General features: G+C 37.1%; 48 protein-coding genes, 22 tRNA genes, 1 rRNA gene and 4 pseudogenes (1 of these 75 running past the window's edge). 59 read left to right on the forward strand and 16 right to left on the reverse strand.

What is annotated here, in order from left to right:
• The first annotated feature begins 8 nt into the window (after positions 1-8).
• The 23 genes from rrf (at position 9) to ACYFX0_RS27735 (ending at position 2,087) form a co-directional block, all read left to right on the forward strand.
• Positions 9-124 (forward strand): 5S ribosomal RNA (gene rrf / locus ACYFX0_RS27625).
• A gap of 4 nt (positions 125-128) precedes the next feature.
• A tRNA-Val gene (locus tag ACYFX0_RS27630) sits at positions 129-204 on the forward strand.
• Positions 205-208: 4 nt separating this feature from the next.
• A tRNA-Thr gene (locus tag ACYFX0_RS27635) sits at positions 209-284 on the forward strand.
• A 13-nt stretch (positions 285-297) separates the two neighbouring features.
• A tRNA-Lys gene (locus ACYFX0_RS27640) sits at positions 298-373 on the forward strand.
• A gap of 14 nt (positions 374-387) precedes the next feature.
• A tRNA-Leu gene (locus ACYFX0_RS27645) sits at positions 388-468 on the forward strand.
• A gap of 29 nt (positions 469-497) precedes the next feature.
• A tRNA-Gly gene (locus ACYFX0_RS27650) sits at positions 498-572 on the forward strand.
• A 16-nt stretch (positions 573-588) separates the two neighbouring features.
• Positions 589-677 (forward strand) — tRNA-Leu (locus ACYFX0_RS27655).
• A gap of 3 nt (positions 678-680) precedes the next feature.
• Positions 681-754 (forward strand) — tRNA-Arg (locus ACYFX0_RS27660).
• A 10-nt stretch (positions 755-764) separates the two neighbouring features.
• Positions 765-838, forward strand: a tRNA-Pro gene (locus tag ACYFX0_RS27665).
• Between the two features lie 15 nt (positions 839-853).
• A tRNA-Ala gene (locus ACYFX0_RS27670) sits at positions 854-926 on the forward strand.
• Positions 927-946: 20 nt separating this feature from the next.
• A tRNA-Met gene (locus tag ACYFX0_RS27675) sits at positions 947-1,023 on the forward strand.
• Between the two features lie 4 nt (positions 1,024-1,027).
• A tRNA-Ile gene (locus ACYFX0_RS27680) sits at positions 1,028-1,104 on the forward strand.
• 17 nt (positions 1,105-1,121) lie between these two features.
• Positions 1,122-1,214, forward strand: a tRNA-Ser gene (locus ACYFX0_RS27685).
• Between the two features lie 28 nt (positions 1,215-1,242).
• A tRNA-Met gene (locus ACYFX0_RS27690) sits at positions 1,243-1,319 on the forward strand.
• A gap of 3 nt (positions 1,320-1,322) precedes the next feature.
• Positions 1,323-1,398: transfer RNA gene (locus ACYFX0_RS27695), tRNA-Asp, on the forward strand.
• 9 nt (positions 1,399-1,407) lie between these two features.
• Positions 1,408-1,483: transfer RNA gene (locus tag ACYFX0_RS27700), tRNA-Phe, on the forward strand.
• A gap of 14 nt (positions 1,484-1,497) precedes the next feature.
• Positions 1,498-1,573, forward strand: a tRNA-Thr gene (locus ACYFX0_RS27705).
• A gap of 10 nt (positions 1,574-1,583) precedes the next feature.
• Positions 1,584-1,659: transfer RNA gene (locus ACYFX0_RS27710), tRNA-Lys, on the forward strand.
• A gap of 13 nt (positions 1,660-1,672) precedes the next feature.
• Positions 1,673-1,743, forward strand: a tRNA-Gly gene (locus ACYFX0_RS27715).
• A 10-nt stretch (positions 1,744-1,753) separates the two neighbouring features.
• Positions 1,754-1,830: transfer RNA gene (locus ACYFX0_RS27720), tRNA-Ile, on the forward strand.
• 7 nt (positions 1,831-1,837) lie between these two features.
• Positions 1,838-1,912: transfer RNA gene (locus ACYFX0_RS27725), tRNA-Asn, on the forward strand.
• A 7-nt stretch (positions 1,913-1,919) separates the two neighbouring features.
• Positions 1,920-2,010: transfer RNA gene (locus ACYFX0_RS27730), tRNA-Ser, on the forward strand.
• A 5-nt stretch (positions 2,011-2,015) separates the two neighbouring features.
• Positions 2,016-2,087 (forward strand) — tRNA-Glu (locus tag ACYFX0_RS27735).
• A gap of 146 nt (positions 2,088-2,233) precedes the next feature.
• Here the strand turns inward: ACYFX0_RS27735 and ACYFX0_RS27740 are convergent.
• Positions 2,234-3,457 carry an MFS transporter gene (locus ACYFX0_RS27740; RefSeq protein ID WP_086397235.1) on the reverse strand — a complete coding sequence of 408 codons (1,224 nt, stop codon included), beginning with the start codon at positions 3,455-3,457 and terminating at the stop codon, positions 2,234-2,236.
• A gap of 323 nt (positions 3,458-3,780) precedes the next feature.
• On the opposite strand from ACYFX0_RS27740, the gene ACYFX0_RS27745 reads away from it, so the two are divergent.
• Positions 3,781-4,380, forward strand: a complete 600-nt coding sequence (locus tag ACYFX0_RS27745) for a TetR/AcrR family transcriptional regulator (RefSeq protein WP_074791062.1) — start codon at positions 3,781-3,783, stop codon at positions 4,378-4,380.
• A gap of 464 nt (positions 4,381-4,844) precedes the next feature.
• Positions 4,845-5,789: an L-lactate dehydrogenase gene (locus ACYFX0_RS27750; RefSeq protein WP_000715339.1), complete on the forward strand. Its 945-nt coding sequence runs from the start codon at positions 4,845-4,847 to the stop codon at positions 5,787-5,789.
• A 174-nt stretch (positions 5,790-5,963) separates the two neighbouring features.
• Here ACYFX0_RS27750 and ACYFX0_RS27755 read toward each other — a convergent pair.
• Both ACYFX0_RS27755 and ACYFX0_RS27760 read right to left on the reverse strand, forming a co-directional pair.
• Positions 5,964-6,317 (reverse strand): annotated as a pseudogene (locus ACYFX0_RS27755) (dockerin type I domain-containing protein); the annotation flags it as partial.
• Positions 6,308-6,430: pseudogene (locus ACYFX0_RS27760) on the reverse strand (TasA family protein); the annotation flags it as partial. The pseudogenes ACYFX0_RS27760 and ACYFX0_RS27755, both read right to left, overlap by 10 nt.
• A gap of 469 nt (positions 6,431-6,899) precedes the next feature.
• Between ACYFX0_RS27760 and glgB the strand changes: the two are divergent.
• The 5 genes from glgB (at position 6,900) to glgP (ending at position 14,939) form a co-directional block, all read left to right on the forward strand.
• Positions 6,900-8,837, forward strand: coding sequence for a 1,4-alpha-glucan branching protein GlgB (glgB, locus tag ACYFX0_RS27765; protein WP_106082361.1), 1,938 nt, complete (start codon positions 6,900-6,902; stop codon positions 8,835-8,837).
• Positions 8,785-9,915, forward strand: a complete 1,131-nt coding sequence (glgC, locus tag ACYFX0_RS27770; RefSeq protein WP_000057602.1) for a glucose-1-phosphate adenylyltransferase — start codon at positions 8,785-8,787, stop codon at positions 9,913-9,915. Before glgB ends, glgC begins: the two co-directional genes overlap by 53 nt.
• Positions 9,916-9,933: 18 nt before the next feature.
• Positions 9,934-10,968: a glucose-1-phosphate adenylyltransferase subunit GlgD gene (gene glgD / locus ACYFX0_RS27775; RefSeq protein WP_000504159.1), complete on the forward strand. Its 1,035-nt coding sequence runs from the start codon at positions 9,934-9,936 to the stop codon at positions 10,966-10,968.
• Positions 10,969-11,081: 113 nt separating this feature from the next.
• Positions 11,082-12,512: a glycogen synthase GlgA gene (gene glgA / locus ACYFX0_RS27780; protein ID WP_002081949.1), complete on the forward strand. Its 1,431-nt coding sequence runs from the start codon at positions 11,082-11,084 to the stop codon at positions 12,510-12,512.
• Positions 12,513-12,530: 18 nt separating this feature from the next.
• Entirely contained in the window at positions 12,531-14,939 is a 2,409-nt protein-coding gene (glgP, locus tag ACYFX0_RS27785; protein WP_106082362.1) for a glycogen phosphorylase, read from the forward strand.
• Between the two features lie 314 nt (positions 14,940-15,253).
• Here the strand turns inward: glgP and ACYFX0_RS27790 are convergent, their stop codons facing one another.
• Positions 15,254-15,976, reverse strand: coding sequence for a lipase family protein (locus ACYFX0_RS27790; protein WP_001260110.1), 723 nt, complete (start codon positions 15,974-15,976; stop codon positions 15,254-15,256).
• Between the two features lie 140 nt (positions 15,977-16,116).
• On the opposite strand from ACYFX0_RS27790, the gene ACYFX0_RS27795 reads away from it, so the two are divergent.
• On the forward strand, positions 16,117-16,887 hold the full coding sequence (locus tag ACYFX0_RS27795) for a MerR family transcriptional regulator (protein ID WP_106082363.1): 771 nt from the start codon (positions 16,117-16,119) through the stop codon (positions 16,885-16,887).
• Positions 16,888-16,954: 67 nt separating this feature from the next.
• Here ACYFX0_RS27795 and ACYFX0_RS27800 read toward each other — a convergent pair.
• The 3 genes and pseudogenes from ACYFX0_RS27800 to ACYFX0_RS27810 form a co-directional block, all read right to left on the reverse strand.
• Positions 16,955-17,035: pseudogene (locus ACYFX0_RS27800) on the reverse strand (TIGR00266 family protein); the annotation flags it as partial.
• Positions 17,036-17,138: 103 nt separating this feature from the next.
• Positions 17,139-17,288 (reverse strand): hypothetical protein, encoded by a 150-nt coding sequence (locus tag ACYFX0_RS27805; RefSeq protein ID WP_000521642.1) that lies wholly within the window; start codon positions 17,286-17,288, stop codon positions 17,139-17,141.
• Between the two features lie 213 nt (positions 17,289-17,501).
• Positions 17,502-18,284 (reverse strand): TIGR00266 family protein, encoded by a 783-nt coding sequence (locus ACYFX0_RS27810; protein WP_001147844.1) that lies wholly within the window; start codon positions 18,282-18,284, stop codon positions 17,502-17,504.
• A 322-nt stretch (positions 18,285-18,606) separates the two neighbouring features.
• Here ACYFX0_RS27810 and cspD point away from each other — a divergent pair, with 322 nt between their 5' ends.
• Entirely contained in the window at positions 18,607-18,807 is a 201-nt protein-coding gene (cspD, locus tag ACYFX0_RS27815) for a cold-shock protein CspD (RefSeq protein WP_001193052.1), read from the forward strand.
• Positions 18,808-18,851: 44 nt separating this feature from the next.
• Here cspD and ACYFX0_RS27820 read toward each other — a convergent pair whose 3' ends face one another.
• Both ACYFX0_RS27820 and ACYFX0_RS27825 read right to left on the reverse strand, forming a co-directional pair.
• A complete protein-coding gene (locus ACYFX0_RS27820) occupies positions 18,852-19,583 on the reverse strand; it encodes a yteA family sporulation protein (protein ID WP_000957354.1) in 732 nt (243 codons plus the stop codon).
• Positions 19,584-19,847: 264 nt separating this feature from the next.
• The gene (locus ACYFX0_RS27825; RefSeq protein WP_000425770.1) at positions 19,848-20,801 is read right to left on the reverse strand and encodes a 1,4-dihydroxy-2-naphthoate polyprenyltransferase; all 954 of its coding nucleotides are present in this window, start codon (positions 20,799-20,801) and stop codon (positions 19,848-19,850) included.
• Positions 20,802-20,995: 194 nt separating this feature from the next.
• Between ACYFX0_RS27825 and ACYFX0_RS27830 the strand changes: the two genes are divergently transcribed.
• From ACYFX0_RS27830 to ACYFX0_RS27905, 16 genes are all read left to right on the forward strand, one after another.
• Complete coding sequence (locus tag ACYFX0_RS27830) at positions 20,996-22,390, forward strand: isochorismate synthase (protein WP_000616702.1); 1,395 nt, start codon at positions 20,996-20,998, stop codon at positions 22,388-22,390.
• Positions 22,387-24,141 (forward strand): 2-succinyl-5-enolpyruvyl-6-hydroxy-3-cyclohexene-1-carboxylic-acid synthase, encoded by a 1,755-nt coding sequence (gene menD / locus ACYFX0_RS27835; protein WP_001059211.1) that lies wholly within the window; start codon positions 22,387-22,389, stop codon positions 24,139-24,141. The genes ACYFX0_RS27830 and menD overlap by 4 nt, the downstream gene beginning before the upstream one ends.
• A complete protein-coding gene (gene menH / locus ACYFX0_RS27840) occupies positions 24,138-24,950 on the forward strand; it encodes a 2-succinyl-6-hydroxy-2,4-cyclohexadiene-1-carboxylate synthase (RefSeq protein ID WP_001103352.1) in 813 nt (270 codons plus the stop codon). The genes menD and menH overlap by 4 nt, the downstream gene beginning before the upstream one ends.
• A gap of 68 nt (positions 24,951-25,018) precedes the next feature.
• A complete protein-coding gene (menB, locus tag ACYFX0_RS27845) occupies positions 25,019-25,837 on the forward strand; it encodes a 1,4-dihydroxy-2-naphthoyl-CoA synthase (protein WP_000963887.1) in 819 nt (272 codons plus the stop codon).
• 562 nt (positions 25,838-26,399) lie between these two features.
• Positions 26,400-27,845, forward strand: a complete 1,446-nt coding sequence (locus ACYFX0_RS27850) for an o-succinylbenzoate--CoA ligase (protein WP_460272028.1) — start codon at positions 26,400-26,402, stop codon at positions 27,843-27,845.
• Positions 27,845-28,951, forward strand: coding sequence for an o-succinylbenzoate synthase (menC, locus tag ACYFX0_RS27855; protein WP_106082364.1), 1,107 nt, complete (start codon positions 27,845-27,847; stop codon positions 28,949-28,951). Before ACYFX0_RS27850 ends, menC begins: the two co-directional genes overlap by 1 nt.
• A gap of 199 nt (positions 28,952-29,150) precedes the next feature.
• Entirely contained in the window at positions 29,151-29,849 is a 699-nt protein-coding gene (locus ACYFX0_RS27860) for a response regulator transcription factor (RefSeq protein WP_000822507.1), read from the forward strand.
• On the forward strand, positions 29,842-30,948 hold the full coding sequence (locus ACYFX0_RS27865; RefSeq protein ID WP_000002603.1) for a sensor histidine kinase: 1,107 nt from the start codon (positions 29,842-29,844) through the stop codon (positions 30,946-30,948). Before ACYFX0_RS27860 ends, ACYFX0_RS27865 begins: the two co-directional genes overlap by 8 nt.
• Before the next feature lie 82 nt (positions 30,949-31,030).
• Complete coding sequence (locus ACYFX0_RS27870) at positions 31,031-31,891, forward strand: D-Ala-D-Ala carboxypeptidase VanY (protein ID WP_000759400.1); 861 nt, start codon at positions 31,031-31,033, stop codon at positions 31,889-31,891.
• Between the two features lie 360 nt (positions 31,892-32,251).
• Positions 32,252-33,352, forward strand: a complete 1,101-nt coding sequence (locus ACYFX0_RS27875) for an amidohydrolase/deacetylase family metallohydrolase (protein ID WP_000139936.1) — start codon at positions 32,252-32,254, stop codon at positions 33,350-33,352.
• Positions 33,330-34,433, forward strand: coding sequence for a DgaE family pyridoxal phosphate-dependent ammonia lyase (locus ACYFX0_RS27880; RefSeq protein ID WP_000510079.1), 1,104 nt, complete (start codon positions 33,330-33,332; stop codon positions 34,431-34,433). Before ACYFX0_RS27875 ends, ACYFX0_RS27880 begins: the two co-directional genes overlap by 23 nt.
• A 1-nt stretch (position 34,434) precedes the next feature.
• Complete coding sequence (gene dagF, locus ACYFX0_RS27885) at positions 34,435-35,190, forward strand: 2-dehydro-3-deoxy-phosphogluconate aldolase (RefSeq protein ID WP_000181897.1); 756 nt, start codon at positions 34,435-34,437, stop codon at positions 35,188-35,190.
• Complete coding sequence (locus tag ACYFX0_RS27890; RefSeq protein ID WP_106082366.1) at positions 35,183-36,199, forward strand: sugar kinase; 1,017 nt, start codon at positions 35,183-35,185, stop codon at positions 36,197-36,199. Before dagF ends, ACYFX0_RS27890 begins: the two co-directional genes overlap by 8 nt.
• A complete protein-coding gene (locus ACYFX0_RS27895; protein WP_074790605.1) occupies positions 36,199-36,924 on the forward strand; it encodes a GntR family transcriptional regulator in 726 nt (241 codons plus the stop codon). Before ACYFX0_RS27890 ends, ACYFX0_RS27895 begins: the two co-directional genes overlap by 1 nt.
• A 114-nt stretch (positions 36,925-37,038) precedes the next feature.
• A complete protein-coding gene (gene gntP / locus ACYFX0_RS27900) occupies positions 37,039-38,364 on the forward strand; it encodes a gluconate permease GntP (RefSeq protein WP_074790607.1) in 1,326 nt (441 codons plus the stop codon).
• A gap of 169 nt (positions 38,365-38,533) precedes the next feature.
• Positions 38,534-38,725, forward strand: coding sequence for a YjcZ family sporulation protein (locus ACYFX0_RS27905; RefSeq protein ID WP_001290406.1), 192 nt, complete (start codon positions 38,534-38,536; stop codon positions 38,723-38,725).
• 50 nt (positions 38,726-38,775) lie between these two features.
• Here the strand turns inward: ACYFX0_RS27905 and ACYFX0_RS27910 are convergent, their stop codons facing one another.
• The 6 genes from ACYFX0_RS27910 to ACYFX0_RS27935 form a co-directional block, all read right to left on the reverse strand.
• The gene (locus ACYFX0_RS27910; protein ID WP_106082367.1) at positions 38,776-40,749 is read right to left on the reverse strand and encodes an FtsX-like permease family protein; all 1,974 of its coding nucleotides are present in this window, start codon (positions 40,747-40,749) and stop codon (positions 38,776-38,778) included.
• Entirely contained in the window at positions 40,746-41,498 is a 753-nt protein-coding gene (locus tag ACYFX0_RS27915) for an ABC transporter ATP-binding protein (RefSeq protein WP_000393250.1), read from the reverse strand. Before ACYFX0_RS27915 ends, ACYFX0_RS27910 begins: the two co-directional genes overlap by 4 nt.
• 20 nt (positions 41,499-41,518) lie before the next feature.
• The gene (locus tag ACYFX0_RS27920; protein ID WP_000145001.1) at positions 41,519-43,474 is read right to left on the reverse strand and encodes an FtsX-like permease family protein; all 1,956 of its coding nucleotides are present in this window, start codon (positions 43,472-43,474) and stop codon (positions 41,519-41,521) included.
• Positions 43,475-43,541: 67 nt separating this feature from the next.
• Positions 43,542-45,521, reverse strand: a complete 1,980-nt coding sequence (locus tag ACYFX0_RS27925; protein ID WP_000145076.1) for an ABC transporter permease — start codon at positions 45,519-45,521, stop codon at positions 43,542-43,544.
• 94 nt (positions 45,522-45,615) lie between these two features.
• Complete coding sequence (locus ACYFX0_RS27930; protein WP_000765341.1) at positions 45,616-46,638, reverse strand: sensor histidine kinase; 1,023 nt, start codon at positions 46,636-46,638, stop codon at positions 45,616-45,618.
• A gap of 2 nt (positions 46,639-46,640) precedes the next feature.
• Positions 46,641-47,336 carry a response regulator transcription factor gene (locus ACYFX0_RS27935; RefSeq protein WP_000276738.1) on the reverse strand — a complete coding sequence of 232 codons (696 nt, stop codon included), beginning with the start codon at positions 47,334-47,336 and terminating at the stop codon, positions 46,641-46,643.
• A 261-nt stretch (positions 47,337-47,597) separates the two neighbouring features.
• Between ACYFX0_RS27935 and ACYFX0_RS27940 the strand changes: the two genes are divergently transcribed.
• The 5 genes from ACYFX0_RS27940 (at position 47,598) to ACYFX0_RS27960 (ending at position 51,460) form a co-directional block, all read left to right on the forward strand.
• The gene (locus tag ACYFX0_RS27940) at positions 47,598-48,011 is read left to right on the forward strand and encodes a sigma factor (protein WP_000157858.1); all 414 of its coding nucleotides are present in this window, start codon (positions 47,598-47,600) and stop codon (positions 48,009-48,011) included.
• Between the two features lie 118 nt (positions 48,012-48,129).
• Complete coding sequence (locus tag ACYFX0_RS27945) at positions 48,130-48,402, forward strand: autorepressor SdpR family transcription factor (protein ID WP_001070526.1); 273 nt, start codon at positions 48,130-48,132, stop codon at positions 48,400-48,402.
• Positions 48,399-49,034: an SdpI family protein gene (locus tag ACYFX0_RS27950; protein WP_106082369.1), complete on the forward strand. Its 636-nt coding sequence runs from the start codon at positions 48,399-48,401 to the stop codon at positions 49,032-49,034. Before ACYFX0_RS27945 ends, ACYFX0_RS27950 begins: the two co-directional genes overlap by 4 nt.
• A gap of 145 nt (positions 49,035-49,179) precedes the next feature.
• Complete coding sequence (locus ACYFX0_RS27955) at positions 49,180-49,896, forward strand: ABC transporter ATP-binding protein (protein WP_000889755.1); 717 nt, start codon at positions 49,180-49,182, stop codon at positions 49,894-49,896.
• Positions 49,886-51,460, forward strand: a complete 1,575-nt coding sequence (locus ACYFX0_RS27960; RefSeq protein ID WP_106082370.1) for a permease — start codon at positions 49,886-49,888, stop codon at positions 51,458-51,460. Before ACYFX0_RS27955 ends, ACYFX0_RS27960 begins: the two co-directional genes overlap by 11 nt.
• Positions 51,461-51,525: 65 nt before the next feature.
• Here the strand turns inward: ACYFX0_RS27960 and ACYFX0_RS27965 are convergent, their stop codons facing one another.
• Positions 51,526-52,398 carry an AraC family transcriptional regulator gene (locus ACYFX0_RS27965; RefSeq protein WP_000377725.1) on the reverse strand — a complete coding sequence of 291 codons (873 nt, stop codon included), beginning with the start codon at positions 52,396-52,398 and terminating at the stop codon, positions 51,526-51,528.
• A 306-nt stretch (positions 52,399-52,704) separates the two neighbouring features.
• Between ACYFX0_RS27965 and ACYFX0_RS27970 the strand changes: the two genes are divergently transcribed.
• From ACYFX0_RS27970 to mreC, 6 genes and pseudogenes are all read left to right on the forward strand, one after another.
• Entirely contained in the window at positions 52,705-53,475 is a 771-nt protein-coding gene (locus ACYFX0_RS27970) for an ABC transporter ATP-binding protein (protein WP_000859656.1), read from the forward strand.
• A complete protein-coding gene (locus ACYFX0_RS27975) occupies positions 53,462-55,411 on the forward strand; it encodes an ABC transporter permease (RefSeq protein ID WP_106082372.1) in 1,950 nt (649 codons plus the stop codon). Before ACYFX0_RS27970 ends, ACYFX0_RS27975 begins: the two co-directional genes overlap by 14 nt.
• Positions 55,412-55,553: 142 nt before the next feature.
• On the forward strand, positions 55,554-56,132 hold the full coding sequence (locus tag ACYFX0_RS27980; RefSeq protein ID WP_106082373.1) for a class I SAM-dependent methyltransferase: 579 nt from the start codon (positions 55,554-55,556) through the stop codon (positions 56,130-56,132).
• Positions 56,132-56,746: a DedA family protein gene (locus ACYFX0_RS27985; protein WP_000422376.1), complete on the forward strand. Its 615-nt coding sequence runs from the start codon at positions 56,132-56,134 to the stop codon at positions 56,744-56,746. Before ACYFX0_RS27980 ends, ACYFX0_RS27985 begins: the two co-directional genes overlap by 1 nt.
• 28 nt (positions 56,747-56,774) lie before the next feature.
• A pseudogene (locus ACYFX0_RS27990) lies at positions 56,775-56,846 on the forward strand (DNA-binding response regulator); the annotation flags it as partial.
• 298 nt (positions 56,847-57,144) lie between these two features.
• A protein-coding gene (gene mreC, locus ACYFX0_RS27995) for a rod shape-determining protein MreC (RefSeq protein WP_187299012.1) crosses the window boundary here: on the forward strand, positions 57,145-57,671 show its 5' portion. The gene runs 235 nt beyond the window's last position; 527 of the gene's 762 nt are visible here — the first part of the coding sequence; its start codon is at positions 57,145-57,147; its stop codon lies off the right edge, out of view.

A 57,671-nucleotide genomic window follows, 5' to 3' on the forward strand; every position in this document is an offset into this window, starting at 1 on the left:
GAATACAGTCTGGTAATGATGGCAGAGAGGTCACACCCGTTCCCATACCGAACACGGAAGTTAAGCTCTCTAGCGCCGATGGTAGTTGGGACCTTGTCCCTGTGAGAGTAGGACGTTGCCAGGCAAATGGAGGATTAGCTCAGCTGGGAGAGCACCTGCCTTACAAGCAGGGGGTCGGCGGTTCGATCCCGTCATCCTCCACCATTTAGCCGACTTAGCTCAATTGGTAGAGCAACTGACTTGTAATCAGTAGGTTGGGGGTTCAAGTCCTCTAGTCGGCACCAGTTTTAATTTTGAGAGCCATTAGCTCAGTTGGTAGAGCATCTGACTTTTAATCAGAGGGTCGAAGGTTCGAATCCTTCATGGCTCACCATTTTAATGAAATATGCGGGTGTGGCGGAATTGGCAGACGCACTAGACTTAGGATCTAGCGCCTTTGGCGTGGGGGTTCGACTCCCTTCACCCGCACTTTTAATAAAATATCTCAAACATGTCTTGCGGAAGTAGTTCAGTGGTAGAATACAACCTTGCCAAGGTTGGGGTCGCGGGTTCGAATCCCGTCTTCCGCTCCAATTTTCAATATGACATGCCGGGGTGGCGGAACAGGCAGACGCACAGGACTTAAAATCCTGCGGTGGGTGACCACCGTGCGGGTTCGACCCCCGCCCTCGGCACCATATGCGCCCGTAGCTCAATTGGATAGAGCGTTTGACTACGGATCAAGAGGTTAGGGGTTCGACTCCTCTCGGGCGCGCTTTTATTAACGGGAAGTGGCTCAGCTTGGTAGAGCACCTGGTTTGGGACCAGGGGGTCGCAGGTTCAAATCCTGTCTTCCCGATATTCCCAAAAACATGGGGCCTTAGCTCAGCTGGGAGAGCGCCTGCCTTGCACGCAGGAGGTCAGCGGTTCGATCCCGCTAGGCTCCACTTATTTTAATATCATTTATGGCGGTGTAGCTCAGCTGGCTAGAGCGTACGGTTCATACCCGTGAGGTCGGGGGTTCGATCCCCTCCGCCGCTACCATAAAGGACCTTTAGCTCAGCTGGTTAGAGCAGACGGCTCATAACCGTCCGGTCGTAGGTTCGAGTCCTACAAGGTCCACCACTAAAGGTTTATATCTCGGAGGTATACCCAAGTTCGGCTGAAGGGATCGGTCTTGAAAACCGACAGGCGGCGAGAGTCGCGCGGGGGTTCGAATCCCTCTACCTCCTCCATTTTTTCTTAAATTACATATTATATCATCGCGGGGTGGAGCAGTACGGTAGCTCGTCGGGCTCATAACCCGAAGGTCGCAGGTTCAAATCCTGTCCCCGCAACCAAATGGTCCCGTGGTGTAGTGGTTAACATGCCTGCCTGTCACGCAGGAGATCGCCGGTTCGACCCCGGTCGGGACCGCCATTTTAATAAGGCTCGGTAGCTCAGTCGGTAGAGCAGAGGACTGAAAATCCTCGTGTCGGCGGTTCGATTCCGTCCCGAGCCACCATTTTGAAGTCGCAAGCCGGCTTAGCTCAATTGGTAGAGCAACTGACTTGTAATCAGTAGGTTGGGGGTTCAAGTCCTCTAGCCGGCACCACTTTCAAAATGAGCCATTAGCTCAGTTGGTAGAGCATCTGACTTTTAATCAGAGGGTCGAAGGTTCGAATCCTTCATGGCTCACCATTTTCAATTTTATGCGGGTGTAGTTTAGTGGTAAAACAAGAGCCTTCCAAGCTCTGGTCGAGAGTTCGATTCTCTTCACCCGCTTTTCAATTATGGGCCTATAGCTCAGCTGGTTAGAGCGCACGCCTGATAAGCGTGAGGTCGATGGTTCGAGTCCATTTAGGCCCACCATAATTGTTCCGCAGTAGCTCAGTGGTAGAGCTATCGGCTGTTAACCGATCGGTCGTAGGTTCGAGTCCTACCTGCGGAGCCATATTTATAGAGAAGTACCCAAGTGGCTCAAGGGGCTCCCCTGCTAAGGGAGTAGATCGCGAACGCGGTGCGAGGGTTCGAATCCCTTCTTCTCTGCCAGAACTGGCCCGTTGGTCAAGTGGTTAAGACACCGCCCTTTCACGGCGGTAACACGGGTTCGAATCCCGTACGGGTCATACTAAAAGAGATAGCATAATCTGCTATCTCTTTTTTGTTGTGTATAGATATAGAAGAAGCTATGACAGATTATAAATAATAAGTTTAAAATAGGATTACCTTTTCTCATACATAAGAAAAGGTAATCCTATTTTTTGAATATGTTTTAACTTTCTATTGAATGTTCATCTTGTTTAATAACAACATGACTATATGCGGAGTGAAGAGTTTTGTAGCCTAAAAGTGCAATAGTTAAGGCAAGGCCTCCTGCTATAATAGCCACATTAAATCCTACATGGGCTCCAAAGTTATCAATAACTAAACCAGCTATCGCTGATCCTAGGGAGACTCCAATTCCAAGTCCTGTAATTGCCCAAGTCATTCCTTCGGTTATCTTTGATTCAGGTACGATTTTTTCCACAAGCCCCATAGTAATAATCATAGTAGGAGCGACAGATAGCCCTGCAAAGAAAACAATAACTACTAGCCAAGTAATACTGTTTACAAAAACTAGTGGCAGCATTGTTATCATGGAAAGTGTGACCGCTATTAAAAACTGATTATAGGGTGGGGTATTGAGTTTAAGAGTACCGAAAATAAGGCCTGCCAGGCATGAACCGATTGCATAGACAGAAAGTACAAAGCTAGCAGCTACTGTGTTTCCTTGCTGCTCAGCAAAAGCTACACTAACGACATCTATTGTGCCGAAGATAGTACCTATAGCAATGAGTGTGAATACTAGTACTCGCAAAGAACCAATTTTAAATACTGTTCCGTTGTTTGTAATGTCGCGAGGGTGTACAGGCGGTTCTGTGCTTTTTTGCATAGTAAATAGGCATACCCCGATTGTAAGAAAAACAGATGATAAAAGTGGCCCTGCTTCTGGGAAGAACATAACACTTAAACTGACAGATAATACAGGACCAATTATGAAGCAAATTTCGTCGACGACCGATTCGAAGGAAAATGCTGTATGCAATTTATGGGATCCGCGGTATAGTTTAGTCCAACGTGCACGTACCATAGCTGACATATTTGGCATACAACCTGCACATAAAGCGGATAGAAATAGCGTCCAATAAGGAGCTTCATATTTCGTACATAGAAGTAAGAGGATTGTAAAGAAAACGCTAATACCTGTAGTCGGAAGAAGTATGCGAGATTGCCCTAATTGATCAGCCATCCGAGAAATATGAGGAGCTAGTAAAGCTGATGATAATGTAAAGGTAGCTGCAACAGCTCCAGCAAGCCAATAGTCACCACTTACTTGAGATAACATGGTAACAATACCAATACCCATCATTGATATGGGCATACGAGCTATAAATCCTGATAATGAGAATCCTTTTGTACCAGGAGCACTGAAAATCTCACGGTAGGAATTAAACATGATAATCACCACAATATTTGACGTGTACATATACATTCTTCATTCTTTTAACTCCTCCTCTGTTTCATTAATACCTTCTATAAAAAGGGACAGTGAGTCAATGTAGGGTATAGGTAAGAAGTTATATTATCTTGTAAGCTAGAAATAATTGACATACGCACCGTATGCCAATATCATATTAACATACGGAGCGTATGTCAATTGAAATGTTTTATCTCTGGATAGAGAGCCGATGTTTAAAGGAGTTATTCTTTTATATAGAGAACGATACTATAGTGCAATTCATTTTGAATAAAGAGAATGAATAGAAGTAGGAGGAAAAGATGATTAAAAAAACGAGAGCAGAAATGATTACTGAAACACGTGCTAAATTGCTGTGGGCAGCAAGACAGGCTTTTGGTACAGTTGGATATGTAAATACGTCTATGGATGATTTTACAGCATCTGTCGGTTTAACACGTGGTGCAATTTATCATCATTTTGGTGATAAAAAAGGATTGTTAGAAGCAGTTGTAAAAGAAATTGATATGGAAATGGATAATAAATTAGGGAAAGTATCAGATGAAGCGGAAGGAAAATGGGAAGGGTTTGTTGGGCGTTGTCGTGCATATTTAACGATGGCACTTAATCCAGAAATTCAGCGAATCGTACTTCGAGATGCACCAGCAGTATTAGGAACTAGTTATTATCAATCATCACAGTCACAATGTTTAGTGACGATGGCCGAGATGCTTCAGCAATTAATGAAGGACTGTATTATTGAAAAGACGGACTGTGAAGCTTTAGCAAGATTTATAAATGGCGGACTAGTGGACCTTGCTTGTTGGATTGCGAATTCTGAAGATGCAGAGGCACGGTTGTCTAAAGCTTTGCATAGCCTATCACTTATATTGAATGGTTTATTATTAGAAAAGAATGCATAATTTTAACGGATATTTTTTAATATATAGTAATGATTAAAAGGGAGGTGATAAAGTATAGGCTAATTCATTTATTTAACCGTATTCTATATAAGCTAATTGACGTCCATCTTGTAAGGGAATGATGTGATCAGTCAGTTTAATCTTATAATGTGATTACATTTTTTGTGAATGTTAGGATTTTTATTATAGAAAGTGAATTTAGTTACAGTGAGTAATTGAATCATACATTTTTATTCACAATCTAAAGAAAACACCTAATTTGGTATGGATTCCACACCTGATCTAACAACTTTACACTCTATGTGAAAAAGTTCACAAATAGGTCATAAATTGTGAAGTAATTCACAATAATACGTGCTACAATATGAATGTAAAGAAGTTAAACAACATTAAATTAGTATTTTAATTAATTACTTAAACAATCATAAAAAAATATATGTGAACAATAGAGAGGGGAAATTACCATGAAAAAAGGTATCAATCGTGTAGTATTAGTAGGAACAGGAGCTGTAGGTTGTAGTTACGCTTACTCAATGATCAACCAAGGTGTAGCTGAAGAATTCGTATTAGTAGATGTTAATGAAGCAAAAGCAGAAGGGGAAGCAATGGACTTAAGTCATGCGGTACCATTCTCTCCATCACCAACAAAAGTTTGGAGCGGTAGCTATGCAGATTGTAAAGATGCAGATCTAGTTGTTATCACTGCTGGGTTACCACAAAAGCCAGGTGAAACTCGTTTAGACTTAGTTGAGAAAAATACAAAGATCTTTAAACAAATCGTTCGCGGCATTATGGATAGCGGATTCGATGGAATCTTCTTAATCGCAACTAACCCGGTTGATATTTTAACTTACGTAACTTGGAAAGAATCTGGTTTACCGAAAGAGCGCGTAATCGGTTCTGGTACTACTTTAGACTCTGCTCGTTTCCGTTACATGTTAGGTGACTACTTAGATGTAGATCCACGTAACGTTCATGCTTACATCGTTGGTGAGCACGGTGACACTGAACTTCCAGTATGGAGCCACGCTACTATCGGTGTACAAAAACTAGAAACAATCTTAGCTAACAACGAACAGTACAAACAAGAAGACTTAGATAAAATCTTCGAAAATGTACGTGATGCAGCTTACCATATCATCGAACGTAAAGGTGCAACTTACTACGGAATCGGTATGTCACTACTTCGTGTAACTAAAGCGATCTTAAACAACGAGAACAGCGTATTAACTGTATCTGCATACCTTGAAGGTCAATACGGTGAGAAAGATGCTTACGTAGGTGTTCCAGCTGTTATTAACCGCGAAGGTGTACGTGAAATCGTAGAACTTGAGCTAAATGAAGAAGAAAAAGCGAAATTCGCTCATTCTGTAAAAGTATTAAAAGAAACTATGGCACCAGTACTATAATTAATTGCTAAATAATCCGGAAGTGGGGACCTGCTTCTTACTTCTGGATTTATATATAATTCAATATAAATTCCTTTTCCGGTTTCCCTTGTATATCCCCAATATACCCCTTTTGCTGGATAAGGGTCATTTATAGAAAAGAGCACTCTATTTTATATAGAGTGCTCTTTATGATTATTTTTTAGGTGTTAATCCTAACTTCTTTAAAATATCTGTCAGTGTACCGCTTTTTGATTTTTCTACAGGTGTTTGTGATTTAGATGCATCTGGACCTTTTTTCAAGAAGTTCTTTTCAACGAAGCGAATATCTTTTTCGTCGACAATTCCATCTTTATTAAGATCTCCGTCTTTTACAGTTAGTCCTTTTTTAATGTAGTTGCTAGCGATAATTTCAGCATCTTTAATATCGATTACTTTATCATCATTTACATCGCCGGCAAGGTTTTCGTCAGGTCTTGCATAATAATATTGGCCAAGCAGCTTACCGTCTTTTTCAGTACCAAGTTTCGTTGTTAGGCGGCTTGAAATGAGTTACTCGATGTTTCTGAATCACTGAAATAGGCAAATACACCTCCGAATGTAAGGGATAAACCAAGTGAAGCGGTGACAACTCCCATTCCTACTTTTTGTTTTAATGACATAAGAAAGCCCTCCTAGTTAAATTTTCATAGTGACCGTTCGCAACAAGGATAAATAAGTAAACATAGTAGTCCACTATGAATTATAGTTACGGAAGATCTAAGTTCTTTATTGAGAGCGAGTATATGCTTATGAATTTTGCATTTCAATAAAATTGTGAAAAAAATGTTGAGAAACATTTTTTTATGAAAGATTATTTTGTTTTGATTTTGAATGAAAAATAGCATGAAAAATAGGATAAATCTAATAAAATAAAGGTTGAGAAAAAATAATAGGTAAAAATATAGAAGAATAATAAAGCGTTTTCAATTAATATTCGTCAAAATTCGATATTTTACACGGAAATGTGAAGAAAAACTAACATTTTTAAGAAAAAAACGAATATTTTTTATAAATTAACAAGGATATTGCAGTTTTTCGCAGAAATAGTTAAAGTATAAAAAATTCTGTCATCTAAGTGAGGTGAGCATATTGAGTGTAATAAATTGTGAAGAAGTGAAACGAGATGAGTTTCATACAGAAAAGTACTATGAAAGTTATAACATCTTTGGCGCACATGTTGTGACGGAAGATGAGATTCAAGGGGTACGATTTACAGTGTGGGCTCCTCATGCGAAAGCAATGAGTGTTGTTGGAGATTTTAATGAGTGGGATTATGAGCAACATAAAATGCTACAAGTGACAGAAGAAGGCATTTGGTCCTTGTTTATACCGCATATTAAAGCAGGAGAAATATATAAATATGCGATTGAAACGTTGGCTGGTGACGTCATTTTAAAGGCAGATCCGTATGCTGTATATGCAGAAGTAAGACCGAATACGGCATCTGTAGTTTTTGATATAAAGGGATATGAATGGAATGATAAAAACTGGACTCGTAAGAAAAAGAAAAAAACGATTTATAAAGAAGCGATGACAGTTTATGAATTACATTTTGGTTCTTGGAAAAAGAAAGAAGATGGAACGCTGTATTCTTACAGGGAAATGGTAGAAGAGCTCATCCCGTATGTGGTGGAACATCAATTTACACATATTGAAATTATGCCGCTTGTTGAGCATCCATATGATCGTTCTTGGGGATATCAAGGAACGGGATATTATGCAGCGACGAGTAGATTTGGTACGCCGCATGATTTAATGTATTTTGTCGACGAATGTCATAAATATGGAATCGGTGTCATTTTAGATTGGGTGCCGGGGCACTTTTGTAAAGATGCTCACGGTTTATATTTGTTTGATGGCACACCGACCTATGAATATAAAGATAAAGATGTACAAGAAAATCCAGTATGGGGAACTGTCAATTTTGATTTAGGGAAGAGAGAGGTACGTAATTTCTTAATTTCAAATGCGTTATTTTGGATGAGATATTTCCATATTGATGGTTTCAGAGTAGATGCAGTTGCGAACATGTTGTACTGGAATAAAGAAGGACAAGAGCAAAGTAATGAGCATGCTGTTTCATTTTTAAGAGAGTTAAATGAAGCAGTGTTTGCAGAGGATGAAGATTTTCTTATGACGGCAGAAGATTCAACAGCTTGGCCACTTGTAACAACTCCAACGTATGAAGGTGGGCTTGGATTCAATTACAAATGGAACATGGGCTGGATGAATGACGTGCTGAAATATATGGAGTGTGCGCCTGAATATAGGAAACACATTCATGAGAAAATGACGTTTTCTTTACTATATGCGTACTCTGAAAACTTCATATTACCACTTTCTCATGATGAAGTGGTTCATGGGAAAAAGTCGTTATTAAATAAAATGCCAGGTGATTACTGGGATAAGTTTGCTCAGCTTCGTTTATTATATGGATATTTCTTTACTCACCCAGGAAAGAAGTTGCTTTTCATGGGAGGAGAATTCGGACAGTTTGATGAGTGGAAAGACCTTGAAGATTTAGATTGGAATTTACATGATTTTGAAATGCATCGTTATATGCATGATTACTTTAAAGAGCTCATAGCATTGTATAAGCGCTCAAAACCACTTTGGCAGCTTGACCATTCACCTGAAGGCTTTCAGTGGATTGATGCTAATAATAATGAGCAAAGTATTTTCTCTTTTATCCGCCAAGGGGATAAACAAGAAGATGCGTTAGTTGTCGTATGTAATTTTACGAAAGCTACATATGAAAACTATAAAGTAGGTGTACCAGATTTCGAGTATTATAACGAGATTTTAAACAGTGATGCTGAGCAATATGGCGGTTCGGGGCAAGTGAATAAGAAACGTCTTAAGACGATTCTAGAACCGTACCATAATCAAGCAGCACATGTAGAGATTACAATTCCACCATTTGGCGTATCCATATTACGACCAGTGAAGACGAGAAAGGGGAGCAAAAAACAAGATGGCTCAAAAACAAAAGTGCGTAGCAATGTTACTAGCAGGGGGAAAAGGTAGTCGTTTAAGTGCATTAACAAAAAATTTAGCCAAGCCAGCTGTTCCATTTGGTGGTAAATATCGCATTATTGATTTTACGCTAAGTAACTGTGCGAATTCTGGTATTGAAACGGTTGGGATTTTAACACAATATCAACCACTTGAACTTCATAATTATATCGGAATTGGAAATGCGTGGGATTTAGACCGAGTAAACGGTGGAGTCACAGTATTACCTCCTTATGCGGAGTCTTCAGGGGTGAAGTGGTATACAGGTACGGCAAGTGCCATTTATCAAAATTTAAACTATTTAAGTCAGTATGAACCGGAGTATGTTCTTATTTTATCAGGCGACCATATTTATAAAATGGATTACAGTAAGATGCTAGATTACCATATTGAGAAAGAATCGGACGTATCCATTTCTGTTATTGAAGTACCTTGGGATGAAGCGAGTCGCTTTGGCATTATGAATACAAATGAAGAGATGGAGATTGTTGAGTTTGAAGAGAAACCACAATTTCCAAGAAGTAATCTTGCATCAATGGGAATTTATATTTTTAACTGGGCAATTTTGAAAGAGTATTTAGAGATGGATGCAAGAAATCCTGAATCTAGTAATGATTTCGGAAAAGATGTACTTCCACTTTTATTAGATGAAGGGAAGAAGCTAATGGCGTATCCATTTGAAGGATATTGGAAAGATGTTGGAACGGTGAAAAGCTTATGGGAAGCGAATATGGATTTACTTCGCGATGAAACATCGCTGAATTTAAACGATCGTAATTGGCGTATTTATTCTGTGAATCCAAATGAGCCACCTCAATATATTGCAGAAAAGGCAAAAGTAGAAGAATCGCTTATTAACGAAGGATGCGTCATTGAAGGGGACGTGAAGCATTCTGTGTTATTCCAAGGGGTGACGGTGGAAGAAGGTAGTATGGTTATTGATTCTGTCGTTATGCCAGGAGCAAAGATTGGTAAAAATGTTGTGATTGAAAGAGCGATCGTTGGTTCGGAAATGGTTATTGAAGATGGAACAATTATTCGTCCAGAAAAAAATGTCGACGATGTAGTACTCATTGCTGAAGGGAAATAGAAAAGGGGGATGAAATGAATGGGAGAAAAAATGTTAGGAATTATTAATGCAACGGGAAGTTTTCCTTCCTTAAAGAAAGTAACAGGGCATCGTTCATTAGCGGCGTTACCGTTTGGGGGCCGTTACCGACTCATTGATTTCATGCTTTCAAATATGGTGAATTCTAATATTCATAGTGTAGCGGTTTTTACAAGTCATAAAAATCGCTCACTAATGGACCATGTTGGTTCAGGAAAACAGTGGGATTTAGATAGAAAACGAGACGGACTATTTTTATTCCCGCCAAATTGCCAATGTGACCAAGATGAGTTTGGGTCTTTTGCACACTTTAGAAGACATATTGATTATTTTCTAAGAAGCAGAGAAGAGTACGTTGTTATTACGAATAGCCATCTCGTAACAGCATTAAATTTCCAGGCGGTGTTAGAGCGACATATACATACGGCAGCTGATATTACGGAAGTTTGCCATGAAGGGGTTTCGCTTCAAACATACGTGTTAAAGAAACAATTATTGTTAGATTTATTTGAGACATATAAAGATGTGGAGCAATACAGTTTATTTGATGTAGTGAGAGAAAAGCGCGGAAAATCACTGCATATTGCTACGTATGAGCATACAGGATATGTAGCTATTATTGATTCGATTGAAAGTTACTATAAACATAGCTTAGAAATTTTGCAGCCTGCTATTTGGAAGCAATTATTTAAGAAAGAAGCGCCGATCTTTACGAAAGTAAAAGATGAGCCGCCAACTCGTTATCTAAAGGGTGCAGTCGTGAAAAATACAATGATTGCAAATGGCAGTATTATTGAAGGGGAAGTCGAAAACAGTGTTGTTTCCCGTTCGGTTAAAATTGGAAAAGGTTCAATTATTCGTAACAGTATTATTATGCAAAAGAGCCAAATTGGAGATAACTGTATAATAGACGGTGTTATTATTGATAAAGACGTGAAAATTGGCGACGGTGTCGTATTAAAAGGAAACATCGATGAGCCATATGTTGTAGAAAAAGGAAGCGTACAAAACAGTACGATTAATAGTTATTCCTAAAGAATCAGTGGGGGCTTTTTCTCCCACTGATTAAAGTTTTAATTTAAATGAAAACTCGAAGGGAGGAAGCTGCAAGAGGAGTAATAAAAACTTTTCGCGCAGTGGGACAACAAGTGAATATTTTATTTGCAGTATCAGAATGTGTACCGTTTGTGAAATCGGGAGGATTAGCTGATGTAGCGGGTGCGCTCCCAAAAGAGCTGAAAAAATTAGGAGTGGACGTTCGTATTATACTTCCGAATTATAGTCTCATTCCGCAAAAGTTAAGAGATGGATGTACGTTACATAAAGTAATTAACGTCCCGCTCGGGTGGAGAAATCAATATTGCGGAATTTTAAAAGGTGAGCAAGACGGAATTACGTATTACTTAATAGATAATGAATATTATTTTAAGAGAGATTCTCTGTATGGTCATTATGATGACGGGGAGCGTTTTTCTTATTTCTCAAAAGCAGTGTTAGAGTGTATTCCGCACCTTGATTTTGAAGTGGATGTTCTTCATAGCCACGATTGGCATACGGCTATGGTTAATTTCTTACTTCGTGAAAAGTATCAAGATAACCCGTTATATGAGCGTATTAAAACGGTATATACGATTCACAACTTGCAGTTCCAAGGAGTATTTCCTTCTGAAGTGATGTACGACTTGTTAGAGCTTGGTGATGAATATTTTCATAGTGAGCAGCTAGAGTTTTATGGAAACATAAACTTTATGAAAGGCGGTATTATCGCTTCGGATCAAATTACAGCGGTGAGCCCGACGTATAAAGAAGAAATTCAATATGAATTTTTCGGTGAGAAGTTAGATGGATTACTGAGAAAATATAATGATAAGCTTAGTGGCATTGTAAATGGTATTGATACGAGCGTATATAATCCAGAAACGGATTCATATATTAAGGCTCAGTATGATGCAGAGTCATTATATGAAAAGAGTGAAAATAAACGCGCTTTGCAGCGTTATTTTGGTTTGCCAGAAAAAGAGGATACACCAATTATTTCAATGGTAACGAGATTAACGAAGCAAAAAGGTCTTGATTTAGTACGCACTGTATTCCGCGAAATAATGGAAGAAGATGTACAATGTATTATTTTAGGTTCAGGTGATTCGGAATATGAGCAATTCTTTGAGTGGATGGCATATGAGTATCCGGAGAAGGTAAAAGTTTATATCGGATTTAATGAAGAATTAGCGCACCAAGTGTATGCGGGAAGCGATTTATTTTTAATGCCATCGCTGTTTGAACCGTGTGGACTTGGACAACTTATCGCATTGGCGTACGGTACGATTCCAATTGTAAGAGAAACAGGTGGATTAAACGATACGGTACATTCTTATGATGAAGAAACAGGCGAAGGAAATGGTTTCAGTTTCACGAACTTTAATGCACATGACATGCTGCATACGGTTCACCGTGCAATTGAATTTTATCACGATAAACCAGTGTGGGAGCAGCTTGTAAAACAAGCGATGACTGAAGATTATAGCTGGAGGCAATCGGCTCTTGCTTATAAGGAATTGTATAAAAGTCTCATGGAATAACATGTAGGTGGTGAAAAAATGTTTACTCATGTTGAAAGTTTTAAATCAACTTTTCTAGAAAAGTTAGAGACGATGTATGGGAAAAGTTTCAAAGATTCTACAAATCGTGATCAATATAATACGCTCGGCCATATGGTACGTGAGTATATGAATAGTCAATGGATTGCAACGAACGAGAGTTATCGATCCGGAGAGCAAAAGCAAATGTATTACTTGTCTATTGAGTTTTTGCTTGGACGTTTGCTTGGAAGTAACATCTTGAATTTAGGTATTAGAGATGTATGCGAGCAGGGGTTATCTGAACTAGGGATTTCGTTACAAGAGTTAGAAGAAGTGGAAGCAGATGCAGGCCTTGGTAACGGTGGACTTGGACGCTTAGCAGCCTGTTTTCTTGATTCACTTGCATCTTTAAACTTACCAGGACACGGCTGTGGAATTCGTTATAAACATGGTTTGTTTGATCAGAAAATTGTTGATGGTTATCAAGTTGAATTTCCAGAACAGTGGCTTCTTCATGAAAACGTATGGGAAGTAAGAAGACATGATCAAGCTGTAGAAGTAAGTTATTTTGGCAGTGTTGAACCGCTAGAAATTGACGGGCGTTTAGAGTTTAGGCATACAAATGCAGAAGTCATTATGGCGGTGCCATATGATGTGCCGGTAGTAGGCTATGAGACGAGTACTGTAAATACACTTAGACTTTGGAATGCTGAACCAGTTCCTTTCCCGCAAAACTGCAAAGATATTTTGAAATATAAGCGCGAAACAGAGGCTGTATCGGAGTTTTTATATCCAGATGATACGCATGATGAGGGAAAAATACTTCGTTTAAAACAACAGTATTTCCTCGTATCAGCAAGTTTGCAAAATATCGTTCGAATGCATAGAGAAAGATATGGTGACCTTCGTCAACTACATGAAAAAATTGCGATTCACATTAACGATACACATCCGGTTTTAGCAATTCCAGAACTGATGCGTATTTTACTAGACGAAGAAAAGTTAACATGGGAAGAAGCTTGGCACATAACGACGCAGACGATTTCTTATACGAATCATACGACGTTATCAGAAGCGCTCGAAAAGTGGCCAATTCACATTTTTAAACCATTATTACCGAGAATTTATATGATTATTGAAGAGATTAATGAACGTTTCTGTCATGAACTTTGGGAACGTTATCCTTATGAATGGCATCGCATTGAAGACATGGCAATTATTGCGCATGATCTTGTGAAAATGGCTCATTTAGCAATTGTCGGTAGCCATAGCGTAAACGGTGTAGCAAAAATTCATACGGAAATATTAAAGCAGCGGGAAATGCGATTGTTTTATGAATTTTATCCAGATAAGTTTAATAATAAGACGAATGGAATTGCTCATAGGCGCTGGCTTATGAAAGCAAATCCACAGTTAACAAATCTCATTTCAGAGGCGATTGGAACAGAGTGGAAGAAAGAACCGATTAAGCTTCAATCGTTGCAAACAGTTCAATATGATGCGAGTTTCCAAGAGAAATTTGCAGAAGTAAAACAAGAACGTAAAGAGATTTTAGCGGAGCGCATTCATAATACAATGGGGGTTACGATTGATCCAAATTCTATTTTTGATGTGCAAGTGAAAAGATTACATGCTTACAAACGACAATTATTAAATGTTCTTCATATTTTATATTTGTATAACCGTTTGAAAGAGGATGCTAGTTTTACATTTTATCCGCGTACTTTTATTTTTGGAGCGAAAGCATCACCTGGTTATTATTACGCGAAAAAAATTATTAAATTAATAAACGAACTCGCAAGAAAAGTAAATAATGATCCGTATGTTAGTCAATATATGAAAGTTATCTTTCTAGAAAACTATCGAGTTTCTTTAGCTGAAGATATATTCCCGGCGGCGGATGTAAGTGAGCAAATTTCAACGGCGAGTAAAGAAGCATCGGGAACAGGCAATATGAAATTTATGATGAATGGTGCGATTACACTTGGAACGCTAGACGGAGCTAACGTTGAAATAAAAGACCGGGTCGGTGATGATAACTGTTTCATTTTCGGTTTAACAGCAGAAGAGGTTCTTCATTACCATCAAAATGGTGGATATCGTGCAAGTGACTATTATCACCACAATAGGCACATTAAAAAAATAGTAGATCAATTAACAAATGGTTTCTTTGCACAATCGGGTGCTGAATTTGAAGCGATCTATGATTCTCTCGTTATTCAAAATGATGAATATTTCGTTCTGCGAGATTTTGGTCCATATGCTGAAAGACAAGAAGCTGTTGGTAGAGCTTATGAGAACCGAACAAAGTGGCTAGAAATGTCGATTTTAAATATTGCACAGTCTGGTCATTTTACGAGTGATCGAACGATTTTGCAGTACAGCAATGAAATTTGGGGTATTGGTAATGCAGTTAAACAGTTTTAAAGAGGTTGCTACGTTGGGGGATATATTATCTATTTACTAACAAAAATTGATATTAATAAATAAAACGAGCTTACTTTTTTTAAGCTCGTTTTATTTATTTTGCTTAAGAAAGAAATGGAATAGTGGTATATATTATACCTGCCCCATCATACTCTCCTGTCGCAAAGTATGAAAATGTAAAGAAACCTGTGACCGTAAAAATTACAATAAGAAAAAGTGTGAAGATAAATTTTAACATGTAAGGTCCCCTCATCCAAAAATAACTTCATAGAGTATTATAGTATATGAATATTTTATTTCCAATTGTTTACTGGTTAAAAATGAGAAGTCAGACATGTTTTGTATGTTGTAATGGAATGATTATTTGTAATGGATTTTGTGTTTTTTGTAAATGTCATATTGTGATGGACGTGTGCATACTCCCAATCATGATCATTAAAATTTATGTTTCGGGGAGGGAGAAGTGGAACGACATCGAACAAGTTGACGAAACGAAAGCTACTAGCTACTTGTAGTTTATAATAATTTCGAAAAGCGATATCTCCTACTTTTGGGGAAGCGAATGAATAAAGTCCATACTGTGCGAAGGCAGTATTTATACGTGCATCTAATATGTGTAATGTGGCAAGCGCGCCACCTAGACTATGCCCAGTAGCTAGCAGTTTTTTATGTGCTGGCAATGATACGAGCATATCCATAATAGAATCACGGCAAGACTCATAAATAGAGAGAAAGCCGTTATGGACATTTCCACCATTTAAAGCATAAGGATAAGGTTTTTGATTGACAAGAGAGTCAATAATCCAATCTGGGTCTGTTTGAGTGCCCCTAAAGGCAACGATAATTGTATCCTCAGATTCTAATATAAATCCGAACCATTCTGTTGTTTGAATGGCCTTTCCTTGAAACCCTTGTACATATTGAAAACCATCTGGTATTTCGAAAATACCATTTTGTTTATATTGTTCATACGTTAACTCACAACAAGAAGCTAACAGTATGGCAGTGTCTTTATCAAAGGATAAAGGAGTACGCATTAAGGAAGCCCTCCTTAAGAAAAGGTATAGTTTAATATATGCAGTGAGGAACTTGATTCATTCTTTTGGAAAAAAGCTTGAACCTACAGTTACGTGAGGGAGTATGATTTTTGTAAACATATTGTTAGGAGGAGTGTAAGATGAGCAAAAAGGAAGGCTGTTCAATTGGTGAGTTTTCAAAGAGAACAGGCACATCAATACGGACACTACAATATTACGATGAAATTGGACTACTTAAACCTGAAAAGAACGTTAGCTCTGGTCACCGTGTGTACAAAGGAAAAGATATATTAGAGCTACAGAAAATAGTCAGTCTTAAAGTATTAGGATATAGTTTAGAAGAAATACGCGTCATGCTTACAATTCCAAGTTTGAATGTAAGTTTAAAAGAAACGTTGGAACAACAAAGAAAAGCCTTTGAAGAAAAGAAAAAACACATTGAAGTTTCGATAAAGGCGCTTGAACGAACAAGGGTATGTCTTGAGGAAGATGAAGAGTTGAATAGTGACATATTAATGAGTCTAATTAACAGCATTCAAAAAGAAAACGAACAAAGTTTATGGCTTGAAGGATATGTATCAAAAGAATTGGCTAATGGATTATATAATAAGCCGGAAGAAGAAGGCATAGCACTTGATAAAGAGTTTGTGCGTTTAGCAAAAGAAGTGAAAAGGTTATTTGGAAGAGAAATTGAGGATTCAGAAGTGCAAAAATTGGTTGATGAACATATGAAGGCGACTCTTAAGTATGTTGGTGAAGAGACAATGTATTCTTTAGGTAAATTAGAGAATGTAGAAGAACAATATAATAATATGATGCCATCTCCTTACACGGAAGAAGAAGAGGCATGGCTTAATGACGCGATGGAGTATTATATGATTCGAAATGGTATGTATAGCCCTCCGCAGTAAAAATAAAATGCCATATTCATAAACTTTAGAGAAATGCCTCCGATGTTTTTTGCATTGGAGGCATTTTTTACTCTTTTCCATCTAAAAGGCGAACAAGGCCACCTAATATACTACTTTCACCAGTACTTTATAATGCTGGGCTTGTAAGAGGTTTGAAAAAATAGCCTGTATATATTTGAAAGATGAATAAATCACCTATTTTCTTGTGTTTGTTCGTACTATATACAGAAAATTTCGGGAAACAAAACATATTATTTATCTGTTTGTTTTTGCTTCTTTTTCAAATACTCCGCACGCAATTGTTCAAGTTGCTGCTTTTTATCAAATTTGGCAGGCTTCTGTTTTTCATGAAACTTTGCCACAGCTACCTGACTTTTGGAATCTAATTGATATTTTCCCACTTTGTTCACCTACTTTTCTTGTCTTGAAAGAGAATCTATTCAATAAATATAATATACCTTATTTTACTGAAGTAAACCTTATTACTTTATTTCATCTGCTTTTTCTCGTTTGTAGACGTAAATTAAAACACCCTTTCACTGCATTACTGCAAGCAAGGGTGTTTAATTTTAGTATTATATTAGTCGATGGACAAGCCTGCATAAGGGCCCTTTTTACTCTTTCCCATCCAATAAACGACCAAGTCCACCTAATACACTACCTTCACCAGTACTTTGCGCTGCTGGGCTTGTAAGGCGTGCTGCTAATCGGCTAAGTGTTAAGGACTGAATCCAAACTGTTCCAGGACCTTCTAATGTTGCGAAGAATAAACCCTCACCGCCAAATAGAGCTGTTTTTACTTTTCCAACGAATTCGATATCATAGTTAATATCCTTTGTCATGGCAACGAGACAACCTGTATCAATGCGAAGTTTCTCACCAGGTTTTAATTCACGTTTATATACAGTTCCGCCTGCGTGCATGAAAGCGAGGCCGTCACCTTCAAGTTTCTGCATGATGAAACCTTCACCACCGAAGAAACCAGTTCCTATTTTTTTTGTAAATTCAATTCCAATAGAAACACCTTTTGCGGCACAAAGAAAGGCATCTTTTTGACAAACGATTTTCCCTTGGTATTCTGTTAAATCTACAGGAATAATTTTACCAGGATAAGGAGCAGCAAATGAGACGTGGCGTTTGCCGTGCCCTGTATTTGTAAATACAGTCATAAACATGCTTTCACCTGTAACGAGACGTTTACCTGCTCCCATTAATTTTCCGAATAGACCGTTAGATGGGCCAGAACCATCACCGAAGATTGTCTCCATTTCGATGTAGTCTTCCATCATCATCATTGCGCCCGCTTCTGCGACAACGCTTTCCTTTGGGTCTAATTCAATTTCAACAAATTGCATATCATCGCCATATAACTTATATTCGATTTCATGTGCTTGCATTTTTTCACCTCATAAATATGTAGTAATTATATTGTACAGAAGTTAAAAGAATTAGAACACTATAGTTTTGTTAATTTTCGAATAAAAGTAGAATGAAAATTTAAGGTTATACTAGGATTATAAAAAATGATGGAATGAAAGTGTTCTCATTTGACGTTTTCGACATAGCATGATATAGTGAAAACACTATTGAGCTACATAATGTGGTACGGAAATAAAGCACGTTGTATTAAAGGCTGTAAGCTTGTTATACATTCATGTCCTTTATATCCACCTTTTCATGTGGATTCATAGTTTCATTTTTATTTAGGAGGTACATGACATGCAAACAGGTAAAGTTAAATGGTTTAACGGCGAAAAAGGTTTTGGCTTCATCGAAGTTGAAGGCGGAGAAGACGTATTCGTACATTTCTCAGCTATCCAAGGCGACGGCTTCAAAACTTTAGAAGAAGGTCAAGAAGTTTCTTTCGAAATCGTTGAAGGAAACCGCGGACCACAAGCAGCTAACGTTACAAAAAACTAATTAGCTAGCGATAAAAAGCATTCCGATTTTCGGAATGCTTTTTTTTATTCTTTGGAACTAGATTCATTTGAAGATAATTCGCCCTTAAAGGTACGCTCTTCAAAGTCATCAAGCATTTGTTCATATTCTTCATGTTCCTCTGTAGCGAAAACTTGTGGGTTTTTCCCGTACATATCCGTACCGATAAAGTTTTCAAAATCCTCCACGTAGCCTACGTTTTCTTCACTATTTACATACATGCCATTATAGTTTTTTGAATCTTGTCTTTCTAAATCAGACGGCGTTTCAGATGTTCCGTAATTTGCGACATCTTGCCACGCATCTTCCGCATCGTACTCAACAGAATGGTCCTCATCATGCTTGTGGAAAGAAGGAGACAACACTTCTTCTTCAACTGGTCGTGTATTCATATTTAACTTATTTGTCGCGTGCTGGATGCATGTTGTAGCAGTCGGCATTGCTTCTAATCTTTCAAATGGAATTTCTTCGCCAGACACTTCGCAAATGCCGTACGTACCCGCTTCGATTTTTTGCAGTGCATGTTTTGTATCATCTAGTTGTTTATGCCAAAATTCGATGAGTCCGAAATCTTTTTCTCGTTCGTATAATTCTGTAGCCATATCACCTGGATGGTTGTCATAGCTAGACAGTTCTCCTACTGAATCGCGTTCAGAAGCACGATCTGTATTTTCATGAGTTTGTATCGTTTGCTCTAGTTCTTGTTTTTGTTTTTCTAAAATGGATTTAAATTGACCTATTTGTTGTGGAGTTAACATAGTCGTCCACCTTCCTACAATTCAGTTTCTTTACATAGTATGAGCGTTGAGAGTAGGAATTATGAGATGAATTTCAGATATGAAAAAGGAGCCGCATAAGCAGCTCCTTCTTACCCCGCTATTTGCCGGGCAGTAAAACTCCCACCTACAAATTCGGCTGGAGCAAAGAAGCTAGGTGAGAGATTAACTGCCCGTAAACGCCCGATTGGTGAGGGCTGATAATCAGTGGAAATGAACAACCCCTCCATTGATTAAAGTTTCACTTTATAGGAAATATCCAAGTAATAATCCGATTCCCATTAGGAAACCGAAGATTGTATTTGTTTTTGCTGTTGCAATCATCGCAGGTACCATTTCCATTGGAATGCTTTTGCCGATAAAGCCTTTCGTCGCTTTAAATGCTTTCGGTGCACTTAAAAATACGATAAGCATCCATGGTGATACGATGCCCACGATAATTAAAGCAATTGTCCAAATGTAGGAAACGATGAACATCGAAGCAAGTACACCAACAGCTCTTTCACGTCCAACGAGAATTGCTAACGTTTTACGACCGTTTTCTTTATCGCCATCCAAGTCACGAATATTATTAGCTAGTAAAATGGCACCAATTAAAATGGAGCTTGGAATAGATAGTAAAATGACTTCTGATGTTACAGTGCCAGTTTGAATAAAGAATGAAATCCCAATAATAATGACACCCATAAATAATCCGGCTGTCAACTCTCCAAATGGTGTATATGCAATTGGAAGTGGGCCACCTGTATAAAGGTAAGCAACGGCCATACAAACAAGACCGATTGCAGCAAGCCACCAACTAGAATTCATACAAATATAAACACCTAATAGTATTGCGATGCCGAAAAATCCAAATGCTAAGTTAAGCACTGTTTTTGGCTGAATGCCATCGCGAACGATAGCGCCGCCGATACCAACTGAACCTTCGTGATCAAGTCCTCTTTTATAATCAAAGTATTCATTAAACATGTTTGTTGCTGCTTGAATGAGAAGACAAGCAAGAAGCATCATAAGGAAAAGAGGAAGATGTATTTGATTTATACCTCCGACCTGCATCGAATATGCTGTTCCGATGAAAACAGGTACGAAAGCGGCTGTTAATGTATGGGGACGTAGTAAACTCCACCAGATGCGCCAGCCTGTTTGCTTACTTGGCTTTGGCGCCGTAGGAGAGGAATTCGTTTTGACGTTCATTTCCATGTTGAATCCTCCTTTGGTCACATATTGTACACAACTAAGTGTAGAAAAAGCATCATTTAGTGTCAACGTTTATTTTCTAGGAAGAGAAGGTGAATTTCTCAGAAATGCTAAACGTTGACAGGCCTTTCGTTTGAGGTGTATCTTAAAATCAAGCGTAATTATGACTATTTTTCGCCCATAGGGGGGAGACAATTGTGATTCAAACGAAACAAATAGGCTTGCAAGAAGCTCTTAGTGCAGCCATTAAGCGTGCAACTGATGAAAAAATATTGGTTAGCTTCGTAAAACAAATAGACTGGATGGATCCGCTTCTGTTTTATGCAGCAGGAAAAAGGATTGCATTCGAAAATAGATGTTATTTTGCAGACCCGGCTCAGCATGTAATATTTGCTGGAATTGGCTCTGTTTTCACTATAGCAACTGCTTCTCACAAACGCTTTCAAACTGCTCGTGACGAGTGGGATAAAGTAAAAGAGAAAGCATTTGTACAAAGAGAAAAATACGAATTTGGAACAGGTCCTCTTTTATTTGGTGGATTTTCATTTGACCAAGAAAAAGAGAAAACGGACTTATGGAAAGAATTTGATGATACGACATTTTCACTACCAGCATTTTTATTAACTGTAAAAAATGAAAAAGCATGGTTAACGATGAATACATTTGTCTCAGCAACAGATTGTGCAGAGACTCTTTCTAACGAAATGATTTCTTTAGAAGAGAAAATTTTTTGGGAGAGTAAATGTGCATTAGAAGGATCGAAATTAACAGTTACTTCTAAAGTAGAAGTGGATCCGAAAGGCTGGATGGAGGCCATTGAGAAAGTACAAGATGAAATGAAGCTGGGGAACGTGCAGAAGGTTGTATTAGCGAGGGAGTTAAAAGTAGAGATGGATCATCATATTGATTCTGCTCTTGTCTTAGAAGCACTTCGCATTGGGCAACCGGATTGTTACGTATTTTCTTTTGATTATAAAGGAGCATGCTTCTTAGGAGCGACGCCAGAGAGGTTAATTCGCAAAGAAGATGAGAAGTTTACTTCGATGTGTCTTGCTGGTTCAACTGGTCATGGTCAATCTATAGAAGAAAGTAAGCGAAATAGTAATGCGCTTCTTCATGATGAAAAGAATTTAGCTGAACACGGTTATGTTGTGAATATGATTAGGTCGGTATTAAATGAGCACTGCGAATCCGTTAATATTCCGGAAAGTCCGGGCTTATTAACAACGAAAAACTTAATTCATTTATATACGCCTGTAGAGGCAAAAGGCGATGCGAGTCTTTTAACAATGGTAGAAGAATTACATCCAACACCAGCTCTTGGCGGGACACCTCGTTTGGAAGCGATGAAACTGATTCGTGATGTTGAATTGTTAGACAGAGGATTATATGGCGCACCGATTGGCTGGATAGATGATGAAGGAAATGGTGAGTTTGCGGTTGCACTCCGCTGCGGGTTATTAAATGGCGAGAAAGCATCCTTATTTGCCGGTTGCGGGATTGTAATTGATTCTGTACCGCAACTTGAATATGAAGAAACAAGTTTGAAGTTTAGACCGATGCTTGGTGCTTTGGAGGAATTAATGAAATGAACAATCATATAGAAGCATTATCATATTATTTAGGCGCGTTCGTGGATGAACTGACGCGTCTAAATGTATGTGATGTTGTCATTAGTCCAGGCTCACGGTCAACGCCGATAGCTCTACTAATGGAACAACACGAAGGAATGAACACATATTTACATGTAGATGAAAGATCTGCAGGATTTTTTGCGCTCGGTATCGCAAAAGCGAAAAAACGTCCTGTTGCATTATTGTGTACATCAGGAACGGCAGCAGCTAATTACTATCCAGCTGTATGTGAAGCTTTTCATTCACGAGTGCCGCTTATCGTCTTAACGGCAGATAGACCGCATGAATTAAGAGATGTCGGTGCACCACAAGCGATGAATCAATTCAATTTATACGGTACATTTGTGAAGCAATTTACAGAGATGGCTCTTCCAGAAGCGAGTGAAGCGATGTATCATTACGCTCGCATGACAACGCAGCGTATGATAGCGAATGCTTGTTTAGCGCCGCAAGGACCTGTTCATCTTAATTTTCCAGTACGCGAACCGCTTATCCCGGATTTCTCATTAGAAGGTTTATGGGATAAAGGACGCGGGGAATATACAGGAGTAGTTCAGCAAGGGAACGTGACGATGCCGAGTGAATATGTAGATTCGCTTGTAGGGCGCCTTTCACATATGGAGAAGGGGCTTATTATTTGTGGAGACGATAGTCATTCAGAACTCGCAGCATTTGCGGCAGAATTAGCTGAAAAAACTGGATATCCAATATTGGCAGATCCGCTTTCTAATATTCGTAGCGGACATCACGATAAAACGATGGTAATCGACTGTTATGATACATTTTTACGAAATGAACTGTTAAAAGAAACGTGGAAGCCAGAAGTTATGATTCGCTTTGGTGGTATGCCTGTTTCCAAATCATTAACGCAGTTCATAAAAAAACAAACGAAAGCAGTTCATATCGTTGTTGATGAATCTGGACAATGGAGAGATCCAGCTCTCGTTGCGACAGAAGTTGTCCAAGCAAATGATATTGTATTTTGCAGTGCATTAATAGAAAAAATGCCAGTTATGAAAAAGAATGATTGGTTCGGAATGTGGCAACATATAAACGAAAAAACGAAGGAAACGCTTCGTGAAATGGAAACATATGATACTGCATTTGAAGGGAAAGTTATTACGGATATTGTCCGCGTACTACCAGACGGGGCAACATTCTTTGCGAGTAATAGTATGCCAATTCGTGATACGGATTCATTCTTCTTCACATTGGATAAAAATATTCAAGTTATGGCAAACCGCGGTGTGAATGGGATTGATGGCATCATTTCGACAGCTTTAGGAGCGAGCATTATTTGCGATCCGCTCGTATTAGTGATCGGTGATTTATCCTTTTATCACGACTTAAATGGACTGTTAGCCGCGAAATTACATGAATTAAATATAACAATTGTCGTTGTAAATAATGACGGTGGCGGTATTTTCTCATTCTTACCACAGTATGAGAAAAAGGAACATTTCGAATCATTATTTGGAACACCAATTGGTCTTGATTATGAACACGTTGTTAAAATGTACGGTGGTTCATTTAGCCGTGTAAATGGTTGGGAAAGCTTCCGAGAAGAGGTACAAAAAGGAACGACTACAGAAGGTTTACACGTTGTGGAAATTTGTACGAACCGTGATGAAAACTTAATATTGCACCGGACATTATGGGCAAAAACGATGGACGTGATTACTACATCTTTACAAGGTGAATCGAAATGAACGTAACGCTGCAAGGTGTATCGTATGAATATGAAGTAGTCGGAAGTGGGGAACCACTTCTACTTCTTCATGGTTTTACGGGAAGCATGGAAACGTGGCGTTCTTTTATCCCTTCATGGAGCGAGCAGTTTCAAGTTATTGTAGTAGATCTTGTTGGGCATGGAAAAACAGAAAGTCCCGAAGATGTGAATCATTATGATATTCGAAATGCGGCATTGCAAATGAAAGAACTACTAGATTACCTTCATATTGAAAAAGCGCACGTACTTGGCTATTCAATGGGCGGTAGACTGGCGATTACTCTGGCATGTCTATATCCAGAGTATGTACATTCTCTTTTATTAGAAAATTGTACAGCTGGGCTTGAAAGTGAAGAGGACCAAAAAGAACGTTGTGAAAAGGATGAGCGACTTGCTGATAAAATTGAGCGAGAAGGCATCCGAAGTTTTGTATCAATGTGGGAAAATATTCCGCTATTTGAAACGCAAAAAAGTTTAGCAAAAAACGTACAAGAAGCAGTGCGAAAAGAACGACTTGCTAACAATCCCAAAGGACTTGCAAATAGTTTGCGCGGCATGGGAACAGGGGCTCAGCCTTCATGGTGGGATGAGCTACACAACTTGAAAATGCCTGTTCTTTTAATGAACGGGGAGCATGATGAAAAGTTCTTTCGCATATTAAAAGATATCGAAAAATGCGTCTCTGACGCGAAATTTGTCAAAATTGATGGTGCTGGCCATGCAATTCATGTGGAACAACCGGAAAAGTTTGATACAATAGTAAAGGGATTTCTAAAAACTATGCAGTGATACTTTTTTCAGCAAGAAGGAAGCCACGCTTATAGATGAAATCAGAAATATACAAGGAGGTAGTTGTAATGGCTATTGAATGGGTAAAAGAAGGCAATTACGAAGATATTATTTATTCAACATACAATGGTATCGCAAAGATTTCGATTAACCGTCCTGAAGTACATAACGCATTCCGTCCAAAAACGGTAATGGAGTTAATCAACGCTTTTGCACACGCTCGTGATGATGCAAATGTTGGCGTTATCATTTTAACAGGTGAAGGTGGACGTGCATTCTGTTCTGGCGGCGACCAAAAAGTTCGCGGTCATGGTGGATATGTAGGTGACGACCAAATCCCTCGTTTAAACGTATTAGATTTACAACGTCTAATTCGTGCAATTCCTAAACCAGTTATCGCAATGGTAGCAGGTTATGCAATCGGTGGAGGACACGTACTTCATATCGTATGTGACTTAACAATCGCTGCAGACAACGCTGTATTCGGACAAACAGGTCCTAAAGTAGGAAGCTTTGACGGTGGATATGGAGCTGGTTACTTAGCTCGTATGGTAGGCCACAAGAAAGCTCGCGAAATTTGGTACCTATGTCGTCAATACAGCGCTGGGGAAGCACTTGATATGGGCTTAGTAAACACTGTAGTACCATTAGAAGAGCTTGAAGCAGAAACAGTACAATGGGCACAAGAAATCTTAGCAAACAGCCCAATGGCACTTCGTTTCCTAAAAGCTGCATTCAACGCAGATACAGACGGTCTAGCTGGTATTCAACAACTAGCTGGAGATGCAACGTTATTGTACTACACAACTGACGAAGCAAAAGAAGGTCGCGACGCGTTCAAAGAAAAACGCAGTCCGGACTTCGGTCAATTCCCTCGTTTCCCGTGATCAAAAGCGAAAGCGGCTCGCTTAGAATGTGAGGGGGATGGAGCTTCTGACGTAGAGGCGTTTTTTGCCTCGTAGGAAGAAGTGAAGCCACCGAACATTCTAGCCGCTGTAGCTGGATGAAACCAAAAGCAGAAGCGGCTTGCTTAGAACAAGAGGGTGTTGGAACTCCTGACGAAGAGGCGCTTTTTGCCTCGTAGGAAGGCGTGAAACGACCGACTGTTCTAGCCGCTGTAGCTGGATGAAACCAAAAGCAGAAGTGGCTTGCTTAGAACAAGAGGGTGTTGGAACTCCTGACGAAGAGGCGCTTTTTGCCTCGTAGGAAGGCGTGAAACGACCGACTGTTCTAGCCGCTGTAGCTGGATGTTTTAAAAGCGGAGCCGACTGTTTAGCCCCGTTGGCTAAGGTTCTTTCGCACAGAAAGTGTTTTTTACTTTCTCGTGCGGAAGGTTCTTAGACGGAAGGGGCTAGGAGGCGCAGTTGGATAAGATCAAACCGGAAACAAAACAACTAAGAGACTTGATGTCATATCAGGTCTCTTTCTTTCATGAAAGGAGAATGAGTAATGGAGACGATGCCTAATTGGTTAATGCAGCGTGCATTTTTAACACCAGATCGCACTGCAATTGAAATAGAGGAAGAGAAAGTTACTTTCTTGCAGCTACATGAAAAAGTAGTATCTGTTTGTGAACACCTCACGCATGTTGGAGTGAAGCGAGGGCAAAAGGTGGCTGTTCTGATGAAAAATGGTATGGAGATGATTACAGTTATTCACGCCCTATCTTACGTAGGTGCAGTAGCTGTACTTCTAAATACACGTCTTTCAAGAGAAGAGCTACTTTGGCAAATGGATGATGCTGAAGTTGTTTGTTTAGTGACGGATCAACAGTTTGATGCTAATGATGTTCCTGTCTATTCATTCGCTGAAGTGATGCATGGACTGAAGGTAGAAGCATCTATACAAGAAGAATTTTCTTTAGAAGAAGCGATGACAATTATTTATACGTCTGGGACGACAGGAAAACCGAAAGGCGTTATTTTAACATACGGTAATCATTGGGCAAGCGCAGTCGGTTCTTCGCTTAATTTAGGACTTCGTGATGATGATTGCTGGTTAGCTTGTATGCCGATGTTCCATGTTGGTGGGCTATCTCTTTTAATGAAAAATATTATGTACGGTATGCGTATTTTACTCGTTCCGAAATATGATGCTGATTTTATTCACAACGCACTTCAAACGAGGGGCGTTACGATTATTTCTGTCGTTTTTAAAATGTTAACTGATTTATTAGAGAGACTTGGAGAAGGGACATATCCAGCTTCTTTACGATGCATGTTACTTGGCGGAGGACCCGCGCCGAAACCGTTATTAGAGACGTGTGTGGAAAAAGGAATCCCTGTGTATCAAACGTATGGTATGACAGAAACGTCTTCTCAAATTTGTACGTTATCAGCGGATTACATGTTAACGAAAGTTGGCTCGGCTGGAAAACCATTATTTCAGTGCCAACTTCGTATTGAAAAGGACGGCGTAGTAGTGCCGCCACATGCGGAGGGCGAAATTGTAGTAAAAGGACCGAACGTAACAGGCGGTTATTTTAACCGTGAAGATGCGACGCGTGAGACAATTCAAAACGGATGGCTTCATACGGGTGACCTCGGTTATCTAGATGAAGAAGGCTTTTTATACGTATTAGACCGCCGCAGCGATTTAATTATTTCTGGCGGAGAGAATATATACCCAGCTCAAATTGAAGAAGTGTTACTCTCTCATCCGGCAATAGCGGAAGCCGGTGTTGTTGGTATATCTGATGATAAATGGGGACAAGTGCCAGCTGCTTTTGTTGTGAAAAGTAGAGAGATAACAGAAGAAGAAATTCTTCATTTTTGCGAGGAGAAATTAGCGAAATATAAAGTGCCGAGGAAAGCATGTTTCTTAGAGGAATTACCACGTAACGCTTCGAAAAAATTGTTAAGACGAGAGTTAAGACAATTAGTGGAGGAGATGTAGTGGAAATAAAAAAAGCGACACTGTATATAACGGAAATGCCACTCGTAATCCCGTTTGCTGCGAGCTACGGGACTTACGAAAAGCGTGAGAGTATTGTTATTGAATTAGAGGATACAGACGGGTACATCGGATTTGGGGAAGTCGTTGCATTTTCTGAACCGTGGTATACGGAAGAAACGGTGAAAACAGCACTACATGTACTGCAAGACTTTTTGTTACCTGATTTATTAAAGGCTGAAATTTCTCATCCGAATGAGGTACCGGGTCTATTTCAACATATAAAAAGAAACCGAATGGCAAAAGCCGGAATAGAGGGGGCTATTTGGGATTTATATGCGAAGCGTCAAAAGAAATCGCTAGCGACAGTTCTTGGAGGAGCTAGCCCTGAAATTGAAGTCGGCGTTGTAATTGGGATCAATACAATTCCGGTTATGTTAAAACAAATAGAGAAGTACGCGGAAGAAGGATACAAGCGTTTTAAAGTGAAAATAAAGCCAGAGCATGATTACGAATTATTGAAAGAGATTCGTAAAGAGTTTCCGAGTATCCCGCTAATGGCAGATGCGAATTCAGCGTATACATTAGCGGATACGGAGAGGCTGAAACGACTAGATGAATTCCAATTAATGATGATTGAACAACCGTTAGCGGACTACGATTTTCTTGATCATGCACAGCTGCAGAAGAAGATTGAAACGCCGATTTGTTTAGATGAAAGTATCCATAGTTTAGAAGATGCGCGCGTTGCGATTACGCTTGGTAGTTGCCGCATCGTTAACATTAAGCCAGGGCGAGTGGGCGGATTAGCAGAATCGGTTCAAATTCATAATTATTGCATGGAACATAACATACCAGTTTGGTGCGGTGGTATGGTGGAGATGGGGATTTCACGAGCGCAAAATGTTGCTCTTGCTTCATTACCTAACTTTACGATTCCAGGCGACATATCTGCTTCTAGTAGACATTGGCAGAGGGATATTATTTCACCGGAAGTGACGCTTGAGGGCGGGAAAGTGATGGTGCCGCAAAGCTTTGATGCTGAGTATGAAGTAGATCGCGGAAGGCTGGCGGAAATCACGAAGCAGCGGATTGTGTTTGAACGGTAAATGGAAGTTTCATTAGGATGCCCGCAAGTAGCGAGAGGATTTTGTCGTTCATTGTCGGTAAGTCGATATATTTCAATAATCGCTGATATAATTTTATTTACCAAGGTTACTGTAACGAGTAGCCTTTTCGTATTGTACAAATTGGATAGACTAGTTTACAATCGAGCGTATAAAAATGGAATCAAAAAGGGGGAGTAAAATGAAGCGCATTTCAATTTTAATAGCTGATGATGAGGCGGAAATTGCTGACTTAATAGAGATACATTTAGAAAAAGAAGGGTACCATGTTGTGAAAGCAGCGGATGGGGAAGAGGCGGTTCATATTATTGAAGCGCAGCCAATCGACTTGGTAGTTTTAGATATTATGATGCCGAAAATGGATGGTTATGAGGTGACGCGTCAAATTCGCGCGAAACATCATATGCCAATTATTTTTTTAAGCGCGAAAACTTCGGACTTTGATAAGGTGACAGGTCTTGTACTAGGTGCGGATGATTATATGACGAAGCCTTTCACACCGATAGAATTAGTTGCACGTGTAAATGCACAACTGCGTAGGTTTTTTACGTTAAATCAACCGAAAGTAGCGGAGAGTAAATCTGCTTTAGAAATAGGCGGAGTCGTAATTAATCCTGAGCGCAGGACGGTTGATGTGTATGGTGAGCAAATTGAATTAACGCCGAAAGAGTTCGATATTTTATATTTATTAGCGAGTCATCCGAAGAAAGTATACAATGTGGAAAATATTTTTCAGCACGTATGGGCGGATGATTATTATGAAGGTGGAAATACAGTAATGGTACATATTCGTACTTTGCGGAAGAAACTTGGAGAAGATAAAAGAAAGGATAAATTAATAAAAACAGTGTGGGGAGTAGGTTATACTTTCAATGGCTAATATGATGAAAAGTTTTCGATTTAAAATGATTGCCTTATTTGCGTTAAGTATGGTGCTTGCAGCAACTGTAACTTATATAATTTATAAAGGATTGCAGCTGTATTATAAAACAATGGTTCGCTACGAAGAGCCTTTAGCACAATTTAGGTCAATGGTAAGGGAATTTGGAGACATTAACTTCTTTTTAATTTTCTTTATTCCGTTGTCTATTATCTTTTTCTTCTTTTTGACAAAACCGTATTTAAAATACTTTGATGAAATTTCTAATGGGATTCATCATCTTGCGAACGGTAACTTTACGAATAAAGTTCAAGTTTCATCAAATGATGAGTTTGGAAATATCGCGCGTGAAATAAATGTTGCAAGTGAAAAGTTAAAAGAAGCTGTTGAAAGAGGAGATTTTGCTGAAAGTAGTAAAGATCAGCTTGTTGTAAATTTAGCTCATGATTTAAGAACGCCATTAACATCCGTGTTAGGATATTTAGATTTAATTCTTAAAGATGAAAATTTAACAAAAGAACAAATTAAACATTTCTCCACAATTGCATATACAAAATCGCAAAGACTGGAAAGTTTAATTGATGAGCTATTTGAAATTACACGTATGAATTATGGCATGCTAAAGCTGGATAAAAAGCCGATTGATATAAGTGAGTTACTTATACAGTTAGAGGAGGAATTGTATCCGTTATTAGAAAAACATCATTTAGAAGCTAGATTGAATGTGGACCCTCATTTACCGATGCACGGTGATGGAAAATTGTTAGCTAGAGTATTTGAAAACTTGTTAACAAATGCCGTTCGTTACGGATATGATGGGCAATTTGTTGATATGAATGGGTATGTTGATAATAGAGAAGTTGTCGTACAAATTATGAATTATGGAGATAGCATTCCAGAAGAAGATTTACCGTATCTTTTTGATATGTTTTACACAGGTGATAAAGCGAGAACTGAGAACCGTGGCGGGACAGGCCTTGGACTATTCATTGCGAAAAATATTGTCGAGCAGCATAATGGTACGATTTCTGCTGAAAGCAATGTAGTTAGAACGATATTTGAAGTACGATTGCCAAAAGACGAGAATGTAACAATTTAATAAAAATTTAAACTTTACCCCACTTTTTATTTTAATAGTTTTTTCTATTCTATACGTAAGTTACGTTAAGGAGGAACTAGAAATGAAAAAGTGGGTATTTATTTCTTTTTTTATAGCATGCACAGTATGTGTAGGCGTTTATATATCACCTTTATTTCAAAAGGAAATCGATGTTAAAATTGTCGGGAAAGATGAGCTAGTAAAGGCGGCAAACACTGAGAGGAAAGAGATTACGAAGGAACAAATTTATAAGGGTGATTTATTATTAGTTAACAGGGATTATCCAGTAAAAAAAGATAGTATTAGGTCTGATATTATAAATATAAATCATAATAGTGAATTAGTAAGAGGCTATGTAATATTTGATAGAAATCTTCGTTTATCAAAGGATGTTGTGAAAAAGTTTTTGAACGTTGTCGATGCGGCTGGAAAAGAAAGTGTTAACCATTTTTTGATTAGTAGTGGTTATAGAGATTTCCAAGAGCAAAAACAGCTATATGAAAAAATGGGATCTGATTATGCACTTCCAGCAGGATACAGTGAACATAATTTAGGATTATCACTGGACATTGGGTCTACTCAAAAAAAAATGGAGAAAGCGCCTGAAGGAAAATGGATTGAAGAGAACGTATGGAAGCATGGCTTTGTATTACGTTATCCGAAAAATAAAAGTAACATTACTGGAATTCAATATGAGCCATGGCATATCCGTTATGTCGGCCTACCTCATAGCGCAATTATGCAAAAAAAGAATTTTACACTAGAGGAATATTTAGAGTTTTTAAAAGAGGAAAAAGAGGTTTCAACTGAAGTAGAAGGTAAGAAATATACTGTTTCTTATTATAAAGTTTCTGAGAATACGAAAGTGAACGTTCCAGCAAACAAGCAGTATGAAATTTCCGGTAACAATATGGATGGGGTTATTGTGACGGTTCAGGAATAGAGAAAAAGGCTGTGCCATTTGGGACAGCCTTTTCTTATATAAGAAAGGAATTGACGTTTTTTGTCGGTAAATCGATATTCTTTGTCGAATCGTTGATATATTTTGAGTTACGATAGATATAATTAAAAAATCGTTGATATATTGTAAGTTATGATAGATATATTCGAAAAATCGTTGATATAATTTCCTGTACTATCAACATTTTGGAGGAGCATCTTTTTATTTACTTTTAAACATTATAACGTTATATTTACTTCTCCCTTTTTTTGTGTTACGCTAAGCGTGTGAAAGAGATATAAAAAATGAAACTTAAATGTAAGCGTATTCTTATGGCTTCTTATAGAAAAGGGTGGAAATACAATGACAGAACGATTCGTACTACGTAATGTGAAACGTGTGAACGGGGAAGAGATTGACATTGTAATTGAAAATAACAAAATCGCACAGGTGACGAAAGCTGGTGCTGGCGAGGGTGGAAAGGTTCTTGATTACTCTGGTACTTACGTATCGAGTGGTTGGATTGATTTGCACGTTCATGCTTTTCCAGAGTTTGATCCGTATGGCGATGAGGTGGATGAAATTGGCGTTAAGCAAGGGGTAACGACAATTGTTGATGCGGGTAGTTGCGGTGCTGATCGCATTGCAGATTTAGTAAAAAGTAGAGAGCAGGCAAAGACAAATTTATTTGCCTTTTTAAATATTTCTCGCATCGGTTTGAAACGAATTGATGAATTATCCAATATGGAATGGATAGATAAAGAGAAAGCGATAGAAGCAGTAGAAAAGTATAAAGATGTAATCGTTGGGTTAAAGGCGAGAATGAGTAAAAGTGTCGTTTGTGATAGTGGAATTGAACCGCTGCATGTAGCGCGCGCTTTATCTCGAGAAACATCATTACCGATTATGGTACATATCGGTTCAGCGCCTCCTCGCATTGAGGAAGTTGTACCTCTTTTAGAAAAAGATGATGTCATTACACATTATTTAAACGGGAAAGAAAATAATTTATTTGATGAAGAAGGTAAACCACTACCTGTGTTACTAGATGCAGTGAATCGCGGTGTGCATTTAGATGTTGGTCACGGTAACGCTAGTTTTTCTTTTAAAGTAGCAGAAGCAGCGAAGCGTTACGGTATTGCCTTTCGTACAATTAGTACAGATATTTACCGGAAGAACCGTATACACGGTCCAGTTTACAGTATGGCTCACGTTCTTTCGAAATTCCTTTACTTAGGTTATCCGCTAGAAGAAGTGATTGATGCGGTTACGAAAAATGCAGCAGAATGGCTTAAGAAACCAGAGCTTGGCCGCATTCAAGAAGGAGATATTGCAAACTTAACTTTATTTACGGTGAAAGATGAGAAGGTTACGTTAATTGATTCAGAAGGGGATCAGCGCATTGCTGAAAGAAGAATTGATACAAAAGGGGTTGTAATTAATGGGTCATTCATTGAATGCTAAGTACGGATTAAAAAGAGTGATTAATGCGAGCGGTAGAATGAGTATTTTAGGTGTATCCGCTCCGGCAAATACAGTGATGGATGCGATGAAACATGGTGGACAAAATTATGTAGAAATTGCTGATTTAGTAGATAAAGCAGGAGACCATATTGCGAGAATTCTAGATTCAGAGGCAGCAGTTGTTGTAAATTCAGCATCAAGCGGAATTGCGCTTTCTATCGCTGGTATCGTTACGGAAGGAAATCGCCGTAAAAGTGAAAGACTTCATCAAGAAGTAATCGCGAAAAACGAAGTGATTATGTTAAAAGGTCATAACGTTCAATACGGTGCACCTGTTGAAACGATGATTTACTTAGGCGGCGGTAAACTCGTTGAAGTTGGCTATGCAAATGAAGGGAAAGCAGAGCATATTGAAGATGCAATTGGTGAAAATACAGCAGCGATTCTGTATGTGAAATCACATCATGCAGTGCAAAAAAATATGATTTCTGTTGAAGAAGCATGGGAAGTTGCGCAGCGAAATAACGTACCGCTTATCGTGGATGCAGCAGCTGAAGGAGATATTCAAAAATATGTGAAGTATTCAGATCTTGCCATTTATAGCGGTTCAAAGGCGATTGAAGGGCCTACTTCTGGTATTGTTGGCGGGAAACGAAAATACATCGAGTGGCTGAAAGTACAATTACATTGCATCGGAAGAAGTATGAAAGTTGGGAAAGAGACGACTTTCGGTTTACTTCAAGCGCTTGATGAGTACGGAGTAAAAGAAGATAAGAGCGAGCAAGAAAAAGAGCTATTACAAGTACTTATGCCGCTAAAAGAATTAAATGGTGTAAATGTAACGATCGTTCAAGATGAAGCAGGAAGAGCAATCTTTAGAGCTCGTATTCATATTAACGAGAAAGAGTTAAACAAATCAGCAAAAGAAGTTGTGACTGCATTACGCGAAGGGGAAATCGCCATTTATACACGTGATTACGGAGTAAGACAAGGATTCTTTGATATTGATCCACGTCCACTTCAAGGTGATGACATACATGTGATTGAAGAAAAATTGAGAGAAATCGTAGGGGGAAACTAAAATGACAAACATTCAAAAACGTTTTTATAAAGGCCACGTAGCATTAAATGTATTAGCAAACAATATAGAAAATGCAAAAGATATTTTTGAAGCAGCAGAAGGTTATGTAGTAGTGGGAGTGTTATCAAAAGACTACCCAACAGTAGAAGAAGCTGTTACAGCTATGAAAGCATACGGAAAAGAAATTGATGACGCTGTATCAATCGGACTAGGCGCAGGAGATAATCGCCAAGCAGCAGTTGTAGCTGAAATTGCGAAGCATTATCCTGGTAGCCATATTAACCAAGTGTTCCCTTCAGTTGGAGCAACGCGAGCAAATCTCGGCGAAAAGGATAGCTGGATTAATAGTTTAGTATCACCAACAGGAAAAGTAGGTTACGTAAATATTTCTACTGGCCCAATTAGTGCGGCTGGAGAAGAAAAAGCAATCGTTCCAATTAAAACAGCGATCGCACTTGTACGTGATATGGGCGGAAATTCATTGAAATACTTCCCGATGAAAGGGCTAGCTCACGAAGAAGAATATCGCGCAGTTGCGAAAGCTTGTGCAGAAGAAGGATTCGCATTAGAGCCAACAGGTGGAATTGATAAAGAAAACTTTGAAACAATTGTACGTATTGCGCTTGAGGCAAATGTAGAGCAAGTTATCCCGCACGTATACTCTTCTATTATTGATAAAGAAACTGGTAATACGAAAGTAGAAGATGTTCGTGAATTATTAGCAGTCGTGAAAAAGCTAGTTGATCAATATGCGTAAGAAAATTGCAGCGTTCGGCGAAGTAATGATGCGCCTGCAAGTACCTGGATATGAATTGTTGTCGCAAGCTAACACGTTAAATTACTCATTTTCAGGTACAGGTGTGAACGTTGTAGCGGCACTTTCTCACTTAGGGCATGAAGGGCTTCTTATTTCAACTTTACCGGAAAATTCGGTTGGAGATGCAGCTGTATCTTACATTCAAAAGTTAGGGATTCAAACTTCTCTTGTTTCAAGAGGTGGTAAATATGTAGGTATGTATTTTTTAGAAAATGGATTCGGTGCACGTGCAAGCCGCGTTACATATTCGAATCGATTAGAAAGTAGCTTCAATACGGCATGTGAAGAAACGTATCAATTTGAAGAAATCGCAAAGGAAATTGATATCGTTCATTTTTGCGGTATTACACTTGCGATGAATGATACTGTGCGTCATCATATGAAATCTTTAGCGAGAGCAGTTAAAGAAAACGGAGGAACCGTCGTTTTTGATTGTAATTATCGTCCCTCACTTTGGGGAGAAGACGGATATGAACAGGCAAAACCGCATTATGAAGAAATGCTAGGGCTTGCTAATATCGTTATGATGAATGAAAAAGATGCGATGTTCGTTCTTGGGATGAAAACAGAAGAGACGGAGCGTGAGGCGCAGCTGCTGGATCTCATTCCAAAGGTAGCTGAAACGTATCATATTGCTACAATCGCTGGTACTCATCGCTCTATTAACAGTGATAATACACATTCGCTTCGCGGGTTTATATGTAAAGATGGATCGTTCACTTTTGCAAAAACACTTACGTTTTCTGTATATGATAGAATAGGTGCTGGAGATGCTTATACGAGCGGAATTATTCATGGCGAGATAAAAGAGTTCGCACCAGAGAAAGCTGTTTCATTTGCGTCAGCAGCTGGAATGCTAGCACATACAATCGTCGGTGATACGCCAATGTCATCAGAGAAAGATATACTTCGGGCAATGACGGCATCAGTAGGTGATGTAGAAAGGTAGTGGGTGTAACAGTGAACGTAACGAGGAAAAAAGGACCATTATATTTACAAATAAAAAATATTATTCGTGATCGAATATTACATGGTGTATATGCGATTCATACGAATATTCCTTCAGAACCGCAATTAGAGGAAGAGTTCAAAGTTAGCAAGATTACAGTACGAAATGCCATTAAAGAACTCGCTCAAGAAGGATACTTGGAAAAGAAAAGCGGTAAAGGAACGAAAGTCATCCGTAATACCTCTGCGACAAAGTTGTCAAAGGGTAAGAAATTTACAGAAGTATTAGTGGAAGAAGGATATAAAGTACAGAAGAAATTGCTAAAAGCAGAAGTCGTACATAATGAGGAAGGAACAGTGCCATTTCGATTATTCGGGAAAGAGAGTTTCCGTATCGAACGTTTATATACGTTAAATGATGCACCTTACATTCATTACACGCACTATTTCTCAGCAGGAATGGCAAGTACAGATTTATCGGACTTTGATTTACAATCGCTTTATGATTTAGTTGAAGACCGAGGTATACATTTAGAAAACTTCAGAGATGAATTCGCTGTTGGGCTTGCGCCTAGCTCCGTTGCAGAAGCGCTAGGTGAAAAAGAGGGAACAGCGTTATTAAAACGTATGCGCTATTCTTATGATGAAGTTGGCGAAGTAATTGAATATAGCGAAGGCTACTACAATACAGAAATGCAGCATTATGTAGTGAATTATGACGTATAAAAAGAGGGGATGTTCCCTCTTTTTTTATAAAGTAAAACTTTAATTAGTGGAGGAGGGCATCACCCACTAATTATTAGCCCACACCAATCGGGATAAAAGTAAGGAGAATGAGAGATGGATATATACTTATTAATCGTCACGTTACTTGCGATCACAATTGTTATTTTAGGGGTATCATGGTGGAAATGGCATGCATTTATTAGTTTAACAGTTGCGAGTTTGTTTTTAGCTATTATGTCTGGACTGAACTTAACGAAAATAGTGACTGCCTATGAAACTGGTGTTGGTAGTGTACTAGGACATTTAGTTGGTATTTTGGCACTTGGAACTATATTAGGGAAAATGATGTCTGATTCAGGGGCAGGCATGCAAGTTGCAGATTTCTTTATTCGATTTTTCGGCGTAAAAAAATTACCTTGGGCTATGTTATTTGCAGGGTTTGTTATAGGGATTCCTGTCTTTTTTGAAGTAGGGATCGTCATTTTATTACCACTTGTTATTTCCATTCGAAAAACGACGAAGCAAAATATATTATTAATTGCGTTACCTGTTATTGCGGGATTATCTATCGTACATGGGCTAGTACCACCACATCCAGGTGCCATGACAGCAATCGGTATTTATAACGCGAACTTAGGAAAGGTACTTTTATATTCATTACTTATCGCGTTACCAACGGCTATTATAGCAGGGCCAATATTTGCAAAGTGGGTACATAAGAGGGTTATACCGGAAAATGAACCGGAGCTTGTTCGAGTTACGACAGTATCAACTGATTTGCCAAGTCGTAAAGTATCATTCTTTATTATTTTATTACCAGTTGTATTGATGATTTTATCAGTAGTTGCACCATATATTTCATTACCGGAAAAGTTAACTGAATTTTTTGTTTTTATAGGGAGTCCAGTAATCGCTTTACTTATTTCATGTTTCGCAGCATTTTATTTACTTGGAATAAGACAAGGAATTAATAAAAAGATAATTAAAAAATTAACGGATGAAAGTTTATTACCGGTCGGCTCCATTATCTTAATTATTGGTGCAGGCGGTGGATTTAAACAAATATTAATTGAAAGCGGCGTTGGAACGGCTATTGCACAAATGGCAGAACATATTTCGTTATCACCAATTGTATTAGCTTTCATGGTAGCTGGATTAATTCGAATTGCAACAGGTTCAGCGACAGTCGCACTAACGACAGCAGCAGGAATTGTTTCACCGGTTATTCAGCACATGTCTGGTGTGAATTTAGAGCTTCTCGTTATTGCAACCGGTGCAGGTTCATTAATGTTTTCTCACGTAAATGATGCAGGCTTCTGGCTTGTAAAAGAGTATTTAGGATTAACGGTGAAGGAAACATTTAAAACGTGGACGGTGCTGGAAACATTGTTGTCATTTATTGCATTCGGTTTTGCCCTTTTGTTGAATATGTTTCTTTAAAAGATACCTGAATAGGTATCTTTTTTTTGATTAAGCCCAATTGCTAAAACAAGCCCGTTTTTAGGTAAGCCAAGCTTCCTATTCGCCCTGAAAACATAATATAAATGGAATCCCCTCATTTAGAACAAGAGGAACTTGTTATGAATGATACTAAAGGAGGAATAGGGTAATGAGCGAAAAGTGTGAACACAGACATGATGATTGTAACCGCAGAAATGGTTGCGGAGGCGGTTTTGCGCTTCTAATCGTATTGTTTATTTTATTAATTATCATCGGTGCTAGCTGCTTCGGCGGAGGCGGCTCTTGTGGATACGGTGGTTACGGCGGTTATGCTGGCGGCTATGGTGGATATTGCTGCTAATTAAAAACTATTGAAAATGGCCTTGTGCAATACGCACAAGGCCATTTTATTCATATTTTTATATGCTGTGATAATTTATTAATGTACAGAGAACGGATTAAGAAGAAGAAAATGATCTCGATAATCCCGAAAAAGGTGAGTACGATACATGTCTCTTTTAGTAAGGAGAAAGAAAACATGCTTTGTAAAAACTTAACCGCAAATAACGTGTGAACACCAGCAACGATGTAAGGAACAAAAAATAAAATTCCTAATTGAATGGTTGCAGAGCGAAACATTTCTAATTCAGTTAAGCCAAGTTTTGTAATCGTAATATACTTTTGTCTTTCAGTTGTTAAGTCATTATACATACGGAAATATAAGACACTAGCCGCACCGATAAAGAAGATAAAACCAAGAAATGCCCAAATAAAGAATTGAGCAACTGCATTTCCTTTACCGTAAATGAGTTCATCCGTAGCCGTATGTATGAAGAAAGGAACTTGAGCGTTCTCTTCTGTATGCTTTTTGTAGAACTCACGTGCATCACCACTAATAACACGTAACATATTTCTGGTTGGAACTATTGCATTTTCCCAGTTTTCTACGAAGTAGTTATAGATTACGGTTGTTTCAATATGAGGAATCATATTATCAAATACATAATCTTGTACGACAGTTAAATGTGGGAATGCAAAGGATGGTTCTATTCCCTTATTAATAAACCCTTTAATATAAAATTCTTTTTTATTAGATCCGAGTGTAATCGTATTTTGCTTTGCAAATGGATTAGATACGAGATCGAGAAGTTCTGGTGAGTGGCGAGAAATAATATACACTTCTGTAGAATCGATTGTTATTTCCGGTCTTTTCAATTGTTGAGCGATTGCGTTATAATCGCTCATCTTCATAAGCATAATATCTTCTTTTGAAGCTATATCTTTTAAGACTGTAAACTTATATTTTTTGTACTGAAAATTACTAGTTGTAAGCTCCGTTTCAATTGTAGAAATATGCTTTTGTTCAAGGGAATTGTCACCTTCTGATGTATAAGTGAAGGGGACGGGATATCGCTCTAGTACTGATGCCTTCGTATTGTTATTAGCGGCGAATAACCCAATAATAATTGTAAATGCAAGTGCAGATAGCATAGAAACGATAAAGAGTACGTTAATATTACTACGGGTACGAGCAACTAAGTCCGAAATCCATAACATATTTATTTGTTTCAAATAAAACTTTCTACGCTTCTTTAAAATATAGATAAAAAGAAGAAATGTTTGTGAAAAGAATAAATATGTCCCGACTACTACGAGCGGTAAAATAGATAACATAATAAAAAAGACAGATCCATTTTGCACATTTTTTTCCGTTACGTAGCCTCGCGGATAACCAGCGATATAATAGCATAGCCCTAAACAAATTAAAGCAAATAAAGAGATGAGTATAGATGGTCTTTTTTCAGCTGGTATTTTCTTGTTCCCTTTAATAAGGTGGGCTGTTTTTCGAGTACGAATAAACATTGGTGTAAACGTAGAAACGATTAAAAATAAAATGATAAACGTTACGGTTGTCACGATAATCGCTTCTGTTGGCCAATATAAATAGAGACCTTTAGCACTTGTTAATTTCGAAGTGACTAATAAGAAAAAGTTAGAAAATACAAGGCCACCTTGAATGCCGATAAAGATAGACAATATCCCGATTATCATATTTTCAGTAAATAACAGTCTTTTTAATTGTCGCTGTGAGATACCGAGAATTGTGAGTATCCCGAATTGCTGCTTCCGTACATTTAAAAATGTTCCAATTGAATATAAGAGAAAGAAGAACGAGAACATAACAATCACAAGCTGTGCTGTACTAGCTAAGTTCATTAGAGGATCACGTTCTTGAAAGTTTTGTACACTCTGTAACCGCGGGTGATACGCGTATACAGTAAATGAAAAGAAAACCATGATAGAAAAGGCACTACTGACAAAGTAGGCGAAATATGCTTTCGAATTACGCGAGACATTTTTAAATGCGAATTGCCAAAATGTCATCCACGTCTTCCTCCTAATAACGCTAGAACATCTAATATTTCTTGATAAAATTTCTCGCGATATAATCCGCGGTGTAGTTCGTTGTAAAGCTCGCCATCTTTAATGAAAATGACGCGGTTACAATAACTTGCTGCAAACGGATCGTGCGTAACCATTAAAATCGTTGCATCTTCTTCTTTATTTAATTTCGTAAATAGCTCCATTACGTCAATTGCTGCTTTTGAATCTAAGTTCCCTGTTGGTTCATCAGCAAGTAGAAGTGAGGGATGATGGATAACAGCACGTGCTACTGCGGTACGCTGTGCTTGTCCTCCAGAAACTTCAAAAATACGTTTGTCCAAAATATGATCAATTCCAAGCTTTTTTGAAATGTTATCAAGCTTTTCATCCATTTCTTTTAACGGAACATTATCTAATGTTAAAGGTAGTACGATATTTTCACCGATTGTTAGTGTATCTAGTAGATTAAAATTTTGGAAAACAAATCCTAACTCTTGGCGGCGGAAAATGGCTAACTTCTCTCTACGAAATGTGTGCGGTTTTTTTCCATTAATAACGACATCACCAGAAGTAGGGGAATCAATTGTAGAAATAACGTTTAAAAACGTAGATTTACCGCTACCAGATGGCCCCATGATAGCAACAAATTCACCTTTATCTACGTGTAAATTTATATTTTTTAAAGCGGTATGAGGTACTTTTCCCTCATACACTTTTGAGACGTTTTTTATGTGTAATACTTCTTCCATAATAATCACCTTTCTATTCTCTAAAACTTAATGTGTTGTGATAATTTTTGCATATAGAAGGAACGAATTAAAAGGAAAAATAGAATTTCAACCGTTCCAAAAATCATAAGTACGACTGTAATCTCAGCGAAAAACGAGAGATGTAATATTTCTTGTAGCATCTTTGTCGCAAACATCGTATGGATCGATGACATAATGTAAGGCACGAAGAAAAGAATCGCAAGCTGAATTGTCGCTGAACGTTTCATTTCAGTCTCAGTTAAGCCAATTTTCGTAATCGTTATATATTTTTCTTGCTCATTTGTTAAATCTGTATACATTCGGAAGTAAAGAACACTGCCAGCACCGATAAAGAAAATAACCCCTAGGAAAGTACCAATTAAGAAGAACGAAGCGACATTTAGTTTTGTTTTATATAGAGAATCGCTCGCTTCACTTGCATGGAACGGTGGATGCTCTGCTTGAATTGCTGCATTGTCGTTATCGATTTTTGTTATAAACGCTGAACCGATATTATGTGCTTTCTCCCAATCTGTAACCTTGAAGTTATATACACTCATTTGTTTGGAAACGGTGGATAAGGCTTCTACATTTTCATCAGATAGTATGAGTACTTGGTATATTAAGCTGTTTGGGAATGGGTTATAACTTTTATATTCTTTCACTTGTAGTTGTAAATTGTTTTGAGTAAGTGTAAGAGTATTTTTCTTGTCTTTATTGTGAAGTGTTCCAATAACTTGATCATCTAAGTCTTTCATAAGGATATAAGATTCATTCTTATTCACCGTGAGTTTTTCCCAATTTAACGCCTTAGCAAGTACATTATAGTCACTTTGTTTAATTGCGTAATAGAGCTGTGTGTTATCTTCAGCTGAAGATACTTCATATATATCTGTTTTAAATTTTGTATAAGTAAAGTGCTCTTCATTAAATTTCTGCTCTAACCAGTTTAAATGTTCATCAGCTAATGTATTTTCAGTATGTGATAAATAAGTAAACGGGAAAGGGTTTTGTCTAATCGCATCAAACTTTGTAAATTTCCCGAATCCATATAAGAATGTAATCATTGTAAAAGCGAGCGTCGATAGCATCGCCACAATAAAGAGCATATTAATATTCGTACGAATGCGTGATGCTAAATCAGAAATCCAAAGCATATTAATTCGTTTCATATAAAACGTTCTTCGCATTTTTAAAATACGAATAAGTAAAAAACTAATTTGTGAAAAGAAAAAGTATGTTCCAGCTGCAATAAGCGATGGGATGACAAATATACTAGAGATGGCATATAAAAGCCCAATGATGTCACCTAGCGACATAAAATACAGCGGATTTGCGGCTAACGCATATCCACATATTAAACACATCGCACCAAATAGAGAGATGAGAACGGATGCTTTTCTTTCTTTTTGTTTTGTTCCTTCTTTTAAAAGACGTACGGCTTTTCTCGTACGAATGAGCATGGGTGTAAAAGATGATACGAGAATGAAGAGCCCAAGAAAGATGATGATAGTTAAAACGATAGCACTTGTAGGCGGATATAAATATAAACCAGGTACGTGTGTAATTTTGGCGGTAACTAATAAAAAGAACTGTGAAAAGACGACTCCAAGTTGAATGCCAAAAAATATAGAAAGAGCACCAATTAACATATTTTCTATAAATATGAGTCGTTTTAATTGTTTTTGAGATATGCCAAGTACTGTTAAAATCCCGAACTGTTTTTTTCGTACTTTTAAAAACGTACCGATTGAATACAGTAAAAAGAAAAATGAAAAGAACACAATGACAACTTCTGAAATTGTCATTAATATGTTCAGAGAATAATTCACGTCTGTCATATGCAATTTAGGATGAAATAAATAAACTGCAAATGAGAAAAAGATTGCGATGGAGAACGCACTGCTTACAAAATAGGCGAAATAAGCTCTGGCGTTCCGCGTCACGTTTTTAAATGCAAACTGCCAAAATGTCATTCACCTAGCCTCCTAATGGGGTGAAGATGAGAAGAGCATAAGAAATACTCTTTTCATCAAGTTTGTTTTAAATATTTTGTCCACTCGTGTACTGTGATAATTTTTGCATATAAAGTGAACGAATAAATAAGAAAAATACGATTTCAACGAATCCAAAAATAATAAGAACGGCTGAAACTTCTTTGAACAGAGATAAACCAATTACATCTTGTAGCATTTTTGTTGCGAACATTGTATGAATGGATGCCATAATGTACGGAATGAAAAATAAAATACTAAGTTGAATGGTTGCAGATCGTTTCATCTCTGTATCTGTTACACCGATTTTAGAAATCGTTATATATTTCTCTTGTTCGTTCGTCAAATCCGTATACATTCTAAAGTAAAGAACGCTACCAGCTCCAATGAAGAAGATAACTCCTAAAAATGTCCCGATTAAGAAGAATGCGGCACTACCAGATGTTATTTTGTATAACGATCCTGCTGATTCAAAGGATCGAATAAGAGGTCCTTCATACTGGGATTTATTTCGATCTTTTTGCACCTTTTCTATAAAATTATCAGCAATTTCATATGTCTGTTCCCAGTTTTGAATTTTGTAATTGTATGCTGATATATGTTTTACGGTGTTAGGTAAGTTATTTACGATAATATCAGGCAACACTATCGTTTGATATGAAAAGTCAGATGGGATTGCGTTTACATGCTCATAGCCTTTCACTCGTAATTTCGTATTTGTACTAGAGAGTGTAATGTAATCTCTTTTGTAGCTTTGCTCAAATTCGTTGAATATGGTGATATAAGATGTCCCTGTTAGCACATATGCTTCGTTATCATCCATAAATAGTTGTTTCATTCGTAAAGAATCTGCAAGTTTGTTATAGTCACTTTGCTTAATTGCGTATACGTCATTATAAATGGCTATATCTTTATCTTCTTTTAGTGGTGTTTCATATATATCAGCTTCTATTTTTTGATAAGGGAAATGCTCTTTTTGTAATTGTTGCTCAAGCCAATTTAAATGCTCTGTAACAAAAGGGTTCGCATCATAAGAAAAATAAGAAATTGGAAAAGGAGAAGTTCTATTAACTTCTAGCTTAATAAATTTCCCGAATCCATATAGAAACGTAATCATTGTGAAAGCGATCGTAGATAGCATCGCTACAATAAAAAGCATATTAATATTCGTTCGAATACGGCTCGCTAAATCCGAAATCCAAAGCATATTAATCCGTTTCATATAAAACTTCCTTCTTTTCTTTAAAATATAAATCAGTAAGAAACTAATTTGTGAAAAGAAGAAATATGTTCCGATTGTAACAAGCATTGGGATAACGAAAATACTTGAAACCATATATATAACACCGATTTGCGGGCTTACTGATACGAAATATTTAGGATTTCCAGCTAACGCATAACCACCAAATAAACAAATCGCACCAAATAATGAAACAAGTATGGAGGGTTTTCTTTCTTTTTGTTTTCCACCATTTGTTTTTAAAAGGTGTACCGCTTTTTTTGTACGAATAAGCATTGGTGTGAATGCAGATACAATGATAAAAAGACTAAGGAAAACAATGGTTGTTAGAATAAACGCGTTAGTAGGACCGTATAAATATATTCCTGGAACATGCGTAAGTTTGGCTGTTACTAATAAAAAAAATTGAGAAAAAACAACTCCAAACTGCATGCCGAAAAAGATAGATAAAATCCCGATTAACATATTCTCCATAAAAACAAGACGATGTAATTGTTTTCTCGATATTCCTAAAATGGTCAAAATACCAAATTGTTTTTTTCTAACTTTAAAAAAAGTACCAATAGAATATAGTAAAAAGAAGAAAGAGAAAAATACAATTACTACTTCTGAAAATATCATTAATCCTGAAATTTCAGAGGTCATGCTAAAATTTTGTAATTTCGGATGAAACAAATAAACAGCAAATGAAAAGAACACAGCAATGGAAAAGGAACTACTTACAAAGTAAGCAAAATAAGCTCTTGAATTACGCGTTACATTTTTAAATGCAAATTGCCAAAATGTCATAGATTATACCTCCGGCTAGAAGATATAGAAGTAGTTGTATTGCAAAAAATGTATGAGATTGAGTTCTCATACATTTTGCTTGCATATGTTACGATCATGCTTCGGTCACCTTCTCCGTATGTTCTGCTTGATTATTTGCAGCGTTGTGGAAGATGATTTTAATCGTCGTTCCTTTACCAACTTCAGAATCTAGTTTGACAGAGTGACCTAAATAATCACAAATTTTACTTACAATATAAAGTCCCATACCAGTAGATTCTCCGAATGCGCGACCGTTTTTCCCAGTGTAAAACGGTTCAAATACTCTTCGAATATCTTCTTGCGGAATACCAACACCTTCATCACGAACTTCTAAAATAATATCTTTTCCGTTTCGATAAGCAGATAAGAAAACTTTCTTTCCGCGTTCACCAGAGTAACGAACAGCATTTGTCATTAACTGATAGATGATAAATTTTAGCCATTTCGCATCAGAAGCAACTTTTAAATCAGAATGGACTTCTAAAACAGGGAAGACACCATTACGAATGAATAGTTCTTTTAATCCGTTAATATTTTTTGTTACCGTATCTTTTAATGAAATCGTCTCGACATGGAAATCTTCATGGAAGTTATTTAACCTAGCCATGTATAAAGCCATATCAAGCCCTTGGTTTAGACGCTCTAATTCTTTTTTAAACTTTGGAATTAAATGCTCGTCTTCCATTTCTAGCACCATAAGCTGCATAACAGAAACAGGTGTCTTCATTTGATGTACCCAATGGTTAATAAATAATTGATGTTCTTGTTGTTTTACTTCATACGATTGTAGTTCTTTTTGGAAGAGGCGGTACTGCGTACGCACGAGTTCATTGACACCGTGAGGCATCGGAGCAGTCGCTCTTTCAATAAACGCATCTTCCATTTTTTCTGGTTGCTCACTTAATCTATGGTACATTCTACGATTGCGAACGTAACGATAAGCGAGGAAACAAATAAATAAGTATAAACTTAAAACAACGAAGTAAAATTTATTGTTTTGAAATCCATCTACTGCATCATAAAGAACGAAGATGATACCGAAGTTTAATACGTACAGTAGGAAAAATGCAAAATGATCACGTAAAAATAGCTTCATGCTTATTCACTCCAAGTTGCGTTAAAGCGATATCCAAGTCCACGTACTGTTTCAATAGAGTTCTCAATACCAAGCTCATTAAACTTTTTACGAAGACGCGTAATGTTTACGTTCAATGTATTTTCCTCAACGAAACTTTCATCATCCCAAAGCGCAGCTAATAAATCTTCACGGCTCGCTGTACGAGGGAATTTTGATAATAACATTTCTGCTAAAATAGCTTCTTTCTTCGTTAAAAGAACTTGTTCAGATCCAAAATGAATTTCTGGACGTTCTGGAAATAGTTTTAACCCTTCTACTTCAACGATACGTTCAGAAATATTTGGTGCATAATCACCGTAAATACGGCGTAATTGTCCTTTGATTTTCGCCATTACAACGTCGTAGTGGAACGGCTTTGTAATGTAATCATCCGCACCGCTTTCAATCGCCATAATTTGTTCCATCTCACCAGCACGCGCTGAAATGAAAATAATTGGACAAGTAGATTCATGACGAATTTGACGGCACCAGTAGAAACCATCGAATTTCGGTAAGTTTACATCAAGTAAAACAAGATGTGGTTTCACAGCGTTAAACGATTCCATAATATCATCGAAATTCTCCGCTACAACAGCCTCATAACCGTACTTCTGAATGTGAGATTGCAGTAATGATGAAATATTTGGATCGTCTTCAACGATTAAAATTTTATACATATGTATATTCCTCCTCAAAAAAAACAATTGTAGCTATAGTGTATCATGTGTTTCAAGTCTTTTCATTATGTTGAAAGATAAGCTAGTAAACAGTATAGGTTAAAAGTTAGAAAAGTAAAAAGTATTATAGGAATAATTCAATATATTTTCCTTTTAAATATATGAATGAATAAAAAGTATTATATTTTTTATGAAATTTGGAACTTTATTTTGCTTACCGTCCAATATATAGTGAGAACATCGTTAAGGAGGGGGCACTACTTGGCAAGTAATGAAGATATACATATTTGGATAGAGCGTTTACTAAAAGGTGACGAGGAGGCTTTTGAATTTATATTTAACTTAACGAGTCAGAGAGTCTATGAAACCGTCTTTGCTATAGTTAAAAATCGGCATGATACAAATGAAATCGTAAATGAAATCTACTTTCAACTTTGGAAATCTATTTCAACATATGATCAATCTAGACCGTTTCTATTTTGGTTGAATGGAATTGTTTACAAACAGATTAGTCAATGGAGAAAACACATATGGAAGAGGCTGCGCTTATTTGAAAAACAACAACTAAGTGATGAGACAGTTGTAGAAGTTCCAGAAAAAGTATTATTAAGAAAAGAAACAGAAGAGCTGCTTTCCTTTTTAACCTGCGTAATCTTTAGATTTTATTCAATATAGAGTAATTGGCGTAGGGTACAAAATAAAAAGGGGCGTATAGATAATTGACAATTAACTAAAATCATTTTAACATTTAGATAAATATCTAAATGTCTAATTAATGAGGGGAAGAAAGACATTGAATCAAGCATTCAAAGCATTAGCAGATCCAACAAGGCGAAAAATTTTAGATTTATTAAAAGAAGGCGATCTAACCGCTGGTGAGATTGCTGAACATTTCAATATGACAAAACCAAGTATTTCACACCACTTAAACGCACTTAAAAATGCTGAACTTATTCAAGATGAAAAGAAAGGGCAATTCGTTGTGTACTCTTTAAACACAACGGTCTTTCAAGATTTGTTGACTTGGGTGTTTACATTTACGAATAAGGGGGAAGAGGGGAAATGAAAAAACATCTTTTTGCAATCTTATTAATCGTTATAACTTGTTTAGCTTGGGCGTTTGCTTGGCCGCATTTGCCGGATACAATTGCGACACATTGGAGCGGCGGTAAGGTAGATGGCTATTCGTCTAAATTTTACGGAATGGTTTCTATGGTCGGAATTATGATTGCATTATATATATTTCTAAATGTGATACCAAAGATTGATCCAAGGAAAGCAAATTACGAGAAATTTTCTAAAGCCTTTATGATGATGAATAATGGGGTACTATTGCTACTATTTGTAGGAAATATAGATATTATTACAAGTGGATTAGGATATAACTTATTCATTAATCGGGTGCCTGAATTATTAGTTGGTGTTTTATTTTTAGTAATGGGTAATTATTTACCACAGTGTAAGCCAAACTTTTTTGTCGGGATGCGTAATCCATGGACGTTAAGTAATGAAGAAGTATGGCGGAAAACACATCGGTTTAGCGGAAAAGTATTTGTGGCGTTAGGAGTTATTATGATTATAAGTGTTTTCGCTCCGGCTGATTGGAGAACTTATATAATGATTGGGATTATAGTAGTTGCTGTCATTATAACGAATTTATATTCTTACGTTTTGTATAAAAAAGAAATACAAATGTGAGTTATATTAGTCAAATTTTATATTTATAGTTTCTATGTGTTAAGGGATTTTAATACTCAGTGGGAATAATGAAAAGCTCACTGAGTAAATTTTTCGTTTTAAGGTCTGAAAATTCAATCGAAAAGGTGATTTGGGGGGGATTTACATGTTAGAAATTATAAATTTTAGCAAGACATATAAAGACGGTAAGAAAGCAGTTGATCATTTGAATATTACTGTTAAAGCAGGGGATATCTTTGGATTTATTGGACATAACGGTGCGGGGAAAAGTACAACAATTAAGTCGTTAGTAGGAGTTATAGATTTTGAAGAGGGTGAAATTTTTATTGATGGACATTCAGTAAAAAAGGATCCGATTGCATGTAAGAGAGTAATGGCGTATATTCCTGATAATCCAGATTTATATGAGCAATTAACAGGAATTCAATATTTGAACTTTGTTGCGGATGTGTTTAAAGTGCCTGCGAGGGATCGGGAAGAACAGATACAGAAGTATGGGGATGCTTTTGAGATTACACCGTACTTAGGGGACTTAATATCTTCTTATTCACACGGTATGAAACAAAAAGTAGCGATTATATCGGCGGTTTTACATAAACCGAAATTATTAGTTTTAGATGAACCTTTCGTTGGTCTTGATCCAAAGGCAGCCGTAGTATTGAAAGGTATTATGAAAGAGCTTTGTGAAAAAGGAAGTGCGATTTTCTTTTCTACGCACGTTTTAGATGTAGCTGAGAAGTTATGTAATAAAGTAGCGATGATTAATAGAGGGAAATTAGCACTTTCAGGAGAAGTAAATTCTTTAATTAAGGAAGGCTCATTGGAAGAGCTCTTTATGAAGGAGCTTGCTAATGAATACTAATAGTTTAGGTCTTTTGAAAATTCGGTTGATAACGCAGCTCGGTTTAAACACCTTTAAATACGAAAAAGATAAGAAAAAGAAGCAGGATAAGATTTTGCTGACAGCATCTATTGCTCTAGTTGGTGTCATGTTAATGTTATATTGCGGAGCTTCGGCATATGGGTTGGTAAAACTAGGAATGAGTGAAATTATTCCCGTCTATGCACTAGTTATTAGCAGTGTATTAACGTTGTTTTTCACTATATTTAAGGCAAATGGAGAAATTTTTGCTTTTAAGGATTACGACTTTTTAATGTCATTGCCGATTCGCGTAAGTACTGTTATTGCAAGTAGATTTTTGTATTTATACCTGCTGAATACAATCTTTTCAATCATAATCATGCTACCAATGGGAGTTGTGTATTGTATACATGAAAATCCATCAGTTTCTTTTTACTTTATGTGGTTCATCAGTATGTTTATCGCATCTTTAATCCCAACAACAATCGCAGCAATCTTTGGAGCTTCGATTACGGCAATCGCTTCTAAATTTAAAAATACGAATAAAATAACTACGATTTTAAGTTTTATAGTAATTATTACATTCGGTTCCTTTATGCTAAAAAACGGAAATGCTCAATATAGCCTTAATGATATGAACGGAATTGGTGCAATTGTTTCGGAGCAATTAACTAAAGTGTATCCATTAGCTAACATGTTTCAAAAAGCAATTGTTAATGCTGATATGGTAGCTTTCATCTTATTTGTGGGGATATCAGTGATTTGGTATTATCTTTTTGTAAAAATACTTTCGTTAAAATATAAGCAAATAAACACAGGGATCACCACTTATCATATGCTTTCAAATTATGAGATTAATAGCATGAAAAAAGAGAGTGTATTGGTCGCATTGTATAAAAAAGAGCTGACACGTTTCTTCTCTTCTACAGTGTATGTTATAAATAGTGGAATGGGAGTCGTGATGGCGCTAGCTTTCTCGCTAGCTATAGTTGTAGTAGGACCAAGCCAATTAATAGCGTATCCTGGAATTGAGCCCCTGTTGCAAAAGATTGCCCCATTTGCTATTGCAGCAGCGATTTCGATGACATGTACAACATGTGTGTCATTGTCTTTAGAAGGAAAAAATGTATGGATTATTAAATCATTGCCTATAGCGCCAAAGGTGATTTATGATAGTAAAATTCTTATGAATCTTTCATTGAGTATACCTGCATCACTTATTAGTGCTGTATTACTAATAATCGGGTTAAAGCTAGATGTTTGGAGTTCTCTTTTCATCGTCATAACACCGATAATATATTCATTATTTTCAGCAGTATGGGGGATTTTCATTAATAATCGATTTGGTTATTATGATTGGATATCAGAAACTCAAGTAGTAAAACAAAGTATAGGATCGTTTGTTGGTATGTTTGGCGGCTTAATTGTGGCGGTTATACCTGCCTTGTTAATTGGTACTGCTACTATCTCGAACTACAGAGTATTTACTTTTGCAGTTATTATAGTGCTTACGATTATTACTATTTTCTTGTATAAGAACGAGTCGAGAAGAAGTATAAAATAAAGGAGCTGCTTTTCCTTTAAAAAGGAAGAGTAGCTTCTTTATTTTGGAAAGGTTAGATTCTTATATTACTTTTTTAAAACAGGTACCCATATTTCACTTCTGAAATTCGGAGAGGATACGTCTTTACTTTCATTCCACAATATCTCTGGTCCTTCCGCTAGTTCATAGTTCGAAGAAGGGAACCATTCAGAATAAATACGTCCCCACACATTTTGTAATGCATCAGGAAATGGACCGACAGCTTCAAATATAGCCCATGTTGAAGCTGCGACTTCAAGTTGCGCGAATTGCTCTGGACAATCTTTCGTTGTGGCTACTCCAATATAGTGATCAAGTTCTCCTTTTTCCTCCATTCTCCCTTCAGAAAAATTAGTAGAGGCACTAATAATTCCAGTAGGTTCAATGTTTGAAAGGGACTTTAATGTTTGAATGGAGTCTGGGTTTAAACTTTTCCACATAGAAGCGATTTCTTCATTTACACCATTGAAAACGATTGATACTCGTTTTGTAATACCTATAATTCGAAATGGCTCTTTTTCTTCAATTCGATAATTCATTTCATTTCCTCCTTGAATGGATAACTGGAAGGTCATTGGTGAATAAGCCTTCAAAGAATGGCTACTATTTCGGGCCTCTGAAGGTGTTATACCGTGCAAGTTTTGAAATGCACGAGCGAATGAATCTGGTGAGTTGTAGCCATATTTTATAGCGACATCAATGACTTTTACATTGCTGTTTTTTAGTTCAAAGGCAGCGAGAGTAAGACGTCTACAGCGAATATAATCAGATAGTGATATGCCTGCTAAAAACGAAAACATTCTTTTAAAGTGATACTCAGAACAGAGAGCTAGCCTCGCAACTTCTTTAAAATCAATTTCATTCGTAAGGTTACCTTCAATATAGTGCATTGCATTATTCATATTTTTAAGTGAATCCATATTATGACCTCCTCTGTACATAGAATAACAGGAACGAAATAACCCCATCCGACATTTCGTGCACAACTTTGTAGGTGCATTTTTTACCTTACAAAATTGTAATGTTCCTGTAAGGAGAATGAATGGATGGTATGATATCCCAATGTTATAGTAGCAAAGTACTTTAATTCATTATGTTAACTTTTTGATGTCTTTACTTATGTGCCTTACATAACTGTCATGTTTGTGTAAGAAACATCGATAGTGGCAAGAGTAGAGAGTGTATATAGTTGAAAATAGAGAATAGAAGAAATGAGGGATGTCGAGATGAAAACAGTGTTAGAAGCAAAAAATATCGAAAAAGTGTATGACACGGGTGGTAATAAATTTGCAGCGTTAAAAGGTATTAACTTACAAGTAAAAGAAGGTGAATTCGTTGGAATTATGGGACCTTCTGGTTCTGGTAAGACGACTTTACTAAATGTTCTTTCTACAATTGATAATGCGACGAACGGTGAAATTTTAATTGATGGAAAAGATATTGTGAAGATGAATGATGATAAGTTAGCGTTATTCCGCCGCGATCATTTAGGTTTCATTTTCCAAGATTATAATTTATTAGATACGTTAACAGTGAAAGAGAATATCGCTTTACCACTTGCGTTATCAAAGGTGAAAGCGAGTGAGATTGATCGCCGCGTTCTTGAAATCTCAAAGAAATTCGGTATTGATCATATTTTAAGTCAGTTCCCATATCAAGTGTCGGGTGGACAGAAGCAGCGCTGCGCAGCATCACGTGCAATTGTTACGAATCCAAGTATGATTTTCGGAGACGAGCCAACTGGAGCGCTTGATTCTAAATCTGCAACAGATTTACTTGAAAGTATGAAGTCATTAAATGAATATGATAACTCAACAATTTTAATGGTAACGCATGATGCATTTGCAGCAAGTTATTGTAAACGAGTTATTTTCATTAAAGATGGTGAACTATATAAAGAATTGCACCGCGGTGAATCAACGCGTAAACAGTTCTTCCAAAAAGTCGTTGACGTAATGTCTTCTATTTCTGGAGGTATGGCTGATGACCTTATCTAGCATTGCCCTCCGCAACATACAGCGGAACTTTAAAGACTACTTTGTATATTTCGCATCTATGATTTTTAGTATTGTTATTTATTTTACATTTAAAGCACTGCAATATAATTCACAAATGGAAAAAGCAGCAGAAGCTTCTAAAAAGATTAGTGGTGCATTTCAAGTTTCCAGTGTGATGCTTATCATTTTCGTAGCAGTGTTTATTATATATTCGAACGGATTCTTTACACGTAAACGTAAAAAAGAAGTTGGCTTATATTCGTTATTAGGTATCCGTAAAAGACAAATTGGTAAAATGCTCTTTTATGAAAATATGTTAATGGGATTAATGTCATTAGTAATCGGGATTGCAATCGGTAGTGTCCTTTCAAAATTATTCCTTGAGTTATTAGTAAATATGATGGGATTAAATTTAAACGTTCATTTTGAAGTACCAATGGCAGCAATTATTGATACAGCAATTATTTTCTTTGTGATTATTTTATATACATCACTCCAAGGATATCGTTTAATTTATCGCTTTAAGTTAATTGAACTTTTCCGCGCAGAACGTGAAGGAGAAGCACTGCCAAAAGGATCTGTCATTATGGCGTTAATTTCAGTTTTCTTAATCGGCTCAGGTTATTTCTTAGCGTTAATGTTTATGAAAGCAGTTATGTATGCAAACTTTATGGCAGTCGCACTTTATATATTACTTGCGACAGTATTAGGTACGTATTTACTATTTATGTTCTTTACAGTATTCGTATTGAAACGTGCAAGAAATAATAAATCATCGTTTTATAACGGTATGAATATGGTAACGACGTCACAGTTACTATATCGTATTAAAGGAAATGCAAAGTCACTTGCGACGATTTCTATTTTAAGTGCGGTAACATTAACAGCGGTTGGTACGTCAGTTACGATGTATTACAACACATTTACACAATCAAAAGCAGCTATGCCATACAGTTATTCTTACGAGAAAAAAGATGCAGAGCTTGATAAGAAAGTAAATGCGATTTTTGCAGAAGAGAAGAAAGGTCATCCGATCAAAGATCAAGTTGAAATTGAGACAGTTCCTGTAAAAGGGAAGTTTGAAGGAGATAAAGTTGATTTCATTCTTAATATGAATTACACGATTTCAGAGAAATATCAATTTATGTCTCAATCTGAATTTAACAAGCTTGCTAAAAAAATTGATGCGGAAACAGTGAATGTAGCTACTGGCGAAGCATTTATATATGATAGTTCTTATATGGAAGGGTATGAGTTTAGCCCCGAATATAAAGGAAATAAAGCGGTATTCCAAATTGAAAATGAAACGAAGACGTTGAAAATCCAAGGTGCAAATAATAATGCAATTACAAACTTAGGTGAACTAGTTGTTGTCGTTTCAGATGAAATGTATGAACAAGCGAAACAAGCATTTGGAACACGTATTGTAAAAAATATTGATGTAAAAGATGAAAGAAACAGTAAAGTGTTAACGGAAAAATTAGCAAAAGTGATGCCAACTGGTGTATCAGAAATGGCACCACCATTTAGAGACTTCTATACTGGTTTCCATATGGGACTGGAAGCAACTGGACTAATGATGTTCATCGGACTATTCTTAGGTTTAGTCTTCCTATTAGCGACAGGCTCAATCATTTACTTTAAGCAGCTTACAGAAGCAAGTGCTGACCGTGATCGTTACATTGTCCTTCATAAAGTCGGGGTAACGAAACAAGAAATGAAAAAAGCTATTGCAAAACAAGTGAGCTTTATCTTTGCAATTCCACTAGTAATCGGAATTCTGCACAGCTTGTTTGCATTAAAAGGTTTAGGGAACATACTGCCATTTGAAATTATGATTCCGCTTTTAATTAGTATTGGAGTATATAGTGTTATTTATATTGGATATTACTTCATCACAGTTCGTTCTTATTATAAAATCGTGAGTGCGAAGTAATAAAGGGACAGCTATCGTAATAGGGATAGCTGTTTTTTTATTCTTCATAAAATCTTAAGAAACTTCCTCAATTTTTATTAAGAAACGATAGTTATACTTAGAAACAAGTTAAAAACTATTGAACGAATGGGGAGAAGGTTACATGCAACTCATAACATTCTTACATGAATTTATTAAACATCCGAAATATACTGGTGCAATTGCGCCAAGTTCAAAAATATTAGCAAAGAAGATGGTAGATGTAATTGATTTTAATAGAGCGAAATGCATTGTAGAGCTAGGGCCGGGTACAGGAGCTTTTACGAAAGAAATTATGAAGAGAAAGAAGAAGGAGACATTATTTCTTCTTATTGAAATTAATGAAGTATTTTTCAAAGAGTTAAAGAGAAAATTTAAAGATGAGCAGAATGTGATTGTTATACATGGCTCAGCGGAAAATATAAAGAAGTATAGGGAACAATTGAATATAGAATGTATTGATTACATCTTATCAGGATTGCCTTTCACTTCTTTACCAGAAGAGGTTTCAAAGCGCATTTTAAACAGCGTAATGGAAACGATACATGAGAATGGAGAATTTATTACATTTCAATATTCACTTGTGAAAAAAGGATTTATACAGCATTTCTTCCCTGAAATTACACTAGAAAAAGTGTGGTTCAATTTCCCGCCAGCTTACGTCTTTAGCTGTAAAAAAGAGCTAAGGAGAGCATATGCATAATGGAGCTAAATGAATTAATGTCATACATTGAGCAGTATGGTTATTGGGCTTTATTTTTCTGTTTATGGTTAGGTATTATCGGTATGCCGATTCCAGATGAAATGATTGTAATGAGCGGTGGATTAGTATCATCGATGGGTATATTGGATTTGATTCCCGCCTTTTTACTAACGTATTTAGGCGTTGTATCCGGCCTTTCTTTAGGGTATATACTCGGGAAAATTTTTGGCATAAAAATACTTAATAAATTGATGAAAAAGAAAAAGACGAAGTATCTTTTAAAATCGCAAGAGATGATAGCAAAATATGGTCATTATACATTAGTTATAAGTTATTTTATACCTGTTGTGAGGCATATCGTACCGTATTTAGTAGGAATGAATAACATGTCTTTTAAAACGTATGCGATTTATTCATATGTAACAGGATTTGTATGGACGTTAGTTTATTTCTTACTAGGTTCTATATTTGGAAAGCATATAGAAGTAATAGTAACACTTGCGACCGAGTACGGTATATATTTTGGTGGCATTGTTATTGTAGTTTGTAGTATTTCTTATATGTATATGCATAAGAAGAATGCCGTAGTGAGTGAAATAAAGCAACATTCATAGTTTGGTAAATGATGCTGGAGGAGATTTTGTGAGTAAAGGAACGATACTTATCGTGGACGATGAGAAGGAAATTAGAAAACTTATCGCCAGATATTTAAAAGTGAAATCTAAATGGATTGAAAGTATGAAATAGGAAAAAGTACAAGATGAAGAAATACCCGCTAAAGCAAAAGAAAAAGTAACAATAAAACATGCTGATTTATAGAAATGATAAGTCGGATTTGATAGAAAAAGTAACGAGAAAAATTTGAATGTTTTGGGGTTTGTGGTGATTTCTAAATTTTTTATAAAGAAGATAAAGTTTATCATAACTTTATTTAAACTGCATTTCTTCTGTGTACGATGACTAGTATTCTATAGTATGTAGATAAAAAATAGTAAGGAGTAGCAGGATAATTATGCAGGTTTCTAAGAAGAAAATATTATTATTTCTTTCAATTATTCTTTTGGCTTTATTGGCGGTGTATGTATGTACAAATAATAAGCATGTCCAAAATATTGTTCATAATATAGAAGACATTTATAAAGTATATAAAGAGAATCAAGCATTGAAAGGGAAAATTGAACATCAAGAATCATTAAAGGGTAAAGTGCAAATGTTAAGTAAGGAGAAAGAAAATCTTACTAAACTTATCAATAAAACGAAAGAATTAAAGGAACAAGGAAAATACAATCTAATTCAAGCTACAGTAGTAAGGCGTGAAGCAGAAGATTGGTATGGAAAAATCTCTCTTGAGAGAGGGGCACAACATGGTGTAAAGGTTGGTATGGCTGTTATTACAGTGAACGGTTTTATTGGAAAGGTAGATAGTGTAGATCAATATACATCTGTTGTGAAATTAATTACGAGTGATGAACGAACGAATCGTTTAGCAATCACCCTTCAAAATAATTCATCCATTTTAGGATTTGTTACAGGGTATGA

The sequence above is a fragment of the Bacillus sp. NEAU-Y102 genome, from assembly GCF_054788175.1.

What these genes read in the sequence shown, in the direction of transcription:
- ACYFX0_RS27740 (WP_086397235.1), bottom strand. Translation starts at nt 3,457, where the DNA reads ATGTTTAATTCCTACCGTGAGATTTTCAGTGCTCCTGGTACAAAAGGA.
- ACYFX0_RS27745 (WP_074791062.1), top strand. Translation starts at nt 3,781, where the DNA reads ATGATTAAAAAAACGAGAGCAGAAATGATTACTGAAACACGTGCTAAA.
- ACYFX0_RS27750 (WP_000715339.1), top strand. Translation starts at nt 4,845, where the DNA reads ATGAAAAAAGGTATCAATCGTGTAGTATTAGTAGGAACAGGAGCTGTA.
- glgC (WP_000057602.1), top strand. Translation starts at nt 8,785, where the DNA reads ATGGCTCAAAAACAAAAGTGCGTAGCAATGTTACTAGCAGGGGGAAAA.
- glgD (WP_000504159.1), top strand. Translation starts at nt 9,934, where the DNA reads ATGGGAGAAAAAATGTTAGGAATTATTAATGCAACGGGAAGTTTTCCT.
- glgP (WP_106082362.1), top strand. Translation starts at nt 12,531, where the DNA reads ATGTTTACTCATGTTGAAAGTTTTAAATCAACTTTTCTAGAAAAGTTA.
- ACYFX0_RS27790 (WP_001260110.1), bottom strand. Translation starts at nt 15,976, where the DNA reads ATGCGTACTCCTTTATCCTTTGATAAAGACACTGCCATACTGTTAGCT.
- ACYFX0_RS27795 (WP_106082363.1), top strand. Translation starts at nt 16,117, where the DNA reads ATGAGCAAAAAGGAAGGCTGTTCAATTGGTGAGTTTTCAAAGAGAACA.
- ACYFX0_RS27810 (WP_001147844.1), bottom strand. Translation starts at nt 18,284, where the DNA reads ATGCAAGCACATGAAATCGAATATAAGTTATATGGCGATGATATGCAA.
- cspD (WP_001193052.1), top strand. Translation starts at nt 18,607, where the DNA reads ATGCAAACAGGTAAAGTTAAATGGTTTAACGGCGAAAAAGGTTTTGGC.
- ACYFX0_RS27820 (WP_000957354.1), bottom strand. Translation starts at nt 19,583, where the DNA reads ATGTTAACTCCACAACAAATAGGTCAATTTAAATCCATTTTAGAAAAA.
- ACYFX0_RS27825 (WP_000425770.1), bottom strand. Translation starts at nt 20,801, where the DNA reads ATGGAAATGAACGTCAAAACGAATTCCTCTCCTACGGCGCCAAAGCCA.
- menD (WP_001059211.1), top strand. Translation starts at nt 22,387, where the DNA reads ATGAACAATCATATAGAAGCATTATCATATTATTTAGGCGCGTTCGTG.
- menH (WP_001103352.1), top strand. Translation starts at nt 24,138, where the DNA reads ATGAACGTAACGCTGCAAGGTGTATCGTATGAATATGAAGTAGTCGGA.
- menB (WP_000963887.1), top strand. Translation starts at nt 25,019, where the DNA reads ATGGCTATTGAATGGGTAAAAGAAGGCAATTACGAAGATATTATTTAT.
- ACYFX0_RS27850 (WP_460272028.1), top strand. Translation starts at nt 26,400, where the DNA reads ATGGAGACGATGCCTAATTGGTTAATGCAGCGTGCATTTTTAACACCA.
- ACYFX0_RS27860 (WP_000822507.1), top strand. Translation starts at nt 29,151, where the DNA reads ATGAAGCGCATTTCAATTTTAATAGCTGATGATGAGGCGGAAATTGCT.
- ACYFX0_RS27865 (WP_000002603.1), top strand. Translation starts at nt 29,842, where the DNA reads ATGGCTAATATGATGAAAAGTTTTCGATTTAAAATGATTGCCTTATTT.
- ACYFX0_RS27870 (WP_000759400.1), top strand. Translation starts at nt 31,031, where the DNA reads ATGAAAAAGTGGGTATTTATTTCTTTTTTTATAGCATGCACAGTATGT.
- ACYFX0_RS27875 (WP_000139936.1), top strand. Translation starts at nt 32,252, where the DNA reads ATGACAGAACGATTCGTACTACGTAATGTGAAACGTGTGAACGGGGAA.
- ACYFX0_RS27880 (WP_000510079.1), top strand. Translation starts at nt 33,330, where the DNA reads ATGGGTCATTCATTGAATGCTAAGTACGGATTAAAAAGAGTGATTAAT.
- dagF (WP_000181897.1), top strand. Translation starts at nt 34,435, where the DNA reads ATGACAAACATTCAAAAACGTTTTTATAAAGGCCACGTAGCATTAAAT.
- ACYFX0_RS27890 (WP_106082366.1), top strand. Translation starts at nt 35,183, where the DNA reads ATGCGTAAGAAAATTGCAGCGTTCGGCGAAGTAATGATGCGCCTGCAA.
- gntP (WP_074790607.1), top strand. Translation starts at nt 37,039, where the DNA reads ATGGATATATACTTATTAATCGTCACGTTACTTGCGATCACAATTGTT.
- ACYFX0_RS27905 (WP_001290406.1), top strand. Translation starts at nt 38,534, where the DNA reads ATGAGCGAAAAGTGTGAACACAGACATGATGATTGTAACCGCAGAAAT.
- ACYFX0_RS27910 (WP_106082367.1), bottom strand. Translation starts at nt 40,749, where the DNA reads ATGACATTTTGGCAATTCGCATTTAAAAATGTCTCGCGTAATTCGAAA.
- ACYFX0_RS27915 (WP_000393250.1), bottom strand. Translation starts at nt 41,498, where the DNA reads ATGGAAGAAGTATTACACATAAAAAACGTCTCAAAAGTGTATGAGGGA.
- ACYFX0_RS27920 (WP_000145001.1), bottom strand. Translation starts at nt 43,474, where the DNA reads ATGACATTTTGGCAGTTTGCATTTAAAAACGTGACGCGGAACGCCAGA.
- ACYFX0_RS27925 (WP_000145076.1), bottom strand. Translation starts at nt 45,521, where the DNA reads ATGACATTTTGGCAATTTGCATTTAAAAATGTAACGCGTAATTCAAGA.
- ACYFX0_RS27930 (WP_000765341.1), bottom strand. Translation starts at nt 46,638, where the DNA reads ATGAAGCTATTTTTACGTGATCATTTTGCATTTTTCCTACTGTACGTA.
- ACYFX0_RS27935 (WP_000276738.1), bottom strand. Translation starts at nt 47,336, where the DNA reads ATGTATAAAATTTTAATCGTTGAAGACGATCCAAATATTTCATCATTA.
- ACYFX0_RS27950 (WP_106082369.1), top strand. Translation starts at nt 48,399, where the DNA reads ATGAAAAAACATCTTTTTGCAATCTTATTAATCGTTATAACTTGTTTA.
- ACYFX0_RS27955 (WP_000889755.1), top strand. Translation starts at nt 49,180, where the DNA reads ATGTTAGAAATTATAAATTTTAGCAAGACATATAAAGACGGTAAGAAA.
- ACYFX0_RS27960 (WP_106082370.1), top strand. Translation starts at nt 49,886, where the DNA reads ATGAATACTAATAGTTTAGGTCTTTTGAAAATTCGGTTGATAACGCAG.
- ACYFX0_RS27965 (WP_000377725.1), bottom strand. Translation starts at nt 52,398, where the DNA reads ATGGATTCACTTAAAAATATGAATAATGCAATGCACTATATTGAAGGT.
- ACYFX0_RS27970 (WP_000859656.1), top strand. Translation starts at nt 52,705, where the DNA reads ATGAAAACAGTGTTAGAAGCAAAAAATATCGAAAAAGTGTATGACACG.
- ACYFX0_RS27975 (WP_106082372.1), top strand. Translation starts at nt 53,462, where the DNA reads ATGACCTTATCTAGCATTGCCCTCCGCAACATACAGCGGAACTTTAAA.
- ACYFX0_RS27980 (WP_106082373.1), top strand. Translation starts at nt 55,554, where the DNA reads ATGCAACTCATAACATTCTTACATGAATTTATTAAACATCCGAAATAT.
- ACYFX0_RS27985 (WP_000422376.1), top strand. Translation starts at nt 56,132, where the DNA reads ATGGAGCTAAATGAATTAATGTCATACATTGAGCAGTATGGTTATTGG.